55 protein-coding genes and 5 tRNA genes (2 of these 60 only partly in view) are annotated in these 54,308 nt (G+C 62.0%); 20 read left to right on the top strand and 40 right to left on the bottom strand.

Going from position 1 to position 54,308, the window contains the following annotated elements:
- Positions 1 to 1,364: the 3' portion of an EAL domain-containing protein gene (locus OKC29_RS03290; protein ID WP_162275699.1), read on the top strand. It extends 148 nt beyond the left edge of the window; only the last 1,364 of its 1,512 coding nucleotides appear in the window; its start codon lies beyond the left edge, outside the window; the stop codon is at positions 1,362 to 1,364.
- A 4-nt stretch (positions 1,365 to 1,368) separates the two neighbouring features.
- On the opposite strand, the gene OKC29_RS03285 is transcribed toward OKC29_RS03290, so the two are convergent.
- Complete coding sequence (locus OKC29_RS03285) at positions 1,369 to 2,244, bottom strand: LysR family transcriptional regulator (protein WP_073350473.1); 876 nt, start codon at positions 2,242 to 2,244, stop codon at positions 1,369 to 1,371.
- A gap of 157 nt (positions 2,245 to 2,401) precedes the next feature.
- Here OKC29_RS03285 and OKC29_RS03280 point away from each other — a divergent pair, with 157 nt between their 5' ends.
- A complete protein-coding gene (locus OKC29_RS03280) occupies positions 2,402 to 3,835 on the top strand; it encodes a glycoside hydrolase family 1 protein (protein WP_045526784.1) in 1,434 nt (477 codons plus the stop codon).
- Positions 3,836 to 3,948: 113 nt separating this feature from the next.
- Here OKC29_RS03280 and OKC29_RS03275 read toward each other — a convergent pair whose 3' ends face one another.
- Positions 3,949 to 5,871 carry a putative bifunctional diguanylate cyclase/phosphodiesterase gene (locus tag OKC29_RS03275; protein ID WP_162275698.1) on the bottom strand — a complete coding sequence of 641 codons (1,923 nt, stop codon included), beginning with the start codon at positions 5,869 to 5,871 and terminating at the stop codon, positions 3,949 to 3,951.
- A gap of 2 nt (positions 5,872 to 5,873) precedes the next feature.
- Positions 5,874 to 6,359, bottom strand: coding sequence for a molybdopterin-dependent oxidoreductase (locus tag OKC29_RS03270; RefSeq protein WP_039214378.1), 486 nt, complete (start codon positions 6,357 to 6,359; stop codon positions 5,874 to 5,876).
- 304 nt (positions 6,360 to 6,663) lie between these two features.
- On the opposite strand from OKC29_RS03270, the gene OKC29_RS03265 reads away from it, so the two are divergent.
- On the top strand, positions 6,664 to 7,953 hold the full coding sequence (locus OKC29_RS03265; RefSeq protein WP_162275697.1) for an HD-GYP domain-containing protein: 1,290 nt from the start codon (positions 6,664 to 6,666) through the stop codon (positions 7,951 to 7,953).
- 45 nt (positions 7,954 to 7,998) lie between these two features.
- Here the strand turns inward: OKC29_RS03265 and OKC29_RS03260 are convergent, their stop codons facing one another.
- Positions 7,999 to 8,754, bottom strand: coding sequence for an SDR family NAD(P)-dependent oxidoreductase (locus tag OKC29_RS03260; RefSeq protein WP_073350470.1), 756 nt, complete (start codon positions 8,752 to 8,754; stop codon positions 7,999 to 8,001).
- Between the two features lie 126 nt (positions 8,755 to 8,880).
- Here OKC29_RS03260 and OKC29_RS03255 point away from each other — a divergent pair, with 126 nt between their 5' ends.
- From OKC29_RS03255 to OKC29_RS03245, 3 genes are all read left to right on the top strand, one after another.
- Entirely contained in the window at positions 8,881 to 9,834 is a 954-nt protein-coding gene (locus OKC29_RS03255) for a LysR family transcriptional regulator (protein ID WP_073350469.1), read from the top strand.
- A gap of 164 nt (positions 9,835 to 9,998) precedes the next feature.
- Entirely contained in the window at positions 9,999 to 10,844 is an 846-nt protein-coding gene (gene nfo / locus OKC29_RS03250; RefSeq protein ID WP_060389242.1) for a deoxyribonuclease IV, read from the top strand.
- Positions 10,845 to 10,877: 33 nt separating this feature from the next.
- Complete coding sequence (locus OKC29_RS03245; protein ID WP_073350467.1) at positions 10,878 to 11,867, top strand: Gfo/Idh/MocA family protein; 990 nt, start codon at positions 10,878 to 10,880, stop codon at positions 11,865 to 11,867.
- 115 nt (positions 11,868 to 11,982) lie between these two features.
- On the opposite strand, the gene OKC29_RS03240 is transcribed toward OKC29_RS03245, so the two are convergent.
- Complete coding sequence (locus tag OKC29_RS03240) at positions 11,983 to 12,891, bottom strand: LysR substrate-binding domain-containing protein (RefSeq protein ID WP_073350466.1); 909 nt, start codon at positions 12,889 to 12,891, stop codon at positions 11,983 to 11,985.
- A 99-nt stretch (positions 12,892 to 12,990) separates the two neighbouring features.
- On the opposite strand from OKC29_RS03240, the gene OKC29_RS03235 reads away from it, so the two are divergent.
- From OKC29_RS03235 to OKC29_RS03220, 4 genes are all read left to right on the top strand, one after another.
- The gene (locus OKC29_RS03235) at positions 12,991 to 13,974 is read left to right on the top strand and encodes a TDT family transporter (protein ID WP_270668852.1); all 984 of its coding nucleotides are present in this window, start codon (positions 12,991 to 12,993) and stop codon (positions 13,972 to 13,974) included.
- Between the two features lie 267 nt (positions 13,975 to 14,241).
- Complete coding sequence (gene lpxM / locus OKC29_RS03230; protein WP_011705968.1) at positions 14,242 to 15,231, top strand: lauroyl-Kdo(2)-lipid IV(A) myristoyltransferase; 990 nt, start codon at positions 14,242 to 14,244, stop codon at positions 15,229 to 15,231.
- Positions 15,232 to 15,403: 172 nt separating this feature from the next.
- Positions 15,404 to 16,399 carry an LpxL/LpxP family acyltransferase gene (locus tag OKC29_RS03225; RefSeq protein WP_162275696.1) on the top strand — a complete coding sequence of 332 codons (996 nt, stop codon included), beginning with the start codon at positions 15,404 to 15,406 and terminating at the stop codon, positions 16,397 to 16,399.
- A 141-nt stretch (positions 16,400 to 16,540) separates the two neighbouring features.
- The gene (locus OKC29_RS03220; RefSeq protein WP_039214385.1) at positions 16,541 to 17,401 is read left to right on the top strand and encodes a PA4780 family RIO1-like protein kinase; all 861 of its coding nucleotides are present in this window, start codon (positions 16,541 to 16,543) and stop codon (positions 17,399 to 17,401) included.
- 52 nt (positions 17,402 to 17,453) lie between these two features.
- Here OKC29_RS03220 and OKC29_RS03215 read toward each other — a convergent pair whose 3' ends face one another.
- The 3 genes from OKC29_RS03215 to OKC29_RS03205 form a co-directional block, all read right to left on the bottom strand.
- Complete coding sequence (locus OKC29_RS03215) at positions 17,454 to 17,987, bottom strand: GNAT family N-acetyltransferase (RefSeq protein WP_162275695.1); 534 nt, start codon at positions 17,985 to 17,987, stop codon at positions 17,454 to 17,456.
- Positions 17,987 to 19,225, bottom strand: coding sequence for a GGDEF domain-containing protein (locus tag OKC29_RS03210; RefSeq protein ID WP_162275694.1), 1,239 nt, complete (start codon positions 19,223 to 19,225; stop codon positions 17,987 to 17,989). The genes OKC29_RS03215 and OKC29_RS03210 overlap by 1 nt, the downstream gene beginning before the upstream one ends.
- 208 nt (positions 19,226 to 19,433) lie before the next feature.
- Positions 19,434 to 19,925: a prolyl-tRNA synthetase associated domain-containing protein gene (locus OKC29_RS03205; RefSeq protein ID WP_073350461.1), complete on the bottom strand. Its 492-nt coding sequence runs from the start codon at positions 19,923 to 19,925 to the stop codon at positions 19,434 to 19,436.
- Between the two features lie 213 nt (positions 19,926 to 20,138).
- Here OKC29_RS03205 and OKC29_RS03200 point away from each other — a divergent pair, with 213 nt between their 5' ends.
- On the top strand, positions 20,139 to 22,568 hold the full coding sequence (locus tag OKC29_RS03200; protein WP_073350459.1) for a DNA polymerase II: 2,430 nt from the start codon (positions 20,139 to 20,141) through the stop codon (positions 22,566 to 22,568).
- 132 nt (positions 22,569 to 22,700) lie between these two features.
- On the opposite strand, the gene OKC29_RS03195 is transcribed toward OKC29_RS03200, so the two are convergent.
- From OKC29_RS03195 to OKC29_RS03165, 7 genes are all read right to left on the bottom strand, one after another.
- Positions 22,701 to 22,777 (bottom strand) — tRNA-Val (locus tag OKC29_RS03195).
- 37 nt (positions 22,778 to 22,814) lie between these two features.
- A tRNA-Val gene (locus OKC29_RS03190) sits at positions 22,815 to 22,891 on the bottom strand.
- A gap of 111 nt (positions 22,892 to 23,002) precedes the next feature.
- Positions 23,003 to 23,079: transfer RNA gene (locus tag OKC29_RS03185), tRNA-Val, on the bottom strand.
- Between the two features lie 17 nt (positions 23,080 to 23,096).
- Positions 23,097 to 23,173 (bottom strand) — tRNA-Val (locus OKC29_RS03180).
- Between the two features lie 12 nt (positions 23,174 to 23,185).
- Positions 23,186 to 23,262, bottom strand: a tRNA-Val gene (locus tag OKC29_RS03175).
- 160 nt (positions 23,263 to 23,422) lie between these two features.
- Complete coding sequence (locus OKC29_RS03170; RefSeq protein WP_073350458.1) at positions 23,423 to 24,802, bottom strand: MATE family efflux transporter; 1,380 nt, start codon at positions 24,800 to 24,802, stop codon at positions 23,423 to 23,425.
- Positions 24,803 to 24,948: 146 nt separating this feature from the next.
- Complete coding sequence (locus tag OKC29_RS03165; protein WP_073350456.1) at positions 24,949 to 25,155, bottom strand: YaeP family protein; 207 nt, start codon at positions 25,153 to 25,155, stop codon at positions 24,949 to 24,951.
- Positions 25,156 to 25,285: 130 nt separating this feature from the next.
- Between OKC29_RS03165 and OKC29_RS03160 the strand changes: the two genes are divergently transcribed.
- Positions 25,286 to 25,903, top strand: a complete 618-nt coding sequence (locus OKC29_RS03160) for a riboflavin synthase (RefSeq protein WP_041216367.1) — start codon at positions 25,286 to 25,288, stop codon at positions 25,901 to 25,903.
- Between the two features lie 89 nt (positions 25,904 to 25,992).
- On the opposite strand, the gene OKC29_RS03155 is transcribed toward OKC29_RS03160, so the two are convergent.
- The 4 genes from OKC29_RS03155 to OKC29_RS03140 all read right to left on the bottom strand — a co-directional run bounded on the left by OKC29_RS03155 (position 25,993) and on the right by OKC29_RS03140 (position 29,408).
- A complete protein-coding gene (locus OKC29_RS03155; protein WP_005301298.1) occupies positions 25,993 to 26,196 on the bottom strand; it encodes a CPXCG motif-containing cysteine-rich protein in 204 nt (67 codons plus the stop codon).
- 269 nt (positions 26,197 to 26,465) lie between these two features.
- Positions 26,466 to 27,125 (bottom strand): hexitol phosphatase HxpB, encoded by a 660-nt coding sequence (gene hxpB, locus OKC29_RS03150; RefSeq protein ID WP_073350455.1) that lies wholly within the window; start codon positions 27,123 to 27,125, stop codon positions 26,466 to 26,468.
- 128 nt (positions 27,126 to 27,253) lie between these two features.
- On the bottom strand, positions 27,254 to 28,432 hold the full coding sequence (gene purT, locus OKC29_RS03145; RefSeq protein WP_073350453.1) for a formate-dependent phosphoribosylglycinamide formyltransferase: 1,179 nt from the start codon (positions 28,430 to 28,432) through the stop codon (positions 27,254 to 27,256).
- 85 nt (positions 28,433 to 28,517) lie between these two features.
- A complete protein-coding gene (locus OKC29_RS03140; RefSeq protein WP_162275823.1) occupies positions 28,518 to 29,408 on the bottom strand; it encodes a DMT family transporter in 891 nt (296 codons plus the stop codon).
- A 225-nt stretch (positions 29,409 to 29,633) separates the two neighbouring features.
- Here OKC29_RS03140 and OKC29_RS03135 point away from each other — a divergent pair, with 225 nt between their 5' ends.
- Positions 29,634 to 30,221 carry an FMN-dependent NADH-azoreductase gene (locus OKC29_RS03135; protein WP_162275693.1) on the top strand — a complete coding sequence of 196 codons (588 nt, stop codon included), beginning with the start codon at positions 29,634 to 29,636 and terminating at the stop codon, positions 30,219 to 30,221.
- A 96-nt stretch (positions 30,222 to 30,317) separates the two neighbouring features.
- On the opposite strand, the gene OKC29_RS03130 is transcribed toward OKC29_RS03135, so the two are convergent.
- From OKC29_RS03130 to OKC29_RS03115, 4 genes are all read right to left on the bottom strand, one after another.
- Positions 30,318 to 30,497 (bottom strand): hypothetical protein, encoded by a 180-nt coding sequence (locus tag OKC29_RS03130; protein ID WP_039214394.1) that lies wholly within the window; start codon positions 30,495 to 30,497, stop codon positions 30,318 to 30,320.
- Positions 30,498 to 30,660: 163 nt separating this feature from the next.
- Complete coding sequence (locus OKC29_RS03125) at positions 30,661 to 30,849, bottom strand: DUF4250 domain-containing protein (protein ID WP_029302933.1); 189 nt, start codon at positions 30,847 to 30,849, stop codon at positions 30,661 to 30,663.
- Positions 30,846 to 31,316, bottom strand: a complete 471-nt coding sequence (locus OKC29_RS03120) for a MarR family winged helix-turn-helix transcriptional regulator (protein ID WP_016350842.1) — start codon at positions 31,314 to 31,316, stop codon at positions 30,846 to 30,848. The genes OKC29_RS03125 and OKC29_RS03120 overlap by 4 nt, the downstream gene beginning before the upstream one ends.
- 168 nt (positions 31,317 to 31,484) lie before the next feature.
- Positions 31,485 to 32,699, bottom strand: coding sequence for a UPF0149 family protein (locus OKC29_RS03115; RefSeq protein ID WP_073350448.1), 1,215 nt, complete (start codon positions 32,697 to 32,699; stop codon positions 31,485 to 31,487).
- A gap of 212 nt (positions 32,700 to 32,911) precedes the next feature.
- Here OKC29_RS03115 and OKC29_RS03110 point away from each other — a divergent pair, with 212 nt between their 5' ends.
- Both OKC29_RS03110 and OKC29_RS03105 read left to right on the top strand, forming a co-directional pair.
- Positions 32,912 to 33,784 (top strand): CvfB family protein, encoded by an 873-nt coding sequence (locus OKC29_RS03110; protein WP_043161504.1) that lies wholly within the window; start codon positions 32,912 to 32,914, stop codon positions 33,782 to 33,784.
- On the top strand, positions 33,785 to 34,096 hold the full coding sequence (locus OKC29_RS03105) for a DUF1289 domain-containing protein (protein ID WP_073350445.1): 312 nt from the start codon (positions 33,785 to 33,787) through the stop codon (positions 34,094 to 34,096).
- Positions 34,097 to 34,139: 43 nt separating this feature from the next.
- Here the strand turns inward: OKC29_RS03105 and OKC29_RS03100 are convergent, their stop codons facing one another.
- On the bottom strand, positions 34,140 to 34,463 hold the full coding sequence (locus OKC29_RS03100; protein ID WP_016350838.1) for an HI1450 family dsDNA-mimic protein: 324 nt from the start codon (positions 34,461 to 34,463) through the stop codon (positions 34,140 to 34,142).
- A gap of 145 nt (positions 34,464 to 34,608) precedes the next feature.
- Here OKC29_RS03100 and OKC29_RS03095 point away from each other — a divergent pair, with 145 nt between their 5' ends.
- Positions 34,609 to 34,743: a hypothetical protein gene (locus OKC29_RS03095; protein ID WP_257119698.1), complete on the top strand. Its 135-nt coding sequence runs from the start codon at positions 34,609 to 34,611 to the stop codon at positions 34,741 to 34,743.
- An 18-nt stretch (positions 34,744 to 34,761) separates the two neighbouring features.
- On the opposite strand, the gene mtgA is transcribed toward OKC29_RS03095, so the two are convergent.
- The 5 genes from mtgA to minC all read right to left on the bottom strand — a co-directional run bounded on the left by mtgA (position 34,762) and on the right by minC (position 37,860).
- Entirely contained in the window at positions 34,762 to 35,469 is a 708-nt protein-coding gene (mtgA, locus tag OKC29_RS03090) for a monofunctional biosynthetic peptidoglycan transglycosylase (protein ID WP_011705989.1), read from the bottom strand.
- A 59-nt stretch (positions 35,470 to 35,528) separates the two neighbouring features.
- Entirely contained in the window at positions 35,529 to 35,855 is a 327-nt protein-coding gene (locus OKC29_RS03085) for an HI1450 family dsDNA-mimic protein (protein WP_016350836.1), read from the bottom strand.
- Between the two features lie 188 nt (positions 35,856 to 36,043).
- Positions 36,044 to 36,310 (bottom strand): cell division topological specificity factor MinE, encoded by a 267-nt coding sequence (gene minE / locus OKC29_RS03080; RefSeq protein ID WP_011705991.1) that lies wholly within the window; start codon positions 36,308 to 36,310, stop codon positions 36,044 to 36,046.
- Positions 36,311 to 36,312: 2 nt separating this feature from the next.
- Entirely contained in the window at positions 36,313 to 37,125 is an 813-nt protein-coding gene (gene minD, locus OKC29_RS03075; RefSeq protein ID WP_011705992.1) for a septum site-determining protein MinD, read from the bottom strand.
- An 18-nt stretch (positions 37,126 to 37,143) separates the two neighbouring features.
- Positions 37,144 to 37,860, bottom strand: a complete 717-nt coding sequence (gene minC, locus OKC29_RS03070; protein WP_073350444.1) for a septum site-determining protein MinC — start codon at positions 37,858 to 37,860, stop codon at positions 37,144 to 37,146.
- Between the two features lie 107 nt (positions 37,861 to 37,967).
- Here minC and OKC29_RS03065 point away from each other — a divergent pair, with 107 nt between their 5' ends.
- Together OKC29_RS03065 and OKC29_RS03060 are read left to right on the top strand one after the other, a co-directional pair.
- The gene (locus OKC29_RS03065; RefSeq protein ID WP_011705994.1) at positions 37,968 to 38,249 is read left to right on the top strand and encodes a YcgL domain-containing protein; all 282 of its coding nucleotides are present in this window, start codon (positions 37,968 to 37,970) and stop codon (positions 38,247 to 38,249) included.
- Positions 38,246 to 39,205, top strand: a complete 960-nt coding sequence (locus OKC29_RS03060; protein ID WP_073350442.1) for a lytic murein transglycosylase — start codon at positions 38,246 to 38,248, stop codon at positions 39,203 to 39,205. The genes OKC29_RS03065 and OKC29_RS03060 overlap by 4 nt, the downstream gene beginning before the upstream one ends.
- 161 nt (positions 39,206 to 39,366) lie before the next feature.
- On the opposite strand, the gene OKC29_RS03055 is transcribed toward OKC29_RS03060, so the two are convergent.
- From OKC29_RS03055 to ppnP, 3 genes are all read right to left on the bottom strand, one after another.
- Positions 39,367 to 40,737 carry an L-serine ammonia-lyase gene (locus OKC29_RS03055; protein WP_011705996.1) on the bottom strand — a complete coding sequence of 457 codons (1,371 nt, stop codon included), beginning with the start codon at positions 40,735 to 40,737 and terminating at the stop codon, positions 39,367 to 39,369.
- Positions 40,738 to 41,014: 277 nt separating this feature from the next.
- On the bottom strand, positions 41,015 to 42,397 hold the full coding sequence (locus OKC29_RS03050; RefSeq protein ID WP_073350441.1) for an L-serine ammonia-lyase: 1,383 nt from the start codon (positions 42,395 to 42,397) through the stop codon (positions 41,015 to 41,017).
- Between the two features lie 202 nt (positions 42,398 to 42,599).
- Positions 42,600 to 42,884: a pyrimidine/purine nucleoside phosphorylase gene (gene ppnP / locus OKC29_RS03045; protein WP_010633884.1), complete on the bottom strand. Its 285-nt coding sequence runs from the start codon at positions 42,882 to 42,884 to the stop codon at positions 42,600 to 42,602.
- Between the two features lie 269 nt (positions 42,885 to 43,153).
- On the opposite strand from ppnP, the gene OKC29_RS03040 reads away from it, so the two are divergent.
- Entirely contained in the window at positions 43,154 to 44,392 is a 1,239-nt protein-coding gene (locus tag OKC29_RS03040) for a dicarboxylate/amino acid:cation symporter (protein ID WP_011705999.1), read from the top strand.
- A gap of 60 nt (positions 44,393 to 44,452) precedes the next feature.
- Here OKC29_RS03040 and OKC29_RS03035 read toward each other — a convergent pair whose 3' ends face one another.
- The gene (locus tag OKC29_RS03035) at positions 44,453 to 44,848 is read right to left on the bottom strand and encodes a MerR family transcriptional regulator (protein WP_016350830.1); all 396 of its coding nucleotides are present in this window, start codon (positions 44,846 to 44,848) and stop codon (positions 44,453 to 44,455) included.
- A 121-nt stretch (positions 44,849 to 44,969) separates the two neighbouring features.
- Here OKC29_RS03035 and OKC29_RS03030 point away from each other — a divergent pair, with 121 nt between their 5' ends.
- On the top strand, positions 44,970 to 46,133 hold the full coding sequence (locus OKC29_RS03030; RefSeq protein ID WP_073350439.1) for a thiolase family protein: 1,164 nt from the start codon (positions 44,970 to 44,972) through the stop codon (positions 46,131 to 46,133).
- Here OKC29_RS03030 and OKC29_RS03025 read toward each other — a convergent pair.
- The 7 genes from OKC29_RS03025 to OKC29_RS02995 form a co-directional block, all read right to left on the bottom strand.
- Positions 46,130 to 47,353 carry an EAL and HDOD domain-containing protein gene (locus OKC29_RS03025; protein WP_073350438.1) on the bottom strand — a complete coding sequence of 408 codons (1,224 nt, stop codon included), beginning with the start codon at positions 47,351 to 47,353 and terminating at the stop codon, positions 46,130 to 46,132. The genes OKC29_RS03030 and OKC29_RS03025 overlap by 4 nt on opposite strands.
- A 129-nt stretch (positions 47,354 to 47,482) precedes the next feature.
- Entirely contained in the window at positions 47,483 to 48,739 is a 1,257-nt protein-coding gene (locus OKC29_RS03020; RefSeq protein WP_073350437.1) for an OmpP1/FadL family transporter, read from the bottom strand.
- A gap of 253 nt (positions 48,740 to 48,992) precedes the next feature.
- Positions 48,993 to 50,291: an outer membrane protein transport protein gene (locus OKC29_RS03015; protein WP_073350435.1), complete on the bottom strand. Its 1,299-nt coding sequence runs from the start codon at positions 50,289 to 50,291 to the stop codon at positions 48,993 to 48,995.
- 410 nt (positions 50,292 to 50,701) lie between these two features.
- Positions 50,702 to 51,445: a DUF3379 domain-containing protein gene (locus OKC29_RS03010; RefSeq protein ID WP_073350434.1), complete on the bottom strand. Its 744-nt coding sequence runs from the start codon at positions 51,443 to 51,445 to the stop codon at positions 50,702 to 50,704.
- Positions 51,438 to 52,028: a sigma-70 family RNA polymerase sigma factor gene (locus tag OKC29_RS03005; protein WP_017408325.1), complete on the bottom strand. Its 591-nt coding sequence runs from the start codon at positions 52,026 to 52,028 to the stop codon at positions 51,438 to 51,440. The genes OKC29_RS03010 and OKC29_RS03005 overlap by 8 nt, the downstream gene beginning before the upstream one ends.
- 33 nt (positions 52,029 to 52,061) lie before the next feature.
- Positions 52,062 to 53,582, bottom strand: coding sequence for a BatD family protein (locus OKC29_RS03000; protein ID WP_073350432.1), 1,521 nt, complete (start codon positions 53,580 to 53,582; stop codon positions 52,062 to 52,064).
- Positions 53,579 to 54,308, bottom strand: partial view of a tetratricopeptide repeat protein gene (locus OKC29_RS02995; RefSeq protein ID WP_073350430.1) — the 3' portion only. Its footprint extends 770 nt past the window's final position; the window shows 730 of its 1,500 coding nt (coding positions 771-1,500); its start codon lies beyond the right edge, outside the window; the stop codon is at positions 53,579 to 53,581. The genes OKC29_RS03000 and OKC29_RS02995 overlap by 4 nt, the downstream gene beginning before the upstream one ends.

The raw sequence follows: 54,308 nt of genomic DNA, 5'->3' as shown, positions 1-54,308 counted from the left end.
GCCCCGAGCTGACAAAGATGCTGGTTGATACCGCAACCCGCAATGCTTATACCATGATTTACTCTTTTCTGGATCAATCCGGTGAAATTTGCTCATCCTACAAAGACAACAGCCTGAATATTGCTGGTATTGTCTCGAGGCTTAACGCGTCGGCACGGCAGGAAGGTGTTCATCTTGATGTCATACTCGGTCATCCGGTATTTTTGCTCTCTCGACATGGCCCAAGTGGCAGCATCATGGCCTTCATCGATGCAAGATATATAGCGGATCTGATTGCCGACAAAAATAGACTGAACAATATCGTCAACTATAAATTGACCATAGACACGATACATGACACTCAGTTGTTGGAGGGGACGGGGCTGCAGATTGAGAGAGCTCCTCCTGCTACCGTATTGAGTCACTCAGATAAATACGGTTTTGGTATTGTTCCTTATATTGAAGGTGATCTCTATATCATCATGGCCATGATGGATAGCTATGGCTGGTTGATGGTGGCCATCATGGTTCTCTCGCTTGTTGCATATATGCTGATACGGCACTGGCTTGCCGGCATTGATTTCACTGAGATCGATATACGCAAGGGGATTGCCAACCATGAATTCATACCCTATCTCCAACCCGTGGTTGATAGTCGGTCACAAGCGGTAATTGGCAGCGAAGTGCTGGTGAGGTGGCGTCATCCTGTATACGGGCTGCTCAGCCCGGCTGAGTTTGTAACCCAGGCAGAACGGAGCGGATCCATCATTCCCATGACGGAACGGTTGATGGCATTAGTTGCCGAAAAAATCAGCGTGGCTGACGTCACACTGCCGCCGGGGTTCACCATCAATTTCAATGTCACCCTTTCACATCTGCTCAATCCCTCCCTGAAAACAGCCTGCGAAGCGTTTTTGAAGGCGTTCGAAAGAGGAGACAAACCCAGACTATGTCTTGAGCTGGTGGAGCGAGAATCACAATTGCATCACTCGGAGCCGGTACTGATGGGGGCATTCAGATCTCTGCAAGCTTCCGGTGTCTGTTTTGCCGTGGACGATTACGGCACCGGCTACTCGTCCCTAAAGCACATTCATTCGTCTTTTATCGGTGCCATCAAGATAGACAGATTGTTCGTGCAGGACATTGAACGGAGCACGATGGCCTATCAGATCGTGATGAATATCATGGACCTGGCAGATCGTATTGGTGCCAGCGTCATTGCCGAAGGCATTGAGACGCCGGCGCAGGTAGCACTGTTAAGAAAGGCAGGGGTCGATCGCTTTCAGGGGTATCTCTACGGCAAGCCGATGCCGCTAGATACCTTCATCGCTCACTGTCTGCCTGCGCAGCACGACATGCGTCTATCGGGCGGTAGCCGGGGTTAGCCTGCTATGACGCAGGGCCCGGTTCACTCAGGTCGGCGACAATCTGCCAGAAGGCGTCGATGAGCGGGCCCTTGCTGTGGGGCGGGCGGATCAGGCCGATGATCCAGCTCGCTTCGGCATCACGCAGCGGCAGGGTCAGCACATCCGGGTGCTCTATGGTGGTGGAGGAGGGCACCAGGGTCCAGGCGATGTCGGCGGCGGCGGTGGCGACGCCGGCGGCGAAGTCGTTGACGTACTGGATATCGCGAAAACGCAGCCCGCTCTGGGCCAGATAGTTCATCAGGTGATCATAAAACGAGGGGGCCTTGTCCCGGCGCAAGATAGCCAGCGGCTTGTCCACCAGATCCGCCAGTTCGCTCACGCCGGCGTAGCTGGCCGGCAGCACGGCGACAAAGTGTGCCCGCACCACCGGCAGACAGTGCCACCCCTTGGGAGCGGGCAAGCGGCAAAAACCGAGGTCCAGCTTGCCCTCGCTCAGTGCCAGCAACTGGTGGTGAGTGGAGAGATCGTTGAGCTCTATGGTGACCTGCGGGCGCTCGGTGCGAAAACGGGCGATGGCGGCGGGCACCAGGATCTTGGTGGCAACGCCAAAGCCGATGCGAAGGGTGCCGCTGTTGCCCGCCAGCACGTCACGGGCGGTGCGACCGAGTTGCTCGCTGGCCGCCACCAAGGCGCTGGCATCCTGGTAAAGGGCCCGCCCCAGCACGGTGAGGCGGGTACTGCTGGCATTGCGCTCGAACAGCTCGCCGCCCAGCTCCTCTTCTAGCCGCCGTATTTGCTTGCTCAGGGCCGACTGGGTGACGTGCTGGCGCACCGCTGCCTGACCGAAGTGCAGCACCTCCCCCAAGGTGACGAAGGCTTTCAGATCCCGTAACTCCATCCCAGCCCCTATGATTCCTGTTTGGAATGTTGAATGGTTTGATTTGTCATTGGACGGAATTTTATAACTGTTCGATGCTTATGCCAATTCCATTGGGCGCCGCCAGTCGGCGCGATAGAGGTGGCAGGTGCCACCGCCGCAGAAGGAGCAACCCCAGATGCATCACCACAAGTTCAACGACTTCCCCGCCGATTTTCTATGGGGCGCCGCCTCCGCCGCCTACCAGGTGGAAGGGGCCTGGAACGCCGATGGCAAGGGCCCCTCGGTGTGGGATCTGTTCACAAAATTGCCGGGCAAGACCTTTGAGGGCAGCAACGGCGACGTGGCGGTGGATCACTATCACCGCATGGAGGAGGACGTGGCGCTGATGGCGGAAATGGGGCTCAAGGCCTACCGCTTCTCGGTGAGCTGGCCGCGTATCTATCCCACCGGCCGCGGCGAGGTAAACGAGGCGGGGCTGGCCTTTTACGAGAAACTCATCGACACCCTGCTGGCGCATCAGATAGAGCCGGTGCTCACCCTCTATCACTGGGACTTGCCCCAGGCGCTGCAGGATGAGTACGGCGGCTGGGAAGACCGACGCATCATCGAGGATTTCGAGCGCTACTGCGTGACCCTTTATCAGCGCTTTGCCGGCAAGGTGAAATATTGGGTGTCGCTCAACGAGCAGAACTACAACCTGACCAATGCCTATCAACTCGGCACTCATCCGCCCGCAGTGCAGGACCGCAAGCGCTTCTTTGCCGCCAACCACATCGCGTTTCTGGCCAACGCCCGGGTCATCAAGGCGTTCCGCCAGCACGTGCCGAACGGCCTCATCGGCCCAAGCTTTGCCTACTCGCCCGCCTATCCGGCGTCGTGCGACCCGAAAGACATGCTGGCGTTTGAAAACGCCGAGGAGTTCACCAACCTCTGGTGGCTGGATGCCTACTGCTTTGGCCGTTATCCGCAGGCGGCGCTTGCCTACCTGCGGGAAACCGGCGAGGCGCCGGATATCCTGCCGGGCGATCTCGAGCTGCTGCGGGAAGGGACGCCCGACTACATCGGGGTCAACTACTACTACACCCTGACCTTCACCGACAACCCGCTCGGTGGCCAGACCTTGCAGCGCATCAACACCACGGGGCAGAAGGGCACCACCCCTTCGAGCGGCATTCCCGGCCTCTACAAGACGGCCCCCAACCCGCACCTTGAGACCAGCAACTGGGACTGGGCCATTGACCCGACCGGGATGCGCATCGCCCTGCGCCGGCTCTCCTCCCGCTACGGTCTGCCGCTGATGATCACCGAGAACGGCCTCGGCGAGTTCGACAAGCTGGCAGAGGGAGATCGGGTGCACGACGACTACCGCATCGACTATCTGCGCAGCCACGTCAAGGCGTGCCAAGAGGCGCTGCAGGACGGGGTGGAACTGCTGGGCTATTGCGCCTGGTCGTTCACCGACATTCTGAGCTGGCTCAACGGCTACCAGAAGCGCTACGGCTTCGTCTTTGTGGAGCGTGACGAGCAGGGCGGCTCCCTGCGCCGGCTCAAGAAGGACAGCTTCTACTGGTACCAGACGGTGATAAGCTCGGGCGGCAAAACGCTCTAAGCAAATCGAGCAGCAGTACTTTGACAGGCTCCGCCCACCGGCGGGGCTTGTTGTTTTTGGTGGGAACGAGACGGTGAGGCGAAAGAGGGGGTGGCCCGCAATGGGATGTGAGGTCAGTGATAGCTGACGTCCACGCTCTCCTCGGCGCTGTGGGCCAGATGGGTCATGGCATAGATGAAAAATTCGGCAGGGGAGAGCGGCTTGGAGTAGTAGTAGCCCTGGATCTCGTCCACCCCGATATGGGCCAGCTGCTGCAGTTCATGCAGGCTCTCCACCCCCTCGGCCACCACTACCAGCCCCAGCTGATGGGATAGCTTGGTGATGGACTCGACGAACATGAATTGCCGCGGGTCGGTCTCGATGTTGCTGACGAAGGACTTGTCAATCTTGAGCTTGTCAAAGCTCAGGGACATCAGATAGGAGAAGGAGGACCAGCCGGTGCCGAAATCATCCAGTGCGATGCGCACGTGGATCTGTTTGAGCTCCTTGAAGATGCGCTGGCTGAGCGGCAGATCGTCGAGTGCGATGGTCTCGGTGAGCTCCAGAATGAGCTGTTCTGCGCGCAGCGGGCTCTGTTGCAGCATCTCGTTCACCTGGTGGAACAGGGCCGGGGTGAACATGGAGTTGGAGAGGTTGATGGCCAGCTCCAGCTTGTCCACGAAGCTGGCCGGCAGCTGCGACATGTCGTGGTTGACCCGGCTGAAGATCCATTTGCCGAGCAGCTCGCCGAGGCCGTTCTCCTCCGCCATGGCGATGATGTCCAGCGGGTTGATGAAGCCGTATTCGGGGTGATGCCAGCGGATCAGCACCTCCGCCCCCATGTTGTAGGCATTGCCCGGTTTTATCACCGGTTGGTAGTGCAGGTAGAGGGTACTGTTGGAGATGATATTCAGATGTTCACGCAGCTCGGCGGCCAGTTTCCGGTTGCGACTGTAGTGCTCGAACATCCGGTGGTTGAACACCTGCAGGTGGTTCTCCTTGAGCTTTTTGGCATTGGCGAGGGCAATGTCGGCGAACAGGATCAGCTCCTCGATCTTGTGGGCCGTGATGGGGTGCTGGCTTATTCCCATGCTGACGCGCACCCGGTGCGCCGGATCGGCCTGAAAAACGGTGGGCCTCAACTCATCCAGCAGCCGGACAAGGTAGGGAACACGGTGCTCGATGGGCATGGCGCCATAGATGAAGAGGGCAAATTCATCGCCGCCCATGCGGGCGATGAAGGCCTGGTCATGGGCATACTCTCTGATCTGGTTGGCCACCATGGCGAGCAGCTCATCCCCGGCGGCATAGCCCAGGCTGTCGTTGACCTCCTTGAAGTTGTTCAACTCGACCAGGCAGATGGTCAGGGTAGCGTCGGTGGGCTGCTTGCCCTTGGCCAGCCGCTCCAGCCGGGTCATGAAGGCGGCCCGGTTGGGCAGCAGGGTCAGCGGGTCGTTCCAGGCCAGGAAGTATTGCAGCTTCATCTCCCGGGAGACCACGAACAGGATGAGCAGGCCGATGGCCAGCAGGACGACCAGCACCAGTACGTGCCCTTCCTTGGACTGCTGCAGCTCTTGGCGCTGCTTGATGGCGGAGGGGCCGGTGAAGTTCATCACCATCAGATCCCGGATGGAAGGCAACAGCTTGCTTAGCCTAGTTTCCATCTCGGCCAGCCGGGCTGAATCGGGGGTGGGGTTGACCACGTCCTGCTCATACTCCTTGAGCACCTCAAAGAAGGCGCCGACTCTCTCGCTGGCCTGGTAGCGGGAACGAATAAGCGCGGTCTCTTGTCCGGTCAGGAAGATGTCCAGCCGGTTCCAGGCGATGTCATAGGCCTTGTTCAACTGCCCGGCATCGGTCTGACCGCTGCGATAGAGCGACAGCTGCTCGTCAAAACCGTGCAGCTCCAGCTCCAGCTGGGCCAGAGACCAGGCGGAGAGCTGGTTGTATTTGACCATGTCATTGAAGGTGCGATCGTAATTGAAGAGTGACCAGATGGTCACCCCCAGAAAGGAGACCATGATAAAGGCAAGGGAGAGGAACTTGCCCTTGATCATCGTTACATCCCTTCAAGCTTGAGCACTTGCCACACCATCAGGCTGTGATATTGCTCGATATTGAGCTCGGGGTGGTCCGACAGGGGGTAGATGACCCAGACTGGGCCCTTGTTGCGCAGGGTCAGTGCCTTGCCATCTTCCTCGATGGCCAGCAGCACGGGGTATTTCTCGACATCTTGCCGCGGGATCACCGCGAAGTAGTCGTTCTGGGCCATCACTTTTATCTTGTCGGCAGTGACGCCGAGGGTATCGAGCACCGTCTTGAGCAAGACGCCGCGATAGACATGGGAGCCCTTGGTCCAGGGAGTGGTAGTGGTGACGCTGGCTTGCGGCAACGCTTGCAGCTGGGCACGGCTGTACTCCTTCTTGTCGGCGTTGTTGCAGCAACCCTTGGCGGCGACGCTGAGGATGACCTCATCGGCACTGTAGGTCTGACCACAGAAGAGTAAAGACAAGAGGTAAAACAGGGGGAGGGTTAGCGCTTTCATGGTGGGTTCCTTATGGGAAACTTATTGATATCCAGCCTGTTGCGACCGTTTCGCTCTAACCATAGACCATTTCCGAATGACTATTACCCATGGATTTCCGGCATTTGGCGACGCTCTGGAGTGACGACATTGTTCGCACAACGGGCACACATATTGCCAGATTGATCCAACTCATCTTTTTATCAATTAGTGCGGATTCAGAGAGCGCCGCGCCCGTCGGGACTCTGTTTCCTGATTTAGATTCAATGTGTTAACTCGGCCCCAGACACGGGATGTTTCACGTTGGCAGATGTGGACACGCATCATGAACAGCAACACCCCATATACCCGCAGCGGTGAGCACGTTTCCCAGCAGGTTGATCTGCGCCAGGTGGTATACGCCTTGTCGGCGTCGCTGGATCTGGTCGGCATCGGCGATGTGGCTCACGGCAAGCGGGTCGGCATCATGGCCGCCGAGTGCGGCAAGGCGCTGGGAGCCAATGCCAGCGAGCGAGCCTGCCTGTTCGAGCTGGGGGTGCTGCACGACATCGGCGTCTCCTCCACCTTCATCCACAGCCATCTGGTCAGCGAGTTTGACTGGGAGTCCTCCCAGTTCCACTGCGAGGTCGGTCATGACCTGCTCAAGGACTTTCCACCGCTGGCGCCCCTGGCCGACCCCATCCGTTATCACCACACCCACTGGCACCGGTTGGTACAAACCCCTGGACTGGCGGCGGGCGTGATGCGCCAGGCCAATCTCATTTTTCTGGTGGACCGGGTGGATGCACTGGCGGCACCTCATTACGGCGACGGCTCCCTGTTGATGCACACCCACGAGATCCGGCAACGGATCGAGGCGTGTGCCGGTGAGTTTTTCGATCCCGAGCTGGTGGCGGCCTTCCTCTTGGCGTCCCGCTCGGAGGCGTTCTGGCTGCAACTGGAGGGGCGTGCCATCAGCGACTACATGCACGACATGCTGAGCGAGCGGGAACCCTGTCTCACCAGCAACGGCGAGCTCAAGCAGCTGGCGCGGATCTTCTCGGCCATCGTCGATGCCAAGAGTCCCTTCACCGTGGCCCACTCCCTCGGCGTGGCCAGACTGGCCCGGCTGCTGGCCGAGCTGATGGGCATTGAAGAGGGGCACTGCGAGCAGCTGGAGATTGCCGGGCTGCTGCACGATCTCGGCAAGCTGCGGGTGCCTGACGAAATCCTCGACAAGGCGGGGTCACTCGATGAACGGGAGCGGGCCATCATCAATACCCACAGTTTCGAGACCTATCAGATCCTGCGCCATATCGACGGCTTCGAGGCGATCGCCCTGTGGGCTTCCTATCACCATGAAGAGCCCAATGGCTGCGGTTACCCCTTCCACCTGACCGCCGAAGCGATGCCGCTGGAGGCGAAGATCCTGCGGGTGGCCGATATCTTTCAGGCCATGGTGCAGAACCGACCCTACCGGGAGGGGTTGAGCGCCGGGCAGGCGCTCAGCTTTTTGCAGCAACTGGCCAGCCAGAGCCGGGTCGATGTGGAAGTGGTTGCGACCCTGGCCGCCCATCTGCCGCAGGCGCTGCGTGCCGCCTGCGGACAGGCGCCTGACGTCAGCTCAAGTCACTGACGGGCTGCCCCTGCTGGCTGCGCCGTAGCCTCTGCGGGGACAGGTCTAGAGGAACATGCCGCCCGAGGCTTCGATGCGCTGGGCATTGATCCAGCGGCTGTCAGGGGAGAGCAGGGAGGCAATCACGCCGCCGATGTCTTCCGGTTGGCCCACTCGTCCCAGGGCGGTCTGACTGGCGATGAAGTCGTTGACGGCCTGGTTGTCCCGCACCACCCCCCCGCCAAAGTCGGTCTCGATGGCCCCTGGCGCCACCACGTTGACGGCGATGCCGCGTGGCCCCAGCTCCTTGGCCAGGTAGCGGGTCAGCACTTCGACACCCCCCTTCATGGCCGCATAGGCAGCATAACCGGGCAGCGCAAAGCGGGTGAGCCCGCTCGACAGGTTGAGGATACGCCCGCCATCGCGGAGAAGCGGCAGCAGCTGTTGCGTCAGAAAGAAGACCCCCTTCAGGTGAATGTTGAACAGGGTATCGAACTGCTGTTCGGTGGTCTGTTCTATGGTCGCGTGAATGCCGATGCCGGCGTTGTTGACCAGAAAATCGATCTGCTGGCGCTGCCATGTGCTCAGCAGCTCCTGTACCTGGCGGGCGAAGGCGGCGAAGCTGCTGCTGTCGGCCACATCGAGGGGCAAGGCGTGGGCCTTGACGCCGAGTGCGGTCGCCTCGGCCACCACGGCCGCCGCTTCATCGGCCTGACTGCGATAGGTGATGATGAGATCGATGCTGCGGGCGGCGAGGGCCAGCGCCGCCTGTTTGCCAAGGCCGCGGCTGGCGCCGGTGATGAGTGCGATGGGGTGGGCCATGTGAGGACTCCTGTCTGTGGGTAATGCGCTCGGGATGAGCCGGTGTGAACACTCTATTGTCCGTTGTTGATTGGATAAATAAGGTGATAATGAATGCACTGTTCCAATTGGCGAGACAATGGCAGCATGGATCAACTGGATGCGATGAGGATGTTTGTACGGGTGGCGGAGCTGGAGAGCTTTACCCGCAGTGCTGAACAGCTAGGAGTCCCCAAGGCGACGCTCTCGGCGACCATTCGGCGGCTGGAGGAGCAGATGGGTACCCGCTTGCTGCAGCGCACCACCCGGCGGGTGCAGCTGACCCCGGATGGCAAGCTCTGTTACGCCCGCTGTCAGGATCTGCTGGCGGACATGGAGGAGTTCAACGCGCTGTTTCGCCAGCAGGGGCAGCTGAGCGGCCAGCTGCGGGTGGACATGCCGAGCCGGATGGCCCGCCATCTGGTGATCCCGGCGCTGCCCGCCTGGCTTGCGGCCCACCCCGACCTGCAACTGCTGCTGAGCAGCACGGACCGGCGGGTCGATCTGGTGCGGGAGGGCTTTGACTGCGTGATCCGGGTCGGGGCACTCGAGCCCTCCAGCCTGGTGGCGCGCCCCCTCGGCCACTACCGCCAGATCAACTGTGCCAGCGCTGGCTACCTGGCCCGCCATGGAACACCGCGCAACCTGAGCGAGCTGAGTGGCCATCGGCTGGTGCACTACGGTGGCGGCAGCGGGCCCAGGGAGAGTGGTTTCGAGTACCTGCAGGCGGATGGTTCTCGCGCCGTGCTGGCGATGAGCGGGGCGCTCACGGTGAACGACAGCGAATCCTATCTGGCGGCGGCGTTGGTCGGGCTTGGCATCATCCAGCTGCCGCGGGTTGGGGTGGAGTCACTGCTGGCCAGCGGCGAGCTGGTGGCCATCCTGCCAAAGTGGCAGGCGCCGCCGCTGCCCATTCACGCCCTCTATGCCCATCGCCGTCAGCTGGCCCCCCGGGTGCAGGCGTTCATCCATTGGCTGAGCGGCATTCTGGCGTCGGCACTGGAGCCTGGCGGACTGTGCGATGGCGGGCAGCAAAGCGTCGGGAGCGACGCGGCCGATTGACTCGTTGACGTTACTCTCATCGGCGGCCAGTGCTGCGGGCCTCTCTATGGTTGCCATCGACAATCCCGGTTTGGCGCAAGGAGGGCAGCTTGGCATAATGGCGCCCCATGTTGGCCGCCTCTTTGCTGCGCGGCCAGACCCAGCAACAGTGCAGAGGAGATGAGATGAAATTTATCGGAGCCCACGTCAGTGCGGCCGGCGGGGTGGAGAACACCATCGCCCGTGCCCAGGCCATCGGCGCCAACGCCTTCGCCCTGTTTACCAAGAACCAGCGCCAGTGGCAGGCGGCACCGCTCTCCGAGACCAGCATCCGCGCCTTCAAGCTGGCCTGCGAGAAGGGGGGCTTTCGCCCCGAGCAGATCCTGCCCCACGACAGCTACCTCATCAATCTGGGTCATCCCGACCCCGACGGCCTCGCCAAGTCCCGCGATGCCTTTCTGGACGAAATGAAGCGCTGCGAACAGCTGGGACTCTGCTACCTCAATTTTCATCCGGGCAGCCACCTGAAGCAGATCCCGGAGGCGGCCAGCCTCAAGCTGGTGAGCGAATCCATCAACTGGGCGCTGGAGCGCAGCCAGGGGGTGACGGCGGTGATCGAAAACACCGCCGGCCAGGGCACCAACCTCGGCTGGTCGTTCGAGCATCTGGCCACCATCATCGACGGGGTGGAAGACAAGAGCCGGGTCGGCATCTGCTTTGACACCTGCCACGCCTTTGCCGCCGGTTATGACCTGCGCACCGCAGAGGCTTGCGCCGCCGTCTTTGCCGAGTTCGAACAGACGGTGGGCTTCAACTATCTGAAGGGGATGCATATCAACGGCGCCAAGTGCACCTTCGGCAGCCGAGTTGATCGTCACCACAGCCTGCGCGAGGGGAACCTGGGGGAGGCGGTGTTCCATCACATCATGAATGACCATCGCTTCGATGGCATTCCGCTGATCCTGGAGACCATTGACGAGTCCATCTGGGGCGACGAGATCCGCTGGTTGCGCAGCCTGGCAAAGGCATGATGACCGACCGGCAGACAGCATAAGGAAACAGGGATGCAGCAGAGATCAAGCGACCAGCCGCTGCGCTGGGGCATTGCCGGGGCGGGGGCCATTGCCCGCCGTTTTTGTCAGGATGTGAATGGGCACGCCAGTGGCGGCCGGGTGGTGGCGATCGCCGCCCGTGATCAAGCGCGGGCGCAGGCCTTTGCCGACGAGCAGGGCTTGCCCCACGCCCACGGCAGCTATCAGGCGCTGGCGGCCAGCCCCCAGGTGGAGGCGGTCTATGTGGCGGTGATCCACCCGGAGCACGCCGCCCTGATCGAACCCATGCTGCTGGCGGGCAAGCACGTGCTGGTGGAAAAACCGGCGGTGACCCGGGTGGCGGACTGGGATCGGCTGGTGCGGCTCGCCGCCGAGCGGGGCCTGCTGTTGATGGAGGCGATGAAGGTGATGTGCTTCCCCGCCATGCGTGAATTGCTGGGGCGGCTTGCCGCCCTGCCGGCCCCCGACAGGCTGCGGGCCGCCTTTGGCTCGGTGCAGGCGCGGGACGGCAAGCTGTTCGACCCGGCGCTGGCCGGCGGCGCCGCCTGGGATGTGGGGGTCTATCCGCTCTGGCTCTATGCCGCCCTCTGTCACCAGCTCGGGCTGGCGGCGGGTGAGCCCGAGGTCACGCTGTCTCGCCAGGCGGGCGAGGTGGACGAAGCCGTCCGTTTTGAGTTTGCCGGCCCGCTCAAGGCCGAACTGGCCGCCTCCATCGTCGCGGATCTCGACAAGTCGGCCTGGCTGTCCGGGCCCGGCTGGGCGCTGGAGCTGGTGGGCAAGTGGTGGAATCCCCAGCAGATAGCGTGGTGTGGGGGCGACCCCCTGCCAGCCTGGCCACACGACATCGCGCAGCCGGTCGGGGGCGGTGGCATGCAGCACGAGGCGGATCACTTTGCCGCCTGCGTCAGAGAAGGATTGAGCGACTCGCCCTGGGTGCCGCAGGCGCTGAGCAGACAAGTGCTGGGCTGGGTCGAGCGGGGATTGCAGCCCGCGAAACGCTGAGTCACAAGGCTGAATGACAAAGAGGGAGAGCCTGGGCTCTCCCTCTTCTATTGCTGCCAATACCCCGGCGGCAAGGGCAATGCCGGGCAATAGGCTGCCCGATCATCCCATTGGCTCAGGTGTGGCTGGCATCGCTGTGCAACACATCCTCCTGGGCGCGGCAAAATTGCAGAAAGCGGCGCAGGGTGGCGGAGTGATACTTCTGCCGATGCCAGATGAGGGAGAGCTGACGGGGGAAGCGACGGGTCAGGGGCAGGGCCACCAGGCGGCCGGCCTGCAACCGATCCGACACCGCCAGGTGGGAGATGAAGGAGATGCCGAGCCCCTTCTCGACCGCCAGCATCACCGCCTCCAGAGTATTTAGTTCGAGCCCGGCCTGCCAGCGGGGCAGTTCGAGCTGGATCTGCTGCTCGAACTGCTCACGGCTGCCGGACTGGGGCTCGCGCAGCACCCAGGTCTCATCGCTCAGCTGGGCGAGGGAGAGACGGCTGCGGCCGGCGAGGGGGTGAGCGGGCTGGGCCACGATCAGCATCTCGTCGTGGAGCCAGGGCTCGCTGACCAGATCCGGGTGGTGGTTCTCCCCCTCGATCAGCGCCAGATCCAGCTCGAAGTTGGCCAGCAGGTGGCAGAGTTGGTGGGTATTGGTGATGGTGACGCGGGGTGGCTGTCCCAGCTCCTGCTTGCTGGTGGCGAGCAGGGCCGGCAGCAGGTAGTTGCCGATGGTCTGGCTGGCGCCCAGACGCAGCTGGCCGCTCGGTTCGGCATCCGGGCTGAACAGGGTTTCGATGTCCTGCATGCGGGTCAGCAGCTCCTCGGCCGCCGGTTGCAGCAGGCGCCCCTCGTTGTTGAGCTGCAATCTGGGGTGAATGCGATCGAACAGCGGGGTGGCGAGCTGGCGCTCCAGCTCCTGCAACGACTGGGAGACGGCGCCCTTGCTCAGGCACAGTTCATTGGCGGCCAGCCCCAGATTGCCGTAACGGGCGATGGTGGCAAAGACCTTGAGTTGTTGCAGGGTCAGCTTCATGTTTGGATATCCTGAACGATTGATTTAATTCATTTAGATATCGTAAACGATACGGGGCCATTATCCTATGCCCATCGTCTCTCATCAGAGGTTTCAGACATGATCGCAAGAACCCGTCAATCCTTAGGCAAAGCCCCGACTCCTATGGCAGGGCTGGCGCTCGGGATCGCCAGTCTCGGTTGGTGCTGGGAAAATGCCGGTCACTTCGATGGCCGCCTGCAGTTGCTGGGGGCAGCCATTGCCGCCGTGCTGCTGGTGATCCTGACCTTCAAGTTTCTGCTGCACCCGCGCCTGCTGTGGCAGGATCTGGCTCACCCCGTGGTCGGCAGCGTGGTGCCCACCTATGCCATGGGCACCATGGTGGTTTCCAAGGCGGTCGGCATGCTCGACGCCGGTCTGGGCGAGGGGCTCTGGTTGTTTGCCGTGCTGCTGCACTTGGCGTTCCTGGCCACTTTCGTCTGGCATCGGGCCAAACAGTTTGAAATCCACCACATGGTGCCGAGCTGGTTCGTGCCGCCGGTGGGGATCATCGTCGCGGACGTCGCCTTCCCGGGCGGCCAGTTTGCGGCGCTGGCCAACGGCCTGCTCTGGTTCGGCATGCTCTGCTACGGCCTGATGCTGCCGCTGATGCTCTATCGCCTCATCTTCAGCCATGAAGTGCCGGATGCCGCCAAACCGACCATCGCCATCCTGGCGGCCCCCGCCAGCCTGTCACTGACCGGTTACCTGACCGTGAGCGAGGAACCCTCCCTGCTGCTGGTGGCCGTGCTGCTGGGGATTGCGGTGCTGATGACCGGCATCATCTATCTGGCCTTCATCAAGCTGCTGCGTCTGCCGTTCTCACCGGGCTACGCCGCCTTCACCTTCCCGCTGGTGATCGGCGCCACCGCCCTGTTCAAGGTGAGCCACCTGGTCGAGCAGTGGCCCCAGGCAGCCGAGTATGTCGAGCAGATCCGGCTGCTGGCCCACTTCGAACTGGGCGCCGCCACCTTGATCGTCGGCTATGTGGCCCTGCGCTACCTGATGTTCTTCCTGCCGCTCGGCGGCAGCGACGAGATGGCGCACGGCATGGTTCGTCGCTAAGAAAAAGACGGCGAGAGCCGGGATACGGGGCGTTGATGAGCAACCTTGCGACAGACAGGGGCCATCAACCGGATAATGACCAAGCGCTTCACCTCCGGGTGAAGCGCTTTTTGTACCGGTTCTGGCAGCGAAAGGTGCCATTCATGCCCGTTGGCGCCCCATTTTTTGCGCCAGCGCCCAGCCTGGGGGGACAATGATGAATTTCACTGGTATTACCTGTCAGGACGAATACAATGCAGCTCCATTTTCTTAGCTTGATCCCCATCCATGTCTTCCCATGATCCCGTGTTTGACACCCGCTTCGAGGCCAGATTCCTGCATCCACGCTATTGGCTCAGCTGGCTGGCGCTTGGCGTACTGATGCTGCTGGCCTTCGTGCCGGTCCGTCTGCGCGACCGTCTCGCCGCCGCCCTGGCACCGCTGGTGTTCCGTATCTCGAAAAAGCAGATCTATATCGCCAGAACCAACCTGGCACTCTGTTTTCCGCAAAAGAGCGAGGCCGAACGCGACGCCATCCTGATGACCTCGATCCGGGTCGGTCTCAAGAGTCTGCTCGGCTTTGGCGAGTTCTCCGTACGCAGCCCCGCCTATCTGATGAGCCGGATGCAGGTCAGCGGCTGGGAACATATCGAGGCGGAGCAGGCCGCCGGCCGACCGGTGATCCTGGTGGTGCCCCACAGCTGGCCGGTGGATGCGGCCGGTTACTATTTCACCCGGCGCGGGGTGCCCATGTGCACCATGATGAAGCGGGCACGCAACCCGGTCTTTGACTGGCACCTCAATCGGGCCCGGGCCCGCAACGGCTGCCGGGTCTATGAGCGCAGTGCCGGCATCAAGGCGGTGATCCGTACCATCAAGGGCGGTCGCAGCTTCTTCTATCTGCCGGATCAGGATCATGGCCGCGAGAAGAGCATCTTTGCCCCCTTCTTCGGGCACCCCAAGGCGACGCTGCCGGCGTTGCCACGACTGGTGCAGGTGAGCGGCGCCAAGGCGGTGCCGTTGCTGGCTTGCTATGACGAAGCCAAGCACTGCTACCGGCTGGAGATCGACGCGCCGTTTGACAACTATCCCACCGAGGACGTGATGGCCGACACCTGCCGGATGAACGACATGGTGCAGCAGCAGCTCTGCCGCGACCCCGGTCAGTACATGTGGTTCCTCAAGATCTTCGATACCCGTGAGGATCAGGTCGGCCTGGATGGTCGCTACGAGGCGGGGATCCAGCGCATCCGCAGTGGCTTGCAGCCGCTGCCCTGAGGCGACACGCCTTTATGTCATATGGCCCTGCGGGGCCATTTTTATTGGCGATGGTGACCCGCCATGAGGGGAGGGCTTCCTTGCCTGCCAGCCCAGTAGCCGGGGGGCGTGGCCGCCAAAGTGGAAAAATTTGTCAGGATAATTAAAATAACCGTTTATTTTCTATGACTTGATGGCGGCCATGTCCTCACACGATCCGGTTTTTGACACCTCATTTCATCCCCGTCTGCTGCATCCGCGCTGGTGGGGCAGCTGGCTGGCGCTCGGTCTGCTCTGTCTGCTGGCGCTGGTGCCCCATGGCCTGCGCGACCTGCTCGCCAATCGTCTGGCGCCCACCCTGCTGCGAATTTCAAAGAAGCAGGCCTACATTGCCGAGACCAACCTCAAGATCTGTTTTCCCGAGCTGGACGAGGCAGGCCGTCAGGCCCTGCTGCTCAAATCGATCCGGGTCGGTCTCAAGACCTTCATGGGCTTTGCCGAGCTGACCCTGCGCAGCGCCGCTCATCTGGCCAGCCGGGTCAAGGTGCGTGGCTGGGAGCATATCGAGGCAGAGCGGGCCGCCGGCCGGCCGGTGATCCTGGTGGTGCCCCACACCTGGGCGGTGGACATGATCGGCCGCTACTTCGCCATTCGGGGGCTGACCATGTGCACCATGATGAAGAGCCCGAAGGATCAGGTGTTTGACTGGTACATCAACCGCGAGCGGGCCAAGGGCGGCAAGGTATATGAGCGCAGCGTCGGCATCAAGCCGGCCATCAAGGCGATCCGCAGCGGCGCCAGCTTCTTTTACCTGCCGGATCAGGATCACGGCCGCGAGGCCAGCATCTTCGTGCCTTTCTTCGGCCATCCCAAGGCGACCCTGCCGGCCCTGCCCAAGCTGGTGAAACTGACCGGTGCCAGGGCGGTGCCCATTCTCGCCTGTTATGACGAGGAGGAGGGCTGCTACCGGCTGGAGATCGAGCCGCCTTTCGACCCTTATCCCGGTGCGGATCTGGTGGCCGATGTCTGTGCCATGAACGCCATGGTGGAGCAGCAGCTGCGCCAGCATCCCGAACAGTACATGTGGTTTCTCAAGATCTTCGAGACCATGGAGCACCAGCAAGGATCGGATGGGTTCTACGAAGAGGGCATTAAGCGGATCCGTGGCGATCTTCCTCCCAGGGAGTGAGGCCGGCCGACCCGGCGGCGCGGGTTATCGCACCGGGATCACCGCGGTTGCCGGCACGTCGGGCGCCGTCAGGAAACAGGGATAGGCAAGTGGCCCGGGAGGGGCTATCTTCTGATGCGCAAATAGGGTAAAAGGGCGGCCATGAAAATTCCAAATCGAATCCAACCTCTGGTTGATGACGGCCTGGTCGATGACGTCATCAGCCGGCTGATGAGCGGCAAAGAGGCCGACGTCTATGTGGTGCGCTGCGGCGACGAGATCCGCTGCGCCAAAGTCTATAAAGAGGCGTCCAAGCGCAGCTTCAAGCAGGCCGTGGTCTATCAGGAAGGGCGCAAGGTGCGCGGCAGTCGCGATGCCCGCGCCATGGAGAAAGGCTCCAAATACGGTCGCAAGCAGCACGAAGAGGTGTGGCAGAACACCGAAGTGGATGCCCTGTTCAAACTGGCGGCGGCCGGGGTGCGGGTGCCCAGGCCCTATGTCTGCCTCGATGGCGTGCTGCTGATGGAGCTCATCACCGACGAAGAGGGCAATGTCGCCCCCCGCCTCAACGACGTGGCGCTCTCTGCCGAGCAGGCGGTCATCGACCATGCCAAGGTGATCCGTTACGTGGTGCGCATGCTCTGCGCCGGCCTCATCCACGGCGATCTCTCCGAGTTCAACGTGCTGGTGGATGAACAGGGCCCGGTCATCATCGACCTGCCTCAGGTGGTGGATGCTGCCGCCAACAACCAGGCCAGGGCCATGCTGGAGCGCGACGTCAACAATATGCGCAACTACTACGGCATGTATGCCCCCGAGCTGCTCAAGACCCGTTACGCCCGGGAGATGTGGGCCCTGTATGAAGATGGCAAGCTGACCCCTGACAGCGAGCTGACCGGCTTGTTCGAGGAGAGCCGCGAGCAAGTGGATCTCGACTCCGTGCTGCACGAGATCGAGAGCGCCCAGGAGGAGGCACTGGCCCGTCAGGCCAGGATGAAGGCCGAAGAGGAAGACAGCTACTGATCTTGCTAGTGGCCGTGGTCAGTGAAAAAAGAGCGCCTTGTGGCGCTCTTTTTTATTGTCTGCCGCTCAGTCCTGGCCCCTTGGCCGGGGCCAGCCGGTAAAACCGGAGCCAGCAACGATCGCCGGCATGATAGCGGCGATCCAGCCATTGCCCACCGGCGGCATCAATGACCTTGAGCGAGGCGGCATTTGCCTCGTCACAGCTGATGAGCACGGGCTCGCTTAGCACATGGCGCTGCAGCCAGCCGAGCAGGGTGCGGGCGACGCCTTCACCCCGGCGGGTGGGACGGGTCTCGTAACCGATGTGGCCGAGCCACTGACAGGTGGCGGGGTTGTCGCCGTGACGCAGGCGCAAGGTGGCGAGGATCTCTTCCCCTTCGAGGGCAAAATAGGTGGTGGTAGATGGGTAGCCCGGCGGCAGATGCAGCCCATCGGCATGGGCGAGCAACTCCTGCAGCCACTGATCCGGGTCGAATTGCGCCACCTGATAGAGCGGCAACCCGGCGGCGCCACACTCGGCCACATAGCGGCGGTAGGCGGGGGCATCGGTCAGCCGAGCGGCCCGGCACTCGATGAGGGATCGCATCAGGTCTGGGTGGCCAGGGGCCACAGCAGCCTGGGCTCGCTGTGGTGCGGCTCCTGGATGCAGGCGCGCTGGCGACCGGCCTGTTTGGCGGCATAGAGTGCCCGATCCGCGCGCAGATAGGCCTGCTCGAAGCTCTCGCCCTGCTGCAGCGAAGTCAACCCGATGCTGAGGCTGATGGGGCCGCCGGCCAGCGGCCGGGTGGCGTCTGCTACCCGCTGCTGCAGGGTCTGGCAGCAGGCCGGCAGCGTTTGCGATGTTTCCATCACCAGCAGCGCCAGCTCGTCGCCGCCAAGGCGCCCGGCCAGCCCCGCCGGCGGCAGGCTCTCCCGGATCACCCGGCCCACCGCCCGTAGCATGGCGTCGCCGGCGGGGTGACCGTGGCGGTCGTTGATCTGCTTGAAGTTGTCTAGGTCGATGAGCAGCAGTTGCCAGGGGCGGGAACTGCGACAGGTGCGCGCCGCCAGCTGCTGCTCGAAATGGTGGCGGCTGTCCAGTCCGGTCAGGGCATCCAGGTTGGCGCGCCGCTCCAGTTCGCGCTGGGTGGCGAGCAGCGCCTGCTGCTGGCGGGTGTGCACCAGACTCAGCAAAATGAAGCTGCGGGCGATGGTAAAGAGCAGGCTGAGCAGGATCACCGGGCCGAGCAGGGGATCGGTCAGGCTGGAGGCGGCCGACTCCGGCCACCACTGATGCTTGGCCATTCTGACTAGCTGCAAAGCCAGCTGCAGCGCGAGCAGCAGGATGGCGAAGCGCAACACCCGGTAGGCGGGCGCCAGTCGCTGATAGCGCCAGAGCTGCCACAGCAGCAGGCACATTTGCAGCGAGATGGCCCCGGAGAGCACCACGATCCGGCTGTGTATGTCATCCGGCGGCAGCTGTGTGGCGGTGACTGCAAAGAGCAGGAAGCCGGCGAGGGCAAGAAGCGGGCAGAGCCAGCCGAAACGGTCGGCCTCGCGCCGAAAGAAATGGCGCAGCCCCCGTTCATAGAGCAGCGGGGTGGCGATGATCAGCAGGTTGGTAAGCAGGATATTGGCAAGGGAGCTATCCCCCGTGAGGGTTCGCAGCAGCAGGCAGCCAAAGGCGGCGGCGATGGCCAGTTCGCTGGCCGACCAGTAGAGCAGGGAGCGCAGCGGTCGCTGGGTATGCCACAGGTAGGCGAAGATGGCCGCAACCCCGATGTGCGACAGGCTGACGAACAGCACCAGACTCAGCAACTGGGCCGAGGAAAACAGACTCTGCATCAAGGGTGTGGGCTCTTCCTGCCGGGAACGGCGCAGCGACCTCAGGGCCGGGTGACTGGGCCGGATCACAGCATGAATTGCGCCGCTGAGCAATGGTTTAAGTGATCCGGGCACGATCGCGGCAACAACCGCCACAAGAGGGCTGCTGACTCGATTAATCAGGGGCGGGGCATGACGCCGGGGCGTTTATGCTTCCCCCCTTCTTGGATCAGTTGCTCACGACCGGCAGCCGCATGACGGTGGCCTCCCGGCCGAGGTGGGCCAGCAGGCGGCGCACGTCGTCGAGGCGGATAAGCAGGGTGGCGGTATTGACCAGCGGGTGGCACTGCACCCGCTCGGCCTGCCAGATCGTTTCATCCACCACCAGTTCCACCGCTTTTTCCCTGTCGCGCACCATGGCGAGCAGGGTGACCGAACCCGGGGTGAGGCCAAGCACGGATTCCAGCCGCTCCGGCGAGCCAAAGCTCAGCCGCTTGACGCCAAGGGTGCTCGCCAGCGCCTTGAGATCGACCCGGCTCTCTTCAGGGGTTACCACCAGAAACAGTCGCTCGCTCTTCGGGTCGCGCAGGAAGAGGTTCTTGGTCTTGGCGGCGGGCAGCTTGGGCAGCAGCCGGCTGGCCTCCTCGCAGGTGAAGACGGGGGCGTGATCGATGCGCTGATAGGGAATGGCCAGCTGATCCAGCAGAGAGTAGAGCGCCACATGGCCTCCTGATGTCGGGTGAAGAGTGAGTGTTGGATGAATGGCGCGGCGAATAAAGCCGCCACCGGCAGTCGCTGCCAGTCTGGCCGAGCTTACCAGTTTGCGACGCGACTCGCAGCCTGGCGTGGCCATGGCGGCTGGGCGTGCCGATTGCAGCAAAGCACTGTATGAACGTACAATGGTCCCATCCCAGCGTTGACCCCAGTAGCCTGCATGACCGAGATCCAGCCTGTTCCTCCCGTTACTCTGCCACTCGATGGCTTTATCCTGACCCGTCACGGGCGGGATGTGCGTGGTCGCAACGGACATGGCGAACACACCGAGATCGTGATGTGGCTCTGGAGTGCACAGGGGCCGGTGCGACTGGTGGTGCCGGGACAGGAGCCGGTCTTCTTCCTGCCCCAGAGCCATATGGAAGAAGCCGCCGAGCTGTTCAAGGGGGCTGGGGTGAGCGGGCGGTTTCGCCGCCTGCCGATGCACACCTTCGATGGCCGCGCCGTGGTGGGCTGCTACTTTGCCACCTTGAGCGCCTTTCACCGCGCCATCGAGCTGCTGCTCATCCGCGGGCTGGAGCACTTCGAGGCGGATATCCGGCTGCCGGAGCGTTACCTGATGGAGCGTTTCATCACCGCCGGCGTGCGCTTCGAGGGGCGCACCCTCAAGAAAGGGGGCAAGCACGGCTACTGGGAGGTGAACGAGGCGCGCTGCGCGCCGCAGGCGGTGACGCCGACCCTCTCCTGGGTGTCGCTGGACGTGGAGTGCGCCATGGACGGGGCCCTCTTCTCGGTGGGGCTCTACAGCGAACAGGATGCGCGGGTCATCATGATCGGTACGCCGGAGGCGGATGCCGACAGCTGGGGTACCCGGGTCGAATGGGTGGCGGACGAGAGCGCCCTGCTGAGTGCGCTGGAGCGCTGGTTTGTGCGGCACGACCCGGATCTGGTCATCGGCTGGAACGTGGTCAATTTCGACTTTCGCCTGCTGCTGCGCCGCGCCGAGCTCAACAAGCGGCGGCTGCGGCTGGGGCGTGGTCACGAGCTCTGCTTCTGGCGCTCATCGCGCAATGACCCCCAGAGCGGCAGCGTCATCATCCCCGGACGCATGGTGCTGGACGGCATCGACACCCTCAAAAGCGCTACCTGGCAGTTTCCGAGCTACAGCCTGGATGCGGTGGCAAGCGAATTGCTCGGCCGTGGCAAGGATATCGAGGACGTGGCTAACCGGGGGGAGAAGATCACCGAGCTGTTTCACTCCGACAAGGAGGCGCTGGCCCGCTACAACCTGGAGGATTGCCGGCTGGTGTGGGAGATCTTCGATTTCTGCCACCTCATCCCCTTTGCCATCGAGCGTGCCTCCCTCACCGGCCTTGAGCTGGACCGGGTAGGGGGCTCGGTGGCGGCGTTTACCAACCTCTACCTGCCGCGGCTGCATCGCGGCGGCTACGTGGCGCCCAATTTGCCGGCTGACGGCGGGCTGGCAAGCCCTGGCGGCTATGTGATGGACTCCAAACCCGGCCTCTATCGCCACGTGCTGGTGCTCGATTTCAAGAGCCTCTATCCCAGCATCATCCGCACCTTCTGCATCGACCCCATGGGGCTCATCGAGGGGCTGCAGCATCCCGACCACGCCATTGCGGGCTTTCGCGGCGCCATGTTCTCCCGTGAGCGCCACTTCCTGCCGGATCTCATCGCCACCTTGTGGGCGGCGCGGGATCGGGCCAAGGCCGCCAGCAACAAGGCGCTCTCCCAGGCCATCAAGATCATCATGAACTCCTTCTACGGGGTGCTGGGCTCGGGGGGCTGCCGCTTCTACGACCCGCGGCTTGCCTCCTCCATCACCTTGCGCGGTCACGGCATCATGCAGCAGACCCGGGAGTGGATCGAAGGGGAGGGCTTCGAGGTGATCTATGGCGACACCGACTCCACCTTCGTGCACCTGGGGCGGGATGCCAGCCCCGAGCAGGCGGACGAGATTGGCCGGCGGCTGGCGAAGATGATCAACGACAACTGGGCTGTGCTGATCAAGCGCGAGTTCAACCTGCCGAGCTATCTGGAGATCCAGTACGAGACCCACTATCGCCGCTTCCTGATGCCCACCATTCGCGGGCTGGAGAAGGGGAGCAAGAAGCGCTATGCCGGGCTGGTGGCGGGCCATCAGGCAGGTGAAGAGGAGCAACTGGTGTTCAAGGGGCTCGAATCGGTGCGCACCGACTGGACCCCCCTTGCCAAGGCGTTTCAGACCCGCCTCTATGAAATGGTGTTTCATGACCAGGATCCCAGCGGCTATGTGCGCACCATGGTGGACGAGACCCGGGCCGGCCAGCACGACGAGCTCTTGGTCTATCGCAAGCGGCTGCGCCAGAAACTCGAGGAGTATCAGAAGAACGTGCCACCCCATGTGCGTGCGGCGCGCCTGGCGGACGAGGAGAACCTGCGCCGCGGTCTGCCTCAGCGCTATCAGCATCGGGGCTCCATCGCCTACCTGATGACCCTCAATGGCCCCGAGCCGCTGGAATACCGGCGCAGCGCCATTGACTACGAGCACTATATCGACAAGCAGTTAAGGCCCATTGCCGATGCGATCCTCCCCTTTATCGGCGAGTCGTTCGAGCGGATCTGCGGCCAGCAGCTCGATCTCTTCTGAGTGGTGTTGATTGGGGAGATGTTGGCCTGCCAGGCACGATTGAGCGTATGGCGGGTTCAGCCGTGAGGATGCCGAGAGAAGCTGGAAAGGGGAGATGCAAAAAGCCCGCTCGAGGAGCGGGCTTTTCTAATCTGGTGCGTCCTAGTGGATTCGAACCACCGACCCCCACCATGTCAAGGTGATGCTCTAACCAGCTGAGCTAAGGACGCAGGGTGCGCAAGGCGACTTTATCTGATTGCAGGGGAGTGGTGGGTTTAATTGGATTCGAACCAACGACCCCTACCATGTCAAGGTAGTGCTCTAACCAACTGAGCTATAAACCCACATCTGTGTTCAACTGGATTCGAACCTATGACATCGCCTATGCCATGTCAAAGCACTGTTCTAACCAATTGAGCAATAAATCCACATCTGCATTTCTATCAATGCTGTTATGGTGCGTCCTAGTGGATTCGAACCACCGACCCCCACCATGTCAAGGTGATGCTCTAACCAGCTGAGCTAAGGACGCATAACAGGTTTCCATGATGGTGCGTCCTAGTGGATTCGAACCACCGACCCCCACCATGTCAAGGTGGTGCTCTAACCAGCTGAGCTAAGGACGCATCACGGAAAAGTGGTGGGTTTAATTGGATTCGAACCAACGACCCCTACCATGTCAAGGTAGTGCTCTAACCAACTGAGCTATAAACCCACTTTGCAAACCGGGTCAGAAACCCGTTTCACCACGCCAGCACTGCTGGCGTGGTCGGCATACTACCCATGCCCCCCAAGGCTGTCAACAGGCCGCACGCACAAAGCAGACTGTTTGCCCAGTTCTTGCGCAGCCTGTTGATTTTGCAGGCGAGTTTGCCCTATTGCGCCTTGGAGAGGGCGCTGCAGGCCTCCGGGCTGGCAAAGCGGCCATAGATATGACGCAGGCGGGCGCCCAGCATCAGGGCGGCGCCGGTCAGGCCGACGATGAAACCGATCCAGAAGCCCTGCGGCCCCATGCGCGGCACCAGCCAGTCGGTCAGCCCCAGGATCATGCCGGTGGGCAGCCCCAGTCCCCAGTAGGCGACGATGGTGACGTAGAAGATCGCCTTGGTGTCCTTGTAACCGCGCAGGGCGGCTGCGGCCACCACCTGCACCGAGTCGGAGATCTGATAGATGGCGGCGAAGAACAGCAGTATGGCCGCGAGGGTGATCACCTGCATGTCGTCGGTGTAGATACTGGCGATATGCTCGCGCAGCAGCACGGTGAGGGCGGCGGTACCGGCGGCCACCGCCATGCCCAGCATCAGGCCGGTGCGGGCGGCGACGCGGGCGTGCTCGGGCTGACCCTCGCCGATGCTGTGGCCGACCCGGATGGTGACACCCACCCCAATCGACAAGGGCAGCATAAACACCAAGCTGGAGAAGTTGAGGGCTATCTGGTGGCTCGCCACCGTCTCCGCACCGAAGGGGGCCAGCATCAGCGCCACCACGGTGAACAGGGTCACCTCGCAGAAGATGGCCATGGCGATGGGGAAGCCCAAGCGGAACAGGCGCCAGATCCGGCTGCCGTTGGGGCGCGCGAGCCGGGAGAAAAGGTTGATCTCTTTGAAATGAGAGGAGAGCTTCACATAGACGATCATTGCCAGCAGCATGGCCCACAGCACGATGGCGGTAGCCACGCCGCAGCCCACGCCGCCGAGCTTGGGCATGCCGAGGTGGCCGTGGATGAAGACATAGTTGGCGGGGATGTTGACCGCCAACCCCACGAAGCCGATCACCATGGTCGGCATGGTGTGGGAGAGCCCCTCGCTGAAGTTGCGCAGCACCTGGAACATCACGAAGGCGGGCAGGCCCCACATGATGGCGTGCAAAAAGCCGGTGGTCTTGGCGGCCATGACGGGATCCACCTTCATCAGGTGCAGCGCCAACGGGCTGAAATAGAGCGCCAGCATGGCTATCGGGATCACCATCAGCGCCAGCCAGAAGCCCTGATGCACGGCGGGGCGTACCTCGTCCCGCTTGCGGGCCCCGTTGAGCTGGGAGACGATGGGGGTGAGTGCCATGATGATGCCCTGGGTCAGCAAGATGATCGGCAGCCAGAAACTGGAGGCCACCGACACCGCGGCCAGATCCACGGCGCTGACCTGGCCTGCCATCACGGTATCGACGAAGCTCATGGCGACCTGGGCCACCTGGGCCACCAGAATGGGACTGGCTAGACGAACGAGTTGCCTCGCCTCGGACCAATAACGTTGCACTGACACCTCCGAGTGGATCAGATAAAGCGTAAAAAGAGCGGGTAGCGGGAAGAGCCTTTGCACTCCCGAAACGGGAATGCAAAGTGCGGGGGGGTCATTCTAGCCTGAAATTCATCCGGGACGAAACGTTTGGCGCAAGGGCCGGATCAGGCGTCCTCGTGATCGCTGATCAGCAGGTTGGCGGCGGCGTAGGCGGCCTGTTTGCGCAGATCTGCCGGCACCCGCTCGTCCGATGCCACGGCGTTGAGCGCCCTGATGGTGGCGGCAATGGCCTGCGGCACATAGCCCTGCTCCCCGGAGCCAATCTGGTTGTAGGCGATGCGAATGGCCTCACAGCATTGATATACCTGCATTTTTATTTCCTTGTCAGCGCTGGTTTGAATGCCGTCACTATAGCGATCGGTCGCCCGCTTGTCAGCCAGCGCGCTTGTCTGGGGCACGGGGCGAGGTTACCCTGCCTTTTTTCGTAGCAGGAGACGAGACATGTTCACCGGCATAGTACAGGGGACCGCCGAACTGGTGGCCATCGACGAGCGGCCCAACTTTCGTACCCACGTGATCCGCATGCCGAGCCCGGCCTGGGGCGAGGGGCTGGCGCTGGGCGCCTCCGTGGCCCACAACGGCTGCTGCCTGACCGTCACCCGGGTCGAGGGGGAGCTGGTCAGCTTCGATCTGATGCAGGAGACACTGCGCCTCACCAACCTCGGCCAGCTGCAGCCGGGGGACAAGGTCAACGTGGAGCGGGCGGCCCGCTTTGGCGACGAGATTGGCGGCCACGCCATGTCCGGCCACATCATGGGCACCGCGCAGGTCGTCTCGGTCATCGACACCCCCAACAACCGGCAGGTGTGGTATCGCCTCGCCCCCGAACTGATGAGATACGTGCTGACCAAGGGTTACATCGGCATCGACGGCATCAGCCTCACCGTGGGGGAGGTGCGCAGCAACGAGTTCTGCGTCAATCTCATTCCCGAGACGCTGGCTCGCACCAACCTGGGTTGGGTAAAAGCCGGCTGGCACACCAACATCGAGATTGATCCCCAGACTCAGGCTATCGTCGACACGGTGGAGCGGGTACTGGCGGCCCGACAGCCGGGATAAGCTGACCAACGCGCACCCGGCCATTTGCCATTGAAAAGGGCCTGCATCATGCAGGCCCTTGGCGATCTTGTGGGTGGGTTCACTGGCAGTCAGAACATCTGTTCGTCGTCTGCGTCCACAAACAGTTGCAGGCAGTCCCGCGCCTCATCCCGATGCAGTCGCAGGTGGATGGGGTTGCAGCAGGCCATGCAATCCTCGTAGAACTCCTGATCCCCCTGGCTGGCATCCAGCTCGACCCGGGTATGATGGCCACAATGGGGGCAGACGATGCGCTTGCTGGTGTACTCGATCATGATGACCTCCTCGGGCCCGTGGGCCGCCTATCTCCCCTGATTCTAGTTGGTTCGCACTGTCCTGACCGCGAGCAAGCGCACGTTTATGACCGGGATCAAGGGAGGCAGGAGGTCAGTCCGGCAACGCCTGCGTGCTGTTTACTTGACCCAGTTGGCCAGCATATTGGCATCCAGCTCGGTGAGCGAGCGTAGCTGATGATCGGCAATGGCCAGACGGGGATCGCCCACTCATGCTGGGTGCATGGGAACGATCGGCGCCTGTTTGTTGTTTATTTGGTCCAGCTGGCCAGCATCTCGGCATCCAGCTCGGTGAGCGAGCGTAGCTGATGATCAGCAATGGCCAGACGGGGATCGCCCACTAATGCAGGGTCCGGCACGATCAGCGCGGTCATGGAGGCCGCCTTGGCCGCCAGCAGGCCGGTGAAGCTGTCTTCGATGGCCAGACAATGCACCGGCTCCACTCTCAGCTTCTCGGCGGCGTGGATATAGACATCTGGATGCGGCTTGCCGAAGCGCTCCACCTCGGCGGAGTGGACCGCCAGGAAGCGATCGCGAATGCCGAGCTTGCCGAGCACCGCTTCCACCATGGCAAAGGGGGAGGAGGTCGCGAGACCCACCTTGAGGCCGCGAGCCTCGATAAGATCGAGCGCCTCCAGCACACCGGCCTTGGCCTGACCTTCGGAGAGGATCAGCGCGTTGACCCGATCCAGGATGCGCTGCACCACCTCTTCCTGGCTGGGGCCACTCCAGGGACGCAGTCGATACCAGTGGGCCACCAGCTGATCGATGCGCACGCCGATGGTCGATTCGCAATCTTCCACCGTGTGGGGGTGACCCAGCTCGGAGAACACGGCCATCTGGGCCCGTTGCCAAAAGGGTTCCGAGTCGATCAGAACACCATCCATATCGAAGATCACGGCAGTTAACATCTTGTACTCCTGACATAGGTGAGGGGGGGATTATAAGCGAGGCGCCTCAATGCAAAAGGGGCATTGCCATGCCCCTTGCGCCGGATCACGCAGGCAAACGTTTGTTTTTGCGAGACAAAAAACAGCGGTCAGAAAATCACGTCCACCCTGGCGGCCACGGCTTTGGCCTGCTCGACGGCGGTGGGGCAATCTTCAGCCCGGGCCAGTGCCACGCCGAGCCGGCGGCGACCGGCGATCTCCGGCTTGCCAAACAGCCGCAACTGGGCACCCGGTACCAGCGCCAGCGCCTCGCCAATCCCCTGATAGCGGATGTCCTGGCTGTGACCTTCGCGCAGCACCACGGCGGAGGCGCTCGGCCCGTACTGGATGATGGTGCCGACCGGCAGCCCCAGAATGGCGCGCACGTGCAGGGCGAATTCGGAGAGATCCTGAGAGATGAGGGTCACCATGCCGGTGTCGTGGGGGCGCGGCGAGACCTCGCTGAACCACACCTCGTCGCCCCTGATGAAGAGCTCGACCCCGAACAGGCCGTAACCACCGAGGGCTTCGACCACCTTGGCTGCTACCTCTTTGGAGCGGGCCAGTGCCAGCTTGCTCATGGCTTGTGGCTGCCAGGATTCGCGGTAGTCGCCATCTTCCTGCCGATGGCCGATGGGCTGACAGAAGTGGATGCCGTCGACGGCACGCACCGTGAGCAGGGTGATCTCGTACTCGAAGGGGACGAACCCTTCGACGATCACCTTGCCACGACCGGCGCGACCGCCCTCCTGGGCATAGGTCCAGCTCTCGTCGAGCTTGGCGAGATCGCGCAGCACGCTCTGCCCCTTGCCGGACGAGCTCATCACCGGCTTCACCACGCAGGGCAGACCGATGGTGTCAACGGCGGCGACGAACTCCTCCTTGCTCTGGGCAAAGCGGTAGGGGGAGGTGGGCAGGCCCAGCGTCTCGGCGGCGAGGCGGCGGATCCCCTCCCGGTTCATGGTGAGCTGGGTGGCGCGGGCGTTGGGCACCACCTTGACCCCTTCCTGCTCCAGGGCCGCCAGGGTATCGGTGGCGATGGCTTCAAGCTCGGGAATGAGCAGATCCGGTTTGACCTCGTTGACCAGGGCGCGCAGGGCGTCGCCATCCAGCATGTCCAGCACATGGGCTCTGTGGGCCACCTGCATGGCGGGGGCATCGGCATAGCGGTCGGCGGCGATCACCTCGATGCCGAAGCGTTGCAGCTCGATGGCGACCTCCTTGCCAAGTTCGCCGGAGCCCAGCAGCAGGGCGCGGGTGGCGCCGGGGCGGGTAGCGGTTCCAAACATGTGATCTCTCCTGATGTCGTGAGTGATGGTTGATGGCCGCTATTGCGCGAATAGCGGGCAAAAAAAGAGGCACGCATGGCGTACCTCAGGAAACGGATTTGTGGGCGCGCTGCTCCAGATGGGTGAGCAGGGTGATGGCGCCGATGATGATGGCGGCCCCGAGCCACAATCGGCCGGGCGGCGCCCAGCCAAACACCAGCCAGCCGGCCAGCACGTTCATCGGCAGCTTGGCAAAATCAAAGGGTTGTACGAACGAGGCCTCGGCCACGCTGTAGGCGCGGGCGATGGACATCTGGGCCAGGGCCGACAGCACGCCGGAGGCGGCCACCAGCAGCCACTGGGTTTCGCTCGGCCACTGCCACTCCGGCAGCGCCAGCATGGCGTTGAACGGGGTGCTGAAGATGAGCAGGTAGACGACGATGGTGTGGGACGACTCGCTCGCCGCCTGATAGCGCACCAGCAAGGAGTAGCCGGCCCAGAACAGGGCTGCCGCCACCGGCAGCAGGGAGGCCCAGCTGAACTCGTCTGTCCAGGGGGCCAGGATCAACATGGCGCCGACAAAGCCGGCCAGGGTCGCCAGAATGCGGGCCCGGCTCACCTGCTCTTTGAGAAAGAGCGCAGAGCCCAGGGTGGCAAACAGCGGTGACGTCATCAGCAGCGCGATGCCCTGCCAGATGGGTACGGGCACCGCCAGCGCCCACAGCCAGAACTGGATGCCGACCACCGCCAGGGCGACCCGCAGCAGGTGCAGCCGCAGCTGGTTGGTCATCAGCGACTGGCGCAGACCGTGGCGAACCAGCCAGGGCAGCAGGCAGACCAGGGCAATCAGATATTGATGGAAGGCGACCTGGGTCGAAGGAAGGCCGAGCTTGAAGCTGACATACTGGCTCAGGCTGTTGACGGCGGCGAAGCAGAGGCCCGCTACCATCATCCAGACTGCACCGGCAAAGGGAGAGTGCCTGCGCGAGGGTGTCATGGGATCCGGAACGCTGAAAAAAGTGCGGCGGATCATAACGGCAATCGTTTGTTCTGCCAAGCCTTGGCGAGGCGGGGGCGCGGTGGCTGGCGAGAGAGTGAGCTAACATCAAATATTTTGAATAAGTTGAGCATCTATTTTCGCTATCTGTATAGAAGCCCAATGTTTAGAGTGACCTCCATCGACAGCACCGCTGTTCAACCGACAACCAAATGGAGTTTCACCATGGCCAATATCCTCGTACTCAAGTCCAGCATCCTGGGCCAATATTCCCAATCCAACGCCCTGATCGACGGCTTTCTGGCCGACCATGCGTCCGACACCGTCACCGTGCGTGATCTGGCGTCCCTGAACCTGCCGGTGCTGGATGGCGAGCTGGCCATGGGCCTGCGCGGTGGTGAGAACCTCAATGAGCGTCAGCTGGCCGTGCTGGCCCAGTCCGACGAGCTGGTTGCCGAATTGAAGGCAAGCGATCTGGTGGTGATTGCCGCCCCCATGTACAACTTCAACATCCCGACCCAGCTGAAGAACTGGATCGATCTGGTAGCCCGCGCCGGCGTCACCTTCCGTTACACCGAAACCGGTCCGGTCGGCCTGGTGGAAAACACCCGCGCCCTGGTGATCAGCCCCCGCGGCGGCATGCACGTCGGCAGCGCCACCGATCTGGTGACCCCCTACATGCGTACCGTGCTGGGCTTCATCGGCATCAAGGAGGTGGACTTCATCTACGCCGAAGGCATGGGCATGGGCCCGGATGCCCAGGCCAAGGGCATCGAGCAGGCCAAAGGCCAGCTGGAAACCCTGGCTCTCTGATCAAGACGGCACTTTGCCAGACGTCAGAAAGCGACAACGCAGCCCTCGGGCTGCGTTGTCTGTTTTGGGGCCTTGTGGCGAATGGGACCGGGCAGGTCAATCCCGCAGAAAACGGCGGCAGCCGCTGCCGACCATCAGGCAGACCGCTACCAGGGAGCCCAGCAGCAGGGTGGTGAGCCACTGCTCGGCGCTGTCGGGCAGGCGCGGTGACAAGAGGCTGATCATCAGCAGGGCACAGAGGGTGATGAGGCTGGTTGGGCGGGTCAGGAACATCATGGGTCATCCTTGGCTGCGGCTGGTGAGTAGAAGGCTAACCGCGGTCTGTGACAGCAAGATGTATCCATACCTCTTGCCGCAGGTCAGTCGACCGGGGTAGCCATCACCATAGCAGCTTTTGCCGCCGGAGCCAGCGGCATGGGCCGGGTTGTGATCCGGATCCCTATCTGAACTGCTTCTGATCTTCCTGATAGTGGAAATCGCCGCTGGCCAGCCTGGCGACCAGCGCTTCCTTGTCGAGATCCTGCGCCTTGCAGAGATCATCGAGATCATCGAAGCGATCACGCAGCTGCATGTTGACCAGGCTCAGCAGCATGTTGACGTCCATGGTGGCAAAGTTGTTCAGGTTCATGAGGGTCGCTCGCTATCCAGCAGATGAAGTTGTTCGATGGCGTCGCTGACGCTTTGCAGGTGGAGGCGAATAGACTGGCGCGCCTCGGCCGGCAGGTAGTCGGTGAGGGTGTGCTGCCAGCTGCCCGCTTCGGTCTTGAGCTGCTGGAACAGGGTGAGCCCCGCCTGGGTGAAGGAGACCAGGCTGACCCGCTTGTCGTGTTCGCTGCTCTCGGTGAACAGGATCCCTTTCTCCACCAGCCGGTGAATTTCGCGGGAGATCCGCACCTTGTCCATTCCGCTCGCCTCGACCAGCTCTTTCTGGCTGATGGGGTAGTTGGGGCCGAGCACCATCATCAGGCGCCATTGGGGCACCGTCAGCTGATAGCGCTGCTGGTAAAACTGCTCAAAGGTGTCGCGCACCATCTCGGCGGCGTGAACCAGCTGATAGGGGGGATAGTGGGCAAGCAGCTCTATGATCTTTGACATATGACATCCTGCTGTGACGGCTGCATCGGGTGCAGTTTCTCTTGATACTTTGGCCTTGATGATACGTAACACAAGGCCGTTTGTCTGAACATGCACCAGAGAAATGTGCGGTTGCGCACGTCATCCGCCGCAACCGGGTCTGTTCGAGGCTGGTTTTGTGGCTGCGGCTCAGCCTTTGCGCAGCCAGATCAAAGCGTTGTGCTTGAGCCAGGCCTCGCGGCTTTGCAGGGTGTAGAGCGCGGCCTCGTCGCGACTGCCCGCCTGCCAGCTGTGAGGCTCCTGTTTGGGCAGCTTGCGCTGGCCCAGCAGGCAGGCCGGCACATGGGCGTTGGCCTTGATGGCGGCGCTCAGCAGCGGCTGCGCAGCCTCGGCCCCCGCGCAGACGAACGTCATCAGCGCCTTGTTGTAGAGCAACCAGCTGGAGGCTTCATCAAAGCGCACCAGCAATGCCTGCAGCGCCTGCCACTCCCCTTGCAGGGCATAGAGGCTGGAGAGGGGATAGCGGCAACCCAGCTCGTCGGCCATGCACAGCTCGAGCAGCGTCAGATATTCGCTGCGCGCCTGTCCCAGCTGGCCGAGGCGCAGCAGGCAGTCGGCCCGTCCGGCCCGGGCGGCCAGCAGCGGGCGCGCTTCGTGGGCACTCCAGCCATGGCCGGCAATCTGCTGCCAGAAAGCGGCGTCGAACAGCGACTCGGCGTCGGCGATCACCTTGTCGAACCAGCCGAGGCGGCTGTGCGGATCGCGACTGGCGTCGGCCAGTTCGAACCACTGCTGCCACTGCTCGGCCTGCTCGCTGTCCAGCGCCTGCTCGGTGTTTGGCACGGCCTGATACTCGTCCAGTTGCAGCAGCTGGTTGAGGGCGGTCTTCATGTTCTGGCGCTGGCGCTTGCAGAACTCCATGAAGGGGAGGTCACTGCCGGCGGCCGAGTGCAGCATCTGCGCCATTGGCTTGTCGCGAAACAGGCTCAGCTCGGCGGCCAGGCTGAAACGGTACTGGGTGGTCGGGTCGTTCAGATCCTTGGGCTTGGGCCAGGTGGCAAAGCCCTGGCTGAAGCCGTAACACCACTGACCGAGCGGGTGACTCTGCTCGAAGACCTGCTCCGGGCTCTCGGTGGAGAGGCGGCACTGGCTCGGCAGGGCGAGCTGGGCCTCATCGGCCTGGGCTTCCAGCTCGGCGATCAGATGGTGCAGCGCATCGCGGCTCTTCTCATCCAGCTCGGCGTCATGGGGCAACAGACCGGCCAGCGGGGCCTGCCAGTCAGGGGCATCCGGCCCGACCAGGCGAGCGCACAAAAAGCCGTGCAGCGCCGGGTAGGTCATGTCCTGCCCACTGTGGGTCTGGATCCATTGATTGAGATGACGGGTACGAGTGGATGGATTCATCGACAGTTCCTCTGGATTTTGACAGCGGCGAAGTCTACCCAAAAGTGGGGTTATTTGCAGCTAAAGGGCGGCTGACTGGCGATTATATCGCCGTAAAGCGGCCAAAAGGCCCTGAAAATCACCCGCGAACAGGGCAAGGGACTAGGCCCTGTTACCGCTCTTGGGGTAACATGCGCGCCCATACGGACAATGAAAAATTGGCCATCCGGACAATGAAAGAAGAGAACACCATGTTACAGATTGGCAAGATGAACACCCTTACCGTAGTCGAGCTCGAAGAGCGCGGCGCCTGGCTTGCGGCCGACGAATATGGCGAGCTGCTGCTGCCCAAACGCCAACTGCCGGAAGGGGTGGCCGAAGGCAGTGAGGTCAAGGTCTTCCTCTATCTGGATGCCGACTGCGAGCCGGTGATCACCACCGACAAGCCGTTTGCCATGGTGGACGACATCGTCGGCCTCAAGGTGGTCAATGCCAACAAGATCGGCGCCTTCCTCGACTGGGGCATGAAGAAGGATCTGTTCGTGCCGACCCGTGAGCAGAACAAACCGATGCAGGTGGGCCACGTCTATCTGGTGCGGCTGATGCTCGATCACGAGGGCCGCATGGTGGGCACCAGCCGCCTCGAGCGCTTCCTGCGCACCGACAAGCCCCCCTTCAAGACGGGTGACGAAGTGACTGCCCTGCCCGGCGAGCGCACGCCGCTCGGCATCAAGGCGATCGTCAACGGCGAATACGCCGGCATGCTGTTCAAGAACGAGGTGTTCGGCCGGGTGACCACGGGCCGGCCGCTGACCGCCTGGGTCAAGCAGGTGCGTGATGACGGCAAGCTGGATCTGACCCTGCAAAAGCCGGGTATGGCGCGGATGGACGATGCCGGCGAGCTGATCCTGGCCCGCCTCAAGAAGCAGGGCGGCAGCCTGGCGGTGGGTGACAAGAGCGAACCCGAGCTCATCTACAAGCTGCTCGGCATGAGCAAGGGCACCTTCAAGAAGGCCATCGGCGGCCTCTACAAGCAGGGCAAGATTGTGCTCGAGGACAACTGCATCACGCTCGTGGCTGCTGATAACGCGCCGGATGGCGAATAAGTGCCGAGCCCCTGCATTGGCCATTGCCAGGCGAAGGATGGCCTCTGTCTCGGCTGTGGCCGTACCCTGACCGAGATAGGTCGCTGGTCCGCCATGGACAGTGATGCCCAGCTGGCGGTGATGGCGCAGCTGGATGGTTCAACCAGCACCCACCGCTGCCCTGGCTGTGGTGAGCCGGCATTTTGCGCCGTGTCAGCCGGCGCGACCATCGCCGAGTGCTGGTGCAGCCAGTTGCCGGCCCTGCCCATGGGGGAGGCCAGCGCCTGCTGGTGCCGCCGTTGTCTGGTCAAGGCCATTGTGGCCCGCCCCTGAGGGGCTCAGTAGAAATTAGAGAAAGGCGCCGAGGGCGCCTTTTTCATGCCTGTTGCTGGCGGTGCCAGCGCACATGGACATCGTGCTCATTGAGATGGCGGGGCAGCAGGAAGGTGGCAAAAATCACCTCAAACTCCTCCTGATGATCCAGCAAGCCGACCCACACCTCGACCCAGCGCTCCATGTCGACCGGTACACCGAGTTCGGCTGACCAGTCGGCGTTGGGCAGGGTCGCCTCGACGGCGCCACGCTGTTCGAACTCCAGGGTGATGTCGACGATTTGTTCGGGGGCCAGCATGTCTGCGGCCTGCTCAAGAAACTGATCATAGGCCCATTCGACCAGTTGATCCGGGGTACGCTGTTCCATGAAATCACTCCAGATACATCGAGGTTCGCTACTGTAGCAATTATTGGCGGTGGCGGCCAGACCAGTGGCCATGGTGCGCCGTGTCTGGGCAAGGGCGCCGGCAAAGGGGTATGGTTGAAGGGGGGATGGCCAAGGGAGAGGTGCCATGAAACGACGGACAAGGCGACAGCAGATCAAACGGCGGCGAGAGGCCTGGTGGTGGCACTATCTGCCGCTGCACCGGGGTACCGTCGGCGGCCATCTGGGCCCGCCGGCAGACGATCCGGCCGCCAGCAGTTGAGCCTTGGCAGCCGGCTGGTCAATCGGCTTGATGCACCTTGTTGAGGGTGATCTGACCCAGCTGGCCCATCTGGCGGCGGATCCAGGCCGAGCGCTGCTGGACGTAGGGTGAAGGAGGCTTGACCCGGTAGCGCCAGGGATTGGGCAGAGCAGCCGCCAGCAGGGAGGCTTCGTAGCGGGTCAAGCGGGCGGCCGGTTTGCCGAAGTAGTGTCTGGCTGCGGCCTCGGCGCCGTAGATGCCGGGCCCGAACTCCACGATATTCAGGTACATCTCGAGAATGCGGGACTTGTCCCAGCCCAGCTCCATCAGCAGGGTGAACCAGGCCTCGATCCCCTTGCGCAGGAAGCTGCGATCGCTCCACATGAAGAGGTTCTTGGCGGTCTGCTGGCTGAGGGTGCTGGCGCCGCGCACCCGCTCGCTGTGCTGATTGTGCTTGAGCGCCGAGCTGATGGCATCCATGTCGAAGCCGTTGTGCTCGGCAAAGCGTTGATCTTCGGCGGCGATCACCGCCAGTTGCAGCTCGCGGGAGATCTGCTCGAGCGGCACCCAGTCGTGCTTGACCTCGGCCACCTTGGCCGGTGGAAACAGCGCCCGCTCGAGGCGCCAGGTCCACATAGGCGGATCGATGAAGCGCAGCAATGCCACCGAGACGATGGTGCTGAGCAGCGCCGCCAGCAGCAGTTTGCCGAGCCCGCTCAGCAGGCGTCTGGCGAGGGCGGGACGCACGGGGTCGGGCTCCGGCTCTGGCTCCCAGACGTAGTGGCTGGGATCATCGGGATCCGGAATTATTGGGGCAGCCATTCGATGTGGCAGAACTTCTCGTCAACACGGCGGGAGAGCAGCATGCGGGCGAACAGGTGCTCGTACTCTTCCTGCTCGTTGCCAAGCCCGATCCAGACTTCGGCATAGTCGGCGTCGCTGACTTCGAACCCGACGTCCGCTTCCCAGTCATCGGCCGGATCGGTTTCCGCCAGCAGGCCGCGATCGTTGAACTCCTGATTGAAGCGGGCAATCTCCTGCTCCGGCAGGTTGTCGGAGGCCAGCTCCATGAAGAGTTCCAGAGCGGTGTCGAGCAGTTCCTCGACGCTGTGCATTTCGTCGTTCAAAGACATAAGCGGTCTGTTCCAGCTGAAAATAAAAGAAAAACCCCGTCGGCAAGGCCGGCCGGTGGCGCGCGGTATTCTAGCTGGCCCCTGCTTGCTTGGCGAGTACGGCTGGCGGCGCCGTGGCAATAAAAAACCGGATCCTGGCACAGGATCCGGTCTTCATTGGGGGAAGGGGTCACGCATAGGGCGTCAGCTCATCCCTTCTTGTCATCGGCGAAGGTGATGTTGAGCTCCAGCACGGACAACTCATCACTCTTCTTGTCCAGCTGGACCGTGATCTTGTCAGGGTCGATCTGCACATATTTACGGATCACGTCGAGGATATCCTGCTTGAGCTGGGGCAGGTAATCCGGCCCCCCTCTGGATGAACGCTCGTGAGCCACGATGATCTGCAACCGCTCCTTGGCCAGTTGTGCGGTGCTCTGTTTCTTGTTGGAACGAAAATAATCCAATAATGACATGCTTAACTCCCGAACAGTCGGCTAAAGAAGCCCTTCTTTTCTTCTTCCAGAAAACGAAAATCCTTGGTGTCGCCCAGCAGGCGGGCAACGGCATCCTCATAGGCCTGACCGGCATCGGACTCCTTGTCCAGGATGACGGGTTCCCCCGAGTTGGAGGCACGCAGCACCGCCTGGGACTCCGGGATCACCCCGAGCAGTTTGATGGCCAGGATCTCCTGTACGTCCTGCACACTCAGCATGTCGCCACGGTTGACGCGAGTCGGGCAGTAGCGGGTGAGCAGCAGGTGTTCCTTGATCGGGTCTTCGCCGCGCTCGGCGCGACGGGACTTGGAGGCCAGGATGCCGAGGATGCGGTCCGAGTCGCGCACCGACGAGACTTCCGGGTTGGTGGTGACGATGGCCTCGTCGGCGAAGTAGAGCGCCATCAGGGCACCCGCTTCGATCCCCGCCGGAGAGTCGCAGACGATGTAGTCGAACTTCATCTCGGTCAGCTGATCCAGGATCTTCTCGACCCCTTCACGGGTGAGTGCGTCCTTGTCCCGGGTCTGGGAGGCGGGCAGGATGAACAGATTTTCGCAGCGCTTGTCCTTGATGAGGGCCTGGTTGAGGTTGGCCTCGCCATTGATGACGTTGACGAAGTCATACACCACGCGCCGTTCGCAGCCCATGATGAGGTCCAGATTTCTCAGGCCAATGTCAAAATCGATGACCACGGTCTTGTGGCCACGCTGAGCTAAACCGGTACTCAGGGCCGCGCTGGTTGTGGTCTTGCCAACGCCACCTTTACCCGATGTAACGACTATGATTCGCGCCATTCTCGCTTCCTTGTAACTCTATTTGATACGGTCTATACGGAGTTGTTCGTTATCCAGCCGGACATGAACCGGCTGCTGGATGAGGCCGGCCGGCAATGCATCGCTCAGCTGAAATGTGCCTGCGATGGAGAGCAGCTCGGCCTGCAATTGCTGGCAATAGATCCGTGCCTGGGGGTTACCCTTGGCACCGGCAATGGCCCTGCCGCGCAGAGTGCCATAAATATGAATACTGTCGTCGGCGATCACTTCGGCGCCCGGACTGACCGAGCCCAGCACCACCAGCGAGGTGCCGGCGGCGTAGAGCTGCTGGCCGGATCGCACCGGGCCCACATGCACCTTGCTCGCGACCAGCGGAGCCGGCACGGCTTTCACCTCGACAATGGGGGCCGGAGCTGGAGCTGGCTGGGGTTGCGGTTCGGCTTTGCGGCTCTTGCCGGAGGCCATCACCGCCAGTCCGGCCGCCTTGGCCGCCGTCTTCATCGCCTCGCTCTGGGCCCCCGTGATCCCGACCAGCACGAAGTCTTCCGATTCCACCAGCTCCTTGAGCTGCTCGAAGTCGGGGATATCGGTGAGCCGTTCCACATTGATGACGAGGGGGGCACAATTAAAAAACTGGGGCGCCTGAGCCACTTTGGCCGCCAGCAACTGGCGGATCCGCTCAGGTTTGCCATCGCTGATATGCAACACAGAAATAGTGAAGGTGGTCCCTTTCAATTCGTTATCGCGCTCAACCATGAATCTTCCCCGAGACAGAGACGGTAATCCGTTATTGTTATTCAATTCCCGATGTTATAGTTTGCCATCCTCAGAGGCAATAAACCGGTTGGATTATATCAATTTCCATGTTGTGTGCAGTCTATAAAAGTCGCAAAAAAGCCGAGACCTATCTTTTTGTTGAAAGAAGAGAGGATTTTTCCCGCGTACCCGAGGTGCTGATGAGTGCATTCGGCCGTCCTGAACTGGTATTGATGACCAAACTGGACCCAGCCAAGCCCTTGGGGATCGCCTCCACCAGCCGGGTGATGGAGGCGCTGCAGAGCCAGGGCTTCTATCTGCAGGTGCCACCGCCACCGGAAAACCTGCTGGAACAACACAAGGCCCAATTAAAGGCCGAACGGGAATGAAGGGTCGGCTGGCTCTGTTATTGATAAGCGGGATCATCAGTTACCCGCTGCAGGCCAGCCCCGATTTTGAACATTATGTGACGGGTCTCAAACAAGAGGCCCTGGCCGCCGGGATCTCGCCGGCGACGGTCGCCACCGCCTTTGCCGATATTCACCTCGTTGAGGTCGCCATCCGGCACGATAAAAATCAGCCGGAATTTAAACAGACCCTCGCCACTTATATTCCTCGCGCCGTGCCGCAATGGAAAGTCAATCAAGCCAAACGGCTATATCGTCAGTATTTGCCGCTGCTCACAAAAATAGGGGCGAAATATGATGTGCAACCGCGTTTTATTGTCGCCCTGTGGGGCATTGAAACCAATTTCGGCAAATTGACCGGCAAATATCCGCTGGTGTCGTCGCTGGCGACCCTGGCCTGGGAGGGGCGCCGTGAAGCCTTCTTCAAGGGGCAGTTGTTTGACGCCCTGCGCATCCTGGAGCAGCAGAAAATGGCGCCAGCCGATCTCAAGGGATCCTGGGCCGGCGCCATGGGGCAGGTGCAGTTCATGCCCTCGTCCTACCTCAAATATGCGGTCGATCAGGACGGGGACGGCAAGCAGGATCTGTGGGGCAATCTGGCGGATGTGTTTGGTTCGGCTGCCAATTATCTGCATCAGAACGGCTGGCACGGGGATGAAACCTGGGGTCGTCGGGTGAGGGTGCCGGCAGGGCTGGATCCTGCGCTGGTCGGACTGGAGGAGACTCGGGCGCTGTCGGCATGGCAGGCCTTCGGAGTGCGCAAAGCAGATGGGGCAAACTTGCCGCAGGCGTCGCTGCAAGCCTCGCTGGTGCAGCCCGATGGGGAGGGCGGGGCTGCCTATCTCGCCTATCCCAATTATCGGGTGCTGCGCGACTGGAATCGCTCCCACTATTTCGTGGTGGCGGTGGGCACCCTGGCCGATCGCATCGTGGAATAATCGATAATGGTGCCGCCGAATTTGCCATCGGAGGCAAGCCATCGGTGTGGGAATAACGATCGGATGCGGCGGATTCTCTGAGCGAGACGGGGCGCAATATCCAAACGACAGACAATAAAAACGGCGGGAATTCCCGCCGTTTTTATTGTTGCCACGCCGACTTATTCGCAGGCGACTTGCATCACCTTGATGGCCAGGCCACCGCGGGAGGTTTCACGGTACTTGGAGTCCATGTCCTTGCCGGTGATGTACATGGTCTCGATCACCTTGTCCAGCGAGACGCGCGGCTTGGAGGTGCGACGCAGCGCCATGCGGGAGGCGTTGACCGCCTTCATGGCAGCGATGGCGTTGCGCTCGATGCAGGGCACCTGCACCTGACCGGCGACCGGGTCACAGGTCAGACCCAGGTTGTGTTCCATGCCAATCTCGGCGGCTTCACAGACGTGCTCCGGGCTGCCGCCCATCAACTCGGTCAGACCGGCGGCGGCCATGGAGCAGGAGACGCCCACTTCACCCTGACAGCCCACTTCGGCGCCGGAGATGGAGGCATTCATCTTGTAGAGCATGCCAACGGCGGCTGCGGCCAGATAGAAGCGGGTGTAGTCGTCGCGGCCAACCGGCTGGATGAACTTGTCGTAGTAGGCCAGCACGGCCGGGATGATGCCGGCGGCACCGTTGGTCGGCGCGGTCACCACACGGCCACCGGCCGCGTTCTCTTCACTCACCGCCAGGGCGAACATGTTGACCCAGTCCACGATGTTCATCGGATCGTTGGAGAGGTTCTCGTTGGTGGTCAGCTGACGATAGAGCGGCGCGGCGCGGCGCGGTACGCGCAGCGGGCCGGCCAGGACGCCTTCGGTGCGGCAGCCGCGCTCGATTCCTTCACGCATGGTGGTCCAGATCTTGCCAAGCTTCTTGTAGATCTCTTCCGGGGTATTGAAGCACTTCTCGTTCTCCATCATCAGGGCGGAGATGGAGAGGCCGGTCTGGCTGCAGTGGGCGATAAGCTCGGCCGCGCTCTTGAACGGGTAGCTGACGGACATGTCGCCGCTGTCGGCCTTGCCGAAGTTCTCTTCGTCAACGATGAAGCCACCGCCGATGGAGTAGTAGGTCTTGCTGTAGACGGCAGCGTCTTCGATGAAGGCGGTCAGCTTCATGCCGTTTTCATGCAGCGGCAGGGCTTCGTCATGGAACACCATGGCGTCACGCGGGAAGCTGACGGTATGGCAGTGCAGGCCGATGGGCAGACGACCGGTCTGCTCGACGCGGGAGATGAACTCGGGGATGCCGTCGATGTCGACATTTTCCGGCAGGTTGCCCGCCAGACCCATGATGATAGCGGTATCGGTGTGGTGACCTTTGCCGGTCCAGGAGAGTGAGCCGTAGACATCGACCTGGATCCGGGTGATGTCACGGATCTTGCCGCCTGCACGCAGTTCATCCACGAACTGTTTGGCTGCTTTCATCGGGCCGACAGTGTGGGAAGAGGAGGGGCCAACACCGATTTTGAAGATATCAAAAACGCTGATCATGTAACAATTACCTCAGGATAGAAGGGGGCGCCATGCCCACTCGCAGAAACGGGGTGATCCATGGGACGAGGGCGTCGTCGCCGAGGTCAATGAACCAGATAACCACAGTGTAACGGCTCAAAGCCCAAAAAAAGTTGAAATAGATCTATTTTTGTTGAATCAGAGCGGGCGAGTATAAAATTTATTTTGATGCTTATCCATTTTGTTAAGCGTTTGCCCATAAAAATACCCGACAATGCCGGGTATTTAGGAACCAAATGGAGCAAGTTACCGATTTTTAACACTCGGTGATGTTAACCGCCAGGCCACCGCGGGCTGTTTCCTTGTATTTGGTCTTCATGTCGTTGCCGGTTTCCCACATGGTCTTGATCACCTTGTCCAGCGACACCTTGTGCTCGCCGGTACCGCGCAGGGCCAGGCGCGCGGCGTTGATCGCCTTGACCGCCCCCATGGCGTTGCGCTCGATGCAGGGCACCTGCACCTGGCCACCCACCGGATCGCAGGTGAGGCCCAGGTTGTGTTCCATGCCTATTTCGGCGGCGTTTTCGACAATCGCCGGGCTGCCGCCCAGGATCTCGGTCAGCGCCCCCGCCGCCATGGAGCAGGCGACGCCCACCTCTCCCTGGCAGCCCACCTCGGCGCCGGAGAGCGATGCGTTCTTCTTGTAGAGGATGCCGATGGCGGCGGCGGCGAGGAAGTAGCTCAGCAGCAGCTCGTCATCCACCTTGCGCACGAAGCGATCGTAATAGTGCAGCACGGCGGGGATGATGCCGGCGGCGCCGTTGGTGGGGGCGGTCACCACCCGGCCGCCGGCGGCGTTCTCCTCGTTGACGGCCAGCGCGAACAGATCCACCCACTCCATCACCATCAGCGGATCCTTGTTGAAATTGGTCTCGCAGCTGAGCTGGCGATAGAGCGCCGGGGCCCGCCGTTTCACCTTGAGGCCGCCGGGCAGCACCCCTTCGCTGCGACAGCCACGCTCGACGCAGCCTTGCATGGCCTGCCAGATCTTGCGCAGGCCCGCCTTGATCTCGGCTTCGGTGCGAAACACCTTCTCGTTGGCCAGCATCACCCCGGAGATGGAGAGGCCGCTCTCCTGGCAGTGGGCCAGCAACTGGGCGCCGCTTTCGAACGGGTAGGGGATGGGGTGGGTCGCATCGAAGCGGGCGGCCTCCTCTTTGGCGTTGGCGAAGTGGCTCTCCTCGATGATGAAACCGCCGCCGATGGAGTAGTAGGTCTGGCTAAACAGCAGCTGTTCCCCGGCAAAGGCGCGCAGGGTCATGCCGTTGGAGTGGGCGGGCAGGGTCTTGCGCCGGTTGAAGATGATGGCGCCGCTGCGGGCAAACTGGCTCGGTTGTTCACCCGCCAGCAGCAGCGACTGGCTGCGCTCCACCTCTGTCAAAAAGGCGGGGATGGCTTCGATGTCCACCGACTCGGGTTCGAAACCGGCCAGTCCCAGGATGATGGCCTTGCCGGTGCCATGGCCCTTGCCGGTCTGGCCGAGCGAGCCGTAGCACTCCACTTCTACCCGTTGGGTGCTGGACAGCACTCCCTGTTGCTTGAGCGCGGTGACAAAGGCGTAGGAGGCGCGCATCGGCCCCACGGTATGAGAAGAAGAGGGACCGATCCCGATGGAAAACAGGTCGAAGACACTGATCATGACACCACTCCGATTATGGGTTTCGTCTAAATATTGTAAATTTTTTGTAGTCGATGGAAAGCGGGAAAACCGAGGGGTGTGATGGCGGCACGCAAATGAAAGCAAGGATGGGCTGCAAAGAGGAGGGCTGCTTGCGCCAAAAAAGAAGGAGCGGCCCGGGGGCTGCTCCTTTGTGCGTGTTCAGGCAAGGGTTGCCGGCGGTTTAATCGAGAAACTCGCACAGATAGGCGGTGGGGGTTTTCACTTCCAGCTTGAAGGAGGAGTGGCCGGCCACGTCGAAGGATTGACCCTGCTCATAGGTGTGCCATTCGTCTTCGTCGGCCAGCTGGATGGTCAGCGCACCCTTGACCACCGTCATCCGCTCGGGGGCGGCGGTATTGAACTGGTAGTGACCGGCTTCCATCACACCCACGGTGGCTTTGTCGCCTTTTTGCTCGAAACCGATGGATTTTACATTTCCATCAAAATACTCGTTAACTTTCAGCATGTTTTCATCCCTGTATGCACGTTTGCCCAGCCAAAGTAGCACAATCTTTTGCCAGTTGTCATGAATAAAGCGGGAAAAATCGCCGTGAGCCTTTTGAATCTTTACTTTGTTGCAAACTTATCAATAACTCCCGTTAACGATTTGACGATTTAAAACAGCGAATAAATATGAGATAAAGCGCGCGCTCAGGGGAATGGACAGCTGTTCATCCCCTGTTTGGTTGATTGCACTGGGAAAGTGCGAATATTTGCTACTTAAAGGAACATTCTGTGTTAACAAAAGGACTCATTAAGAACGTTGGCTTCCAGGTAGTGGTCGCCATGGTGCTGGGGGCACTGGTAGGGGCGTTCATGGGTGAACAAGCCACCGTGTTTGCACCGCTCGGTACTCTCTTTATCCAGCTGATCAAGATGCTGGTGATCCCGCTGGTGGCGGTGGCCATCCTGTCGGGGGCGGCCAACCTCGGCGCCAGCCCGGCGGCGGGCAAGATTGGCGTCACCACGCTGGCCTTCTTCCTCGGTACCTCGGCGCTGGCGGTACTGCTGGCCCTGGTGATGGGGCAGATCTTCAAGCCCGGTGTCGGGGTCGAGTTCGGCTCCATGGCCTCCATGTTCTCCGGTGACTATGCCGACAAGGGTGCGCTGCCCGATGCGGTCGCCACCCTGCTCGGGATGATCCCGACCAACGTCTTCCAGTCGCTCAACGAAGCCAACATCCTGCAGATCCTGGTGTTTTGCATGTTCCTCGGCATCGCCCTGGCCAAGCAACCCCGCGAGCGGGCCAAGCCGCTGGTGGATGGCCTCAACACCCTGGTGGATGCCTTCGTCTGGATGATCAACAAGGTGATGCTGATCGCGCCGCTCGGCGTGTTCGGCCTGATGGCCGATGCCATCGGCACCTACGGTTTCGACGTGCTGACCCTGGTGCTCAAGCTGTTCGTGGTCTATCTGGCCGCCATCCTGATCTTCGCCTTCGTGGTCTATCCGCTGCTGATCGTGCTCTTCTCCAACACGCCGGTACGCAAGTACCTGTCTGCCATGAAGAAGCCGCAGATCGTCGCCTTCTCCACCGCCTCTTCCATGGCGACCCTGCCGGTCAACATGGAGACCTGCGAGGAGGAGTTGAAGGTGACCAATGCCACGGCCTCCTTCGTGCTGCCGCTGGGCGCCACCATCAACATGAGCGGCAACGCCATCTATTACGGTCTGGTTGCCATCTTCTTCGCCCAGGTCTACCAGATCGATCTCTCCATGGGTGCCTGGGCCGCCATCATAGTGACCGCCACCCTGGGAGCCATCGGTCAGGCCGGCGTGCCGGGCCCGAGCTTCCTGGTGGTCGCCGTGCTGCTGGCCGCCGGGATCCCCATCGAGGGGCTGCCGCTGTTGTTCGCGCTGGATCGCCTGTTCGACATGATCCGTACCGCCCTCAACATCACCGGTGATGCGGCCTGCGCCGTCATCGTCGACCGCTACAGCCCGGATTACGATCCGGATCGCTGGAACAAATAATCCAGCTGCAATGAACAAGGGGCCCGCGGGCCCCTTTCTTTATGTTTGTTGCTGTGAGCGTCAGCCGAGCTGAGCGAGTGCCTGCTGGCAGCGCTGCTCGGCGGCGTCCAGCTCCAGCAGCACCATCTTGATGTCTTCCAACTGCTGCTGCAGGGTCTCCCGCTTGTCGGCCACCAGCCCCAGCATGGTTTGCAGCTGGGTACGGCTGCTCTTGTCCGCATCGTAGAGATCGAACAGATCGCGAATATCCGCCAGGCTGAAGCCCAGTCGTTTGCCGCGCAGGGTCAACTTGAGCCGCACTCTATCCTGCCGACTGTAGATCCGGGTCTGTCCCTGGCGGGCAGGATTCAAAAGTCCCTGATCTTCATAAAAACGAATACTTCGGGTCGTAACATCAAATTCACGGGCCAGTTCGCTGATGCTGTAGGTCCGCGTGTCATCCTTGGTTCGGTTCATGGCGCTGTCTTGGCTGTCAATCCTGGCTGGCACCTTACCCAAACGTCAACTGCCCCGCAAGTCTTGTTCCCGCAGCGGTGGCAGCATATGTTATTTCAATGTAACAAGGAGAGTGCAATTGATGGATATCGTGATTGTTGCGGCCAAACGTACCCCCATGGGGGCCTTCCAGGGAGCCCTGGCCAACCTGACGGCTCCCGAGCTAGGCGCCTGTGCCATTGCTGCGGCCATGGCAGAGGTCGGGCTCAGGGGGGAGCAGATCGATGAAGCCTATCTGGGCAACGTGCTGAGTGCCGGGGTCGGCCAGGCACCCGCCCGTCAGGCGGTGCTGAAGGCGGGCCTGCCGGACAGCATCCCCTGCACCACGGTCAACAAGGTGTGCGGTTCCGGTATGAAGGCGGTGATGCTGGCGGCCGATGGCTTGCGACTCGGCGATACGAACGTGGTGATCGCCGGCGGGATGGAGAGCATGAGCCGCGCCCCCTATCTGCTGGACAAGGCGCGCAGCGGTTTTCGGATGGGGCACCAGAGCGTGCTCGATCACATGTTTCTCGACGGGCTGCAGGATGCCTACGAAGGGCAGCTGATGGGGCATTATGCCCAGCTGAGCGCCGATCGCGCCGGGTTGACCCGTGCCGACATGGATGCTTTTGCCATCGCATCGCTGGAGCGGGCGCTGGCGGCCCAGCGCAGCGGTGCCTTTGCGGCGGAACTGGCGCCAGTGATGGCCGGAGATACCCTGCTGCTGGCCGAGGATGAGCTGCCTGCCAAGGCCAGACCCGAGAAGATCCCCCAGCTCAAGCCGGCTTTCAGCAAGACGGGCACCATCACGGCAGCCAATGCCAGCTCCATCTCGGACGGGGCAGCGGCGCTGATCTTGATGCGTTCCGACACTGCTGCGCAGCTGGGGCTGCCGGTGCTGGCGCGACTGGTGGGTTATCAGAGCCACGCGGCCCTGCCCGCCGAGTTTACCAGCGCACCGATCGGGGCCATCAAGGGGCTGCTGGCCAAGGTGGGTTGGCGGGTGGAGGAGGTGGACTTGTTCGAGGTCAACGAGGCGTTTGCCATGGTCAGCCTGCTGGCGATGGCTGGTTGCCAGCTGCCCCATGACAAGGTCAATGTGAACGGCGGCGCCTGCGCGCTCGGTCATCCGCTGGGGGCGAGTGGCGCCAGGATCTTGGTGACCCTGATCCATGCTCTGCGCGAACGCGGTCTCACACGCGGGGTGGCCAGTCTGTGTATCGGGGGCGGGGAGGCGACGGCGGTCGCCATCGAGCTGGGTTAATCTGTCTCCGCCATCGCCTGGAGTTGCTGATTGACCCAGGCGGTGGCGGTCAGATAGAGCTGACTGACCTTCTCTTCATTGAGCCCGAGTCGGGCCGTTCTGGCCGTGATCCGCTGCCAGTTCGCACTCTCGTAATCCTCGCAAAACGACAGATAGAACCCCAGATTGCCCTTGCGTTCCAGCAGGGCGACCCGGATCTCTTCGATCAGTGGAATGGTGCCGAGCAGCTTGTCCATCGGCTGTTCCATCAACACATCGAGCAGGGAGAAGAGGCCGGTGATGAAGGCCTGCTGGGCTTCCTGAGTTGGTGCATGGGTGTGGGCCAGCAGCTCGCAGAAGCGGGCCCGGATCATCGACATCTGATAGAGCTCGGCACTCTTGCCGTGGCCGGCGCTGGTGGCGGCGACCAGGGTCACGAAGCGTTTGAGCTGGGTGTGGCCGAGATAGACCGCCGCCTGACGAAAGGAGGAGATGGGGTTGGCGTGGCTCTTGAGGTGGTTGACGTAACGCAGCAGCTTGAGGGACAGGGAGATGTCCTGACTCAGCAGCTGTTCGATGCGGTTGAGGTCGGGTTTGGGCTGGTTGACCACGTTGAGCAGTTGCATCACCACCACCTGGGCCGGCTCCATGGTCGCCTGTTTGACCATCTCGGGCCGGCTGAAGAAGAAGCCTTGGAACAGGTCGATGCCAAGGCGCTTGACCCGTTCAAACTCCGCCTTGTCCTCCACCTTCTCCGCCAGATAGGTGAGCTTGAGCTGCTGATGCTGCTGGATGAACACCTTGATCTGCAGCAGCGACGTGGCGCGCAGATCAAACTTGATGATGTGGATGTATGGGAGGAAGCGCTCCCAGTCCGGCGACAGGGTGAAGTCGTCGAGAGCTAGCTGATAGCCCAGCCCGTGCAGCTGTTTGACCTTGGCCAGCAGCGCATCGTCGGGGTCGGCATCTTCCAGGATCTCGATCACCACCTTCTCCGGCGGCAGACACTCGGCCAGCCCTTCCAGCAGTAGCGAATGAGGGAAGTTGATGAAGCAGGGGCGACCGCCGAGCAGCTGATCGATGTTCTGTTGCAGGAACTGTTCGACCACCAGTCTGGCGGTGGCTTGCTGGGAGGAGATGGGGGGGAACACGTTATCCAGACTGTCGCGAAACAGCAGCTCATAGGCGTGGGTGTTCAACTCCCGATCCAGGATGGGCTGCCTTGCTACGTATGAATACATGCATCTCTCCAGCGTGTGTACTGGATTGATTTTATTGTGAAGCCGCGCACTATGCCAGCGCTTGGAGGCCAGAAACGGTCAATAACTGGCATAGTGCTTGAGTGGGCGGGCAGGGGATGCCCGCCCGTTTCAGAACAGGTAATTGAGCTGCAGACCGGCCAGCCAGGCGTCCCCTTCCGAGGTGCCCTGGAAGGTGGAGGTGGTCTGCGGGATGCCGGGTTTGAGCTGCATGGTCTCGCTCACGTCCACTTTCTTGCCATCGATGAGCGTCATCCCCAGATCCAGCGAGAGATTGCGATCGATCTGATACCCCACCCCGGCGCTGTACCAGACCCGATCCGAGTCGGGGATGGAGATGGTGCGGCGATCCGCCGGGACCGGGCTGCGGTCATAGGCAAGGCCGGAGCGCAGCTGCCATTGCGGTGCCAGCTGGTAGGTCAGGCCCAGCGCGTAGCGCCAGCTGTCTTCCCAGTGCTCGTCCTTGATGTGCATGACGCCGTGGTGATCGAGCTCGGATTCCAGCTGCACGAACTTGCTCCAGTTGGTCCAGTTGATGCTCGAATGCAGCGCCAGTGCCGGCGTCAGCTGATGGAACAGGGCCAGCTCCGCGGTGGCGGGCAGCGGCAGATCTAGGCTGCCGGTATCGGTGAAGGGCTGCCCGTTCTGATCGATGCCGATAGCGTCGCCGGAGAGCTTCAGGGTGACGTCGTGGCGGTAGGAGAGGCCGATCCGGGTCGCCTCCGACAGTTCCAGCAAGGTGCCCAGGTTCCAGCCCATGGCCCAGCCATCCCCTTTCAGGTGCTTGGCGATCTGGTTGTTGGACGGGAAGGTGCCGCCCACTTCCCCTTCGCCCTGAATGGCGGAGAGGCCGGCGCCGACGGACCAGATGCGGTTGACGCGGTAGGCCAGCGATGCACCCAGATCCACGGTCTTGATGTCGGAGACATTGCCGAAGTGGCCGGCATTGTAGTTGTCCGGCATCTTGACGCCGAGCCCGTAATAGGAGGTGGCAGCCAGCCCCAGGCGCCACTGGTCGTTGAGCGGCACTATGAGGTAGGCGTTGGGCACCCAGGCATCATCGGCGATGTCGTGGGCTGCCGCATCCAGGCTGACCGGCCCCTTGGGGGTCGGCACCCGGGTGGTGCCCTCGATGTTGACATCGGGGCGCACATAGATGAAGCCACCGGAGAAGGCCATGGTATCGAAACGGGTCATGGCAGCGGCGTTGCGGGAGAGCACGCTGGCATTGTCGGCGATGGCGGCTTCGCCGGCGAAGGCGCGGCCCATGCCGGTGGCGGATTGCTCGGCCAGCTGAAAACCTGCCGCCTGGGCCTGGCTCGACAGCACCAGCAGGGCGATGAGAGACGGCTTCATGATGGAGTGCATTGCATTGTCCTTGAAAATGAACCTGAAGTTCGAACGTTCTTATGGTTGGAGGCAGGATTTTATATGGTATGACCAGTAAGGCAACGGGCGTGGGAACGAGCGGATGAAAACGAGATTAAATGCTGGGGGATGTGCTGCTAATAGCTTGATAAAAAAAGAAAAGCGTACAGTTGTTTACTACAGATGTACGCTGAAACATGAATTTGGAATAAAAAAAGAGCGCCCGTAGGCGCTCTGGTCAATTCGCTGATTATCAGAACTTCATGTTGAACTGAGCGGAAGCGAGGAAGGCGTTGCCGTGGGAGGTGCCTTTCCAGCGCAGCGCTTCATTGCTTTCGACCAGCTTCTCGTTGACGTCCACTTTCTTGCCGTCCAGATAGGCCATGCCGAAGTCGACGCTCATGTCCTTGTCGATGTGGTAGGTGGCGCCAGCGCTATACCATACGCGGTCGGAATCCGGGATGCTCAGGCTGCGGTATTCCGGCTCGATCGGGGTGTTGTCGTAGGCAAAGCCGATACGAGCTTCCCAGGACGGGTTGATGTACCAGGTACCGCCCAGAGAGTAACGGGTGGAGTCCTTGAACTTCTCCGGCTTGTAGAGGCAGACGCCGGCACCGTCGGTGCTGTTGCACTGACCGCTGGTGGCCTTGAGCTCCTGGAAGGCGCTCCAGTCGGTCCAGTTGACGGAGTAGTGTACGGCAAACTGCTGGTTCAGACGGTGGTAACCGGCGAACTCGGCCTGGGCCGGTAGATCCAGCGGCAGTTCGCCACCGACGGTCTTGAAGCCGGAAGAGGTGCCCTGATAGTCACCCTTGAACTTCAGGTCTACCTGGGAGCGATAGGTCAGCGCGAAGCGGTTGTTCTCGTTCACTTCATACATGGTGCCCACGTTCCAGCCGTAACCCCAGTCGTCCCCCTTCAGGTGGCTGACGATGGTGTCCTTGCCGATACCCGGTACGCTGCTCAGCGGCGGCACGGCGGCCAGCACGCCGGCGCGGCGGTTCAGTTCAGCCTTGGCATAGACCAGGTTCAGACCGGCGCCGAAGCTGAAGTGCTGGTTGACGCGGTAGGCGATGTTCGGGTTGATGTTGAAGGTGAGCAGTTCGGTGTTGCCGGCAATGGAGCCACCGTTGAAGTTCTCGGTGTACTCGGTCGACAGACCGTAGTTGGAGAACAGGCCGATACCCCAGGCCCACTGGTCGTTCAGCGGCTGGATGAAGTAGGTGGCGGGCACGAAAGCGCTCGGCGCGATGCCGCTTTCGCTGGCACCGGCCATCTTGGCAGGGCCTGCATAGATGTCACCATTTACATCCACGTCCGGCTTGATATAGGTACCGGAGACAGAGAACGCCATCTTGTCAAACTGGGTCATGGCTGCCGGGTTGCGGGACAACACGGAGGCGTTGTCCGCCACGGCGGCTTCCCCTGCATACGCACGACCCAGGCCGGAGGCTGAGTGTTCGTTCAATTGGAACGCGGCGGCGAAGGTTTGGGTACTGGCCAGGGTGACGGCGGCAGCGATCAGGCTCTTTTTGAAAAAGGCAGTTGTCATAGTGTTCTCTCTTGTAGGCAGATTTTCCGTCGGCATCAGGGCTATTTTGCCTCTGTATGTGACAAGATCTGTTGTTATTTCAGCTTCTTCCCATTCAATTCTGGCGTGATTCTATGGATCTGGTAGGAGGTAAGAAATCAGACCAGTGACAGCAGAATACATAAAAGTTTCCAGAGTGTTAATCATTTGTTTGAATTCGCCGCTTAAATAGTCTCTTTTACCATTAATTGGATAAAAAACACCCATATGCAGCGATCTGCATCACAAAAATATTTTTGGGTATTTGCGGGGAATGAGCGGCGAATAGGGGAGAATCGTGACGGGAAAGGAGATAAACGGGCAGCCAACCTGATTGGTCTGCCCGTTGGCTTGACCCGGTTTGAGGCGAGTCAAGATTGGGTTAATGCCTGTTAAATCGACCAGTGCAGTCGGGATTCCAGCTGCTCTGCCACCGGCGCCAGCGGCTCCTCCATCTCACCGATCAGCACCATGTTGGCCCCCTTGAGTTGCAGGATCTCGCCCTTGAGCTGGCCATCTTCAAAGGTGGGCTGCAGGGTGAGTGGCACGTGCTTGGGCACCAGGAACAAGGTGACCGGGCCCATCTTGCCCTGCAATACCATGTGCAGCGCCGGCCCCTGATAGAAGGAGCAGTGGTTGACATAGGTGATCTTCAGCCCCTGCATGCCCATCAAGGTCGCGCCATATTTCTCCATCTTGGCATTGATGGTGTGCAGGCTCACCTGCTCGTCCACATCCTTGATGAAGGGCTCCTCGCCATAGACATGGGCCATGGCGACCTGGGCCAGCGAGAGCTCGTCGGGAGCGGCCAGCGGCCAGCTCAGCCAGCGGGTGCTCATGCCGAGCAGGAAGGCGACCGAGGCCGCCATGGCCAGCGCACGCCAGTTGCTGCGCGGGCGCACCGGCAGGGGAACCACCTGTTCCTGATCAGCTTCCAGCGCCTGTCTGAGCAGGATGCGCTCGGCCAGACCGGCCGGGACCTCGACCTCCATGGCTCGCTGCAGGCTGCGATCGAGCTGCTTCATCTCGTCCAGATGCTTGCGATTGGCGGGGGAGCGCTGGGCCTGCTCGAGAAACGCGGGATCCTGCTCATGTGGATGGGCTATGGCCCGACGGCGAAATTCCAGCTCATCCATTGGTGTGTCCTCTCTGTTGGGTCGTTGACTCCATGGCCTCTTTTATCTGGTTGCGGGCCCGAAACAGGCGAGTCATGACGGTGTTCTTGTTGAGCCCCAGCTGGGCGGCGATCTCGTCGCCGCTAAAGCCCCCCAGCACCTGCAGCAGCAGGGGTTCCTGATATTCGGCCGGTAGGCGGGCGATGTGGCGTCTGAGCCACTCGTTCTCCATCTCCTGCTCGCTGTGCAGTGCCTCCTGATCGCTCTGGGGATGCTCGTCAAGATCGACGAGGTCAAACTGCTTGCGCTCGAAGCGGCGTGCATTTTCCCGCCGCAGTATGGTGATGAGCCAGGCCTTGGCGGCCTTGTCGTCGAGCAGGGAGTCGATGCTCTTCCAGGCGCGTAGAAAGGTCTCCTGCACCAGATCTTCCGCCACTTGCGGATCCCGGCACAGCCAGTAGGCGTAGCGGTAGATGTCCCCGTGCAGGGCATGTACCAAGGCTTCGTATTTGGTTTGTTTGTCTGCCATGCCTCCATAGACCGGGGAGGTCGTGGGATCCTTTCCGACCGTGGCACCTTTTTTTCTGAAAAAACCTAAAGCCATCGCTGGGCTTCCTTATTTGAATGAAGGCCAGGATCAAGCGATCTTGGCCAGTTGCCTGAGGCCATAGGCTATCGCAAAAGTTTCGTGGCCGCATAGGGCGCTGGCAAAGTCCGCCCAGGTTTGCGGGTGGCTCTCAGCAGGGGACGCGGCGGCAAAACAGGCGCGCTCCAGGGCGGCAAAGTGGGGTACCAGGGCGGGATCGCGACGACAGGGCAGGACATCGAGGCGGGGATGGGGCAGTGACCAGCGCAGGCGGGCCCACGCCAGCAAGCGGGCCCGGGCCTGCTCGGCATCGGCCCGACACAGCGCCTGTTGCAGGCGATAGAAGGCGTGCCAGCGCGGCCCGTGGCGCCAGCAGGCCCGCAGCAGCAGAGCCCAGATGACCCACAGCAGGCTCTCGTCGTTCGGCCCATCCTGCGCCGGCGGCGACTGCGTGCTTGCGGCGATGTGCAGGGGCGTGGCGGGCAGCCGAGCGTATTCGATGCGCCCGCGCTGGGTGTTGAACCAGGCCAGCTCGATGGCGGGCAGCAGGTAGTCACCGGGCTCGTCCACGGTCAAGGCCTGGCGCCACTCGCGCTCGAAGCGCAGCGTCCCCTTGGCGAGATAGCGCTCCTGCTGCTGCTCCCCATCCGGTCTGGCTCTGATGCCGGCGGGCAGGCCGGATGAGCCGAGCAGGCGTGCCAGATTGAGGCGGCTGCCATCCCCCCCCTCCAGGGTGAGGGTCAGGGTGCGGATCACCGGCTCACCCGCTCTGGCCGCCGTCGGCGGATCCAGCCGCTGGCTCAGGGTGAGCTGGCTCGCCACCGGTTGCAGCGGGGGCGCATCGATCTGCACGAACAGGGTGGCCGCCCGGGCCGAGAGCGGGTCACTGCCACCGTCATCTTGCGGCAAACGCCCCTGAAAGCGGGGGGACTCCAGCGGATGGCGCCCCGCTTCTTTGGCCTGCAGCAGCCAGCTGCGGGTCAGGCGGCCGGGCAGGCCGGGACTTGCCGGTGGTTGCCACTGATCGTTGCCGAGGCGGCGAATGGTGAAGGCATCGCTGGCCGGCTCGGTGAGGTTGGGGGCCTCCATGTTGGCCGGTAGCCAGAGGCTGAGCTGATAGACAAACGGCTGGCCGGGGTAGAGCGGCCCCTGCTGCAGCACCCGGGCCTGCAGTTCGATGGGGGAGATGGCAGGCGCTGGCGCCAGGTTGCCGGCTTCGCTGCGTGGCGGAAAGGGGATGGACTGAGTCTGCTCCGCCCCCAGTGGCAGGGCTGGCACCTGCTGCGGGCTGGTATCCAGCAGGTGCAGGGGGATCTGCCAGCGGGTCAGGCTCTGCTGCGGGGTACTGACCCGGCTCATGGTCACCTTGCCCACCGCGAACTGACGCAGCAGGGGGGTGATGGCAAGCTCATTGCTCTGGCGCTCGCCGTCCGCTTCGATGATCAGCAACCAGTCGCGGCGATCTGCTCCCGGCAGCAGCTCGGCCCGGGGCGGGGCAGCAAAAACCTGCGCCGTCATCAGCCAGAGCAGCAACAGGCACAGGGCATGGCAAGGGGCGAAGAGGCGGCTCACCAGGGATCCTCTCCTTTCAAGGTGCCAGGGGCGAGGCTGCGGTTGGCCTCCTGCTGGCGCCTGCGTTGATCTTCCTTGCGCAGCCGCTGCTCCAGCAGCAGGACGGGAGGCGACGGAGGCAGGGGAGCGTCCGGGGTGGCGGCCTGCTCTGGGGCATCGATGGGCTTGGGATCCTGCGCCTGTGGGGTTGCCTCGGGCGGCTGGGCGCGCAGCAAGGTCAGGTTGTAGCGCGCATCCTGATGGCCCGGCTCCAGCGCCAGCGCCGCTAGATAGGCCTGCTCGGCCGCTGCCAACTGACCGAGTTGCACCAGGGCATTGCCCCGGTTGTAGTGGGCAGTGGCCGTGCTGGCCCGGCCATAGGCGGCTGCTGCCTTGGCGTAGTCGCCAGCCCGATACCAGGCATTGCCCTGCCAGACGGGATCCGCAAAGGCGCGGGCGGCCTCCTGATAGCGCTTTTGCAAGAAGGCTTGCCAGGCCTGATTGTCATGGGCAGCAGGCGGGATGGCCGTTGGCGCCGGGCTGGCCTGCAGAGAGGGTGGCGTCAGCAAGAGCGTCCCCACCAGCACCAGCCAGAGGGTGCCGATACGGGCCAGCAGGGCCAGCGGCAGCAGGGGCAGCAGCAGCCAGGGGCCTAGATCTATGGCCTGGTGGGCACCTGTGGTCTGGCTCATGGGCAGGGGGGCAAAGCGTGGCGCCCCCTGTTGCAGCCACTGCAGTTGACCGCCG

Origin of the sequence: Aeromonas sp. QDB34 (genome assembly GCF_027705405.1) — a bacterium.
Classification (GTDB): domain Bacteria; phylum Pseudomonadota; class Gammaproteobacteria; order Enterobacterales; family Aeromonadaceae; genus Aeromonas; species Aeromonas hydrophila.
The sequence above is the reverse complement of the archived record's forward strand: the minus strand, read 5'-3'. Positions and strand labels throughout refer to the sequence as shown.

What these genes read in the sequence shown, in the direction of transcription:
- OKC29_RS03245 (WP_073350467.1), top strand. Translation starts at nt 10,878, where the DNA reads ATGCAGCAGAGATCAAGCGACCAGCCGCTGCGCTGGGGCATTGCCGGG.
- OKC29_RS03260 (WP_073350470.1), bottom strand. Translation starts at nt 8,754, where the DNA reads ATGGCCCACCCCATCGCACTCATCACCGGCGCCAGCCGCGGCCTTGGC.
- OKC29_RS03220 (WP_039214385.1), top strand. Translation starts at nt 16,541, where the DNA reads ATGAAAATTCCAAATCGAATCCAACCTCTGGTTGATGACGGCCTGGTC.
- OKC29_RS03100 (WP_016350838.1), bottom strand. Translation starts at nt 34,463, where the DNA reads ATGGAACAGCGTACCCCGGATCAACTGGTCGAATGGGCCTATGATCAG.
- purT (WP_073350453.1), bottom strand. Translation starts at nt 28,432, where the DNA reads ATGTTTGGAACCGCTACCCGCCCCGGCGCCACCCGCGCCCTGCTGCTG.
- OKC29_RS03210 (WP_162275694.1), bottom strand. Translation starts at nt 19,225, where the DNA reads ATGCAGAGTCTGTTTTCCTCGGCCCAGTTGCTGAGTCTGGTGCTGTTC.
- OKC29_RS03130 (WP_039214394.1), bottom strand. Translation starts at nt 30,497, where the DNA reads ATGATGTTCCTGACCCGCCCAACCAGCCTCATCACCCTCTGTGCCCTG.
- OKC29_RS03015 (WP_073350435.1), bottom strand. Translation starts at nt 50,291, where the DNA reads ATGACAACTGCCTTTTTCAAAAAGAGCCTGATCGCTGCCGCCGTCACC.
- ppnP (WP_010633884.1), bottom strand. Translation starts at nt 42,884, where the DNA reads ATGCTGAAAGTTAACGAGTATTTTGATGGAAATGTAAAATCCATCGGT.
- hxpB (WP_073350455.1), bottom strand. Translation starts at nt 27,125, where the DNA reads ATGTTAACTGCCGTGATCTTCGATATGGATGGTGTTCTGATCGACTCG.
- OKC29_RS03265 (WP_162275697.1), top strand. Translation starts at nt 6,664, where the DNA reads ATGAACAGCAACACCCCATATACCCGCAGCGGTGAGCACGTTTCCCAG.
- OKC29_RS03275 (WP_162275698.1), bottom strand. Translation starts at nt 5,871, where the DNA reads ATGATCAAGGGCAAGTTCCTCTCCCTTGCCTTTATCATGGTCTCCTTT.
- OKC29_RS03280 (WP_045526784.1), top strand. Translation starts at nt 2,402, where the DNA reads ATGCATCACCACAAGTTCAACGACTTCCCCGCCGATTTTCTATGGGGC.
- OKC29_RS03110 (WP_043161504.1), top strand. Translation starts at nt 32,912, where the DNA reads ATGAAAGAAGAGAACACCATGTTACAGATTGGCAAGATGAACACCCTT.
- OKC29_RS03215 (WP_162275695.1), bottom strand. Translation starts at nt 17,987, where the DNA reads ATGCGATCCCTCATCGAGTGCCGGGCCGCTCGGCTGACCGATGCCCCC.
- OKC29_RS03085 (WP_016350836.1), bottom strand. Translation starts at nt 35,855, where the DNA reads ATGTCTTTGAACGACGAAATGCACAGCGTCGAGGAACTGCTCGACACC.
- minE (WP_011705991.1), bottom strand. Translation starts at nt 36,310, where the DNA reads ATGTCATTATTGGATTATTTTCGTTCCAACAAGAAACAGAGCACCGCA.
- OKC29_RS03255 (WP_073350469.1), top strand. Translation starts at nt 8,881, where the DNA reads ATGGATCAACTGGATGCGATGAGGATGTTTGTACGGGTGGCGGAGCTG.
- OKC29_RS03025 (WP_073350438.1), bottom strand. Translation starts at nt 47,353, where the DNA reads ATGTATTCATACGTAGCAAGGCAGCCCATCCTGGATCGGGAGTTGAAC.
- OKC29_RS03155 (WP_005301298.1), bottom strand. Translation starts at nt 26,196, where the DNA reads ATGATCGAGTACACCAGCAAGCGCATCGTCTGCCCCCATTGTGGCCAT.
- OKC29_RS03010 (WP_073350434.1), bottom strand. Translation starts at nt 51,445, where the DNA reads ATGGATGAGCTGGAATTTCGCCGTCGGGCCATAGCCCATCCACATGAG.
- OKC29_RS03235 (WP_270668852.1), top strand. Translation starts at nt 12,991, where the DNA reads ATGATCGCAAGAACCCGTCAATCCTTAGGCAAAGCCCCGACTCCTATG.
- OKC29_RS03240 (WP_073350466.1), bottom strand. Translation starts at nt 12,891, where the DNA reads ATGAAGCTGACCCTGCAACAACTCAAGGTCTTTGCCACCATCGCCCGT.
- OKC29_RS03160 (WP_041216367.1), top strand. Translation starts at nt 25,286, where the DNA reads ATGTTCACCGGCATAGTACAGGGGACCGCCGAACTGGTGGCCATCGAC.
- OKC29_RS03140 (WP_162275823.1), bottom strand. Translation starts at nt 29,408, where the DNA reads ATGACACCCTCGCGCAGGCACTCTCCCTTTGCCGGTGCAGTCTGGATG.
- OKC29_RS03200 (WP_073350459.1), top strand. Translation starts at nt 20,139, where the DNA reads ATGACCGAGATCCAGCCTGTTCCTCCCGTTACTCTGCCACTCGATGGC.
- OKC29_RS03285 (WP_073350473.1), bottom strand. Translation starts at nt 2,244, where the DNA reads ATGGAGTTACGGGATCTGAAAGCCTTCGTCACCTTGGGGGAGGTGCTG.
- OKC29_RS03050 (WP_073350441.1), bottom strand. Translation starts at nt 42,397, where the DNA reads ATGATCAGTGTCTTCGACCTGTTTTCCATCGGGATCGGTCCCTCTTCT.
- minD (WP_011705992.1), bottom strand. Translation starts at nt 37,125, where the DNA reads ATGGCGCGAATCATAGTCGTTACATCGGGTAAAGGTGGCGTTGGCAAG.
- OKC29_RS03115 (WP_073350448.1), bottom strand. Translation starts at nt 32,699, where the DNA reads ATGAATCCATCCACTCGTACCCGTCATCTCAATCAATGGATCCAGACC.
- OKC29_RS03035 (WP_016350830.1), bottom strand. Translation starts at nt 44,848, where the DNA reads ATGAACCGAACCAAGGATGACACGCGGACCTACAGCATCAGCGAACTG.
- OKC29_RS03135 (WP_162275693.1), top strand. Translation starts at nt 29,634, where the DNA reads ATGGCCAATATCCTCGTACTCAAGTCCAGCATCCTGGGCCAATATTCC.
- OKC29_RS03020 (WP_073350437.1), bottom strand. Translation starts at nt 48,739, where the DNA reads ATGCACTCCATCATGAAGCCGTCTCTCATCGCCCTGCTGGTGCTGTCG.
- lpxM (WP_011705968.1), top strand. Translation starts at nt 14,242, where the DNA reads ATGTCTTCCCATGATCCCGTGTTTGACACCCGCTTCGAGGCCAGATTC.
- OKC29_RS03055 (WP_011705996.1), bottom strand. Translation starts at nt 40,737, where the DNA reads ATGATCAGCGTTTTTGATATCTTCAAAATCGGTGTTGGCCCCTCCTCT.
- OKC29_RS03030 (WP_073350439.1), top strand. Translation starts at nt 44,970, where the DNA reads ATGGATATCGTGATTGTTGCGGCCAAACGTACCCCCATGGGGGCCTTC.
- OKC29_RS03120 (WP_016350842.1), bottom strand. Translation starts at nt 31,316, where the DNA reads ATGTCAAAGATCATAGAGCTGCTTGCCCACTATCCCCCCTATCAGCTG.
- OKC29_RS03005 (WP_017408325.1), bottom strand. Translation starts at nt 52,028, where the DNA reads ATGGCTTTAGGTTTTTTCAGAAAAAAAGGTGCCACGGTCGGAAAGGAT.
- OKC29_RS03060 (WP_073350442.1), top strand. Translation starts at nt 38,246, where the DNA reads ATGAAGGGTCGGCTGGCTCTGTTATTGATAAGCGGGATCATCAGTTAC.
- OKC29_RS03095 (WP_257119698.1), top strand. Translation starts at nt 34,609, where the DNA reads ATGAAACGACGGACAAGGCGACAGCAGATCAAACGGCGGCGAGAGGCC.
- OKC29_RS03065 (WP_011705994.1), top strand. Translation starts at nt 37,968, where the DNA reads ATGTTGTGTGCAGTCTATAAAAGTCGCAAAAAAGCCGAGACCTATCTT.
- OKC29_RS03270 (WP_039214378.1), bottom strand. Translation starts at nt 6,359, where the DNA reads ATGAAAGCGCTAACCCTCCCCCTGTTTTACCTCTTGTCTTTACTCTTC.
- nfo (WP_060389242.1), top strand. Translation starts at nt 9,999, where the DNA reads ATGAAATTTATCGGAGCCCACGTCAGTGCGGCCGGCGGGGTGGAGAAC.
- OKC29_RS03165 (WP_073350456.1), bottom strand. Translation starts at nt 25,155, where the DNA reads ATGCAGGTATATCAATGCTGTGAGGCCATTCGCATCGCCTACAACCAG.
- OKC29_RS03125 (WP_029302933.1), bottom strand. Translation starts at nt 30,849, where the DNA reads ATGAACCTGAACAACTTTGCCACCATGGACGTCAACATGCTGCTGAGC.
- OKC29_RS03225 (WP_162275696.1), top strand. Translation starts at nt 15,404, where the DNA reads ATGGCGGCCATGTCCTCACACGATCCGGTTTTTGACACCTCATTTCAT.
- minC (WP_073350444.1), bottom strand. Translation starts at nt 37,860, where the DNA reads ATGGTTGAGCGCGATAACGAATTGAAAGGGACCACCTTCACTATTTCT.